Annotated in this window: 40 protein-coding genes, 1 tRNA gene and 1 pseudogene; 18 read left to right on the forward strand and 24 right to left on the reverse strand. The window is 59.4% G+C overall.

All coding sequences use genetic code 11. From position 1 onward, the window contains the following. Positions 1-91 precede the first annotated feature (91 nt). On the reverse strand, positions 92-1,840 hold the full coding sequence (locus ACVWY9_RS12280; RefSeq protein ID WP_457388623.1) for a diflavin flavoprotein: 1,749 nt from the start codon (positions 1,838-1,840) through the stop codon (positions 92-94). 126 nt (positions 1,841-1,966) lie between these two features. Continuing rightward, on the reverse strand, positions 1,967-3,733 hold the full coding sequence (gene hflX / locus ACVWY9_RS12285) for a GTPase HflX (RefSeq protein ID WP_457388625.1): 1,767 nt from the start codon (positions 3,731-3,733) through the stop codon (positions 1,967-1,969). A gap of 405 nt (positions 3,734-4,138) precedes the next feature. Between hflX and ACVWY9_RS12290 the strand changes: the two are divergent. Further along, positions 4,139-4,528, forward strand: a pseudogene (locus ACVWY9_RS12290) (transposase); the annotation flags it as partial. A gap of 83 nt (positions 4,529-4,611) precedes the next feature. Further along, the gene (locus ACVWY9_RS12295; protein WP_457388627.1) at positions 4,612-5,886 is read left to right on the forward strand and encodes an amidohydrolase family protein; all 1,275 of its coding nucleotides are present in this window, start codon (positions 4,612-4,614) and stop codon (positions 5,884-5,886) included. A gap of 3 nt (positions 5,887-5,889) precedes the next feature. Here the strand turns inward: ACVWY9_RS12295 and ACVWY9_RS12300 are convergent, their stop codons facing one another. The 4 genes from ACVWY9_RS12300 to ACVWY9_RS12315 are packed head-to-tail and all read right to left on the reverse strand — an operon-like array spanning position 5,890 to position 8,255. Then, entirely contained in the window at positions 5,890-6,348 is a 459-nt protein-coding gene (locus ACVWY9_RS12300; RefSeq protein ID WP_414332474.1) for an FxLYD domain-containing protein, read from the reverse strand. A gap of 31 nt (positions 6,349-6,379) precedes the next feature. After that, the gene (locus ACVWY9_RS12305) at positions 6,380-7,006 is read right to left on the reverse strand and encodes a 5-formyltetrahydrofolate cyclo-ligase (RefSeq protein WP_457388629.1); all 627 of its coding nucleotides are present in this window, start codon (positions 7,004-7,006) and stop codon (positions 6,380-6,382) included. A 44-nt stretch (positions 7,007-7,050) separates the two neighbouring features. Further along, positions 7,051-7,515, reverse strand: coding sequence for an FKBP-type peptidyl-prolyl cis-trans isomerase (locus ACVWY9_RS12310; RefSeq protein WP_414407059.1), 465 nt, complete (start codon positions 7,513-7,515; stop codon positions 7,051-7,053). Between the two features lie 59 nt (positions 7,516-7,574). Continuing rightward, a complete protein-coding gene (locus ACVWY9_RS12315; protein ID WP_457388631.1) occupies positions 7,575-8,255 on the reverse strand; it encodes a hypothetical protein in 681 nt (226 codons plus the stop codon). 74 nt (positions 8,256-8,329) lie between these two features. On the opposite strand from ACVWY9_RS12315, the gene cobJ reads away from it, so the two are divergent. Then, positions 8,330-10,225, forward strand: a complete 1,896-nt coding sequence (gene cobJ, locus ACVWY9_RS12320) for a precorrin-3B C(17)-methyltransferase (protein ID WP_457388633.1) — start codon at positions 8,330-8,332, stop codon at positions 10,223-10,225. Between the two features lie 16 nt (positions 10,226-10,241). Here cobJ and modB read toward each other — a convergent pair whose 3' ends face one another. Further along, positions 10,242-12,029 carry a molybdate ABC transporter permease subunit gene (modB, locus tag ACVWY9_RS12325; RefSeq protein WP_457388635.1) on the reverse strand — a complete coding sequence of 596 codons (1,788 nt, stop codon included), beginning with the start codon at positions 12,027-12,029 and terminating at the stop codon, positions 10,242-10,244. 37 nt (positions 12,030-12,066) lie between these two features. After that, on the reverse strand, positions 12,067-12,828 hold the full coding sequence (gene modA, locus ACVWY9_RS12330) for a molybdate ABC transporter substrate-binding protein (RefSeq protein ID WP_457388637.1): 762 nt from the start codon (positions 12,826-12,828) through the stop codon (positions 12,067-12,069). Between the two features lie 258 nt (positions 12,829-13,086). Between modA and ACVWY9_RS12335 the strand changes: the two genes are divergently transcribed. Then, the gene (locus ACVWY9_RS12335) at positions 13,087-13,299 is read left to right on the forward strand and encodes a TOBE domain-containing protein (protein ID WP_414382929.1); all 213 of its coding nucleotides are present in this window, start codon (positions 13,087-13,089) and stop codon (positions 13,297-13,299) included. Positions 13,300-13,325: 26 nt separating this feature from the next. On the opposite strand, the gene ACVWY9_RS12340 is transcribed toward ACVWY9_RS12335, so the two are convergent. From ACVWY9_RS12340 to ACVWY9_RS12405, 14 genes are all read right to left on the reverse strand, one after another. Continuing rightward, positions 13,326-14,978, reverse strand: a complete 1,653-nt coding sequence (locus ACVWY9_RS12340; RefSeq protein WP_457388639.1) for a helix-turn-helix domain-containing protein — start codon at positions 14,976-14,978, stop codon at positions 13,326-13,328. 343 nt (positions 14,979-15,321) lie between these two features. Next, a complete protein-coding gene (locus tag ACVWY9_RS12345; protein WP_011430669.1) occupies positions 15,322-15,579 on the reverse strand; it encodes a hypothetical protein in 258 nt (85 codons plus the stop codon). A gap of 99 nt (positions 15,580-15,678) precedes the next feature. Then, complete coding sequence (locus ACVWY9_RS12350) at positions 15,679-16,056, reverse strand: ferrous iron transport protein A (protein WP_414389672.1); 378 nt, start codon at positions 16,054-16,056, stop codon at positions 15,679-15,681. A gap of 28 nt (positions 16,057-16,084) precedes the next feature. After that, on the reverse strand, positions 16,085-16,384 hold the full coding sequence (locus tag ACVWY9_RS12355) for a 2Fe-2S iron-sulfur cluster-binding protein (RefSeq protein WP_414373907.1): 300 nt from the start codon (positions 16,382-16,384) through the stop codon (positions 16,085-16,087). A gap of 42 nt (positions 16,385-16,426) precedes the next feature. Next, the gene (gene nifW, locus ACVWY9_RS12360) at positions 16,427-16,792 is read right to left on the reverse strand and encodes a nitrogenase-stabilizing/protective protein NifW (RefSeq protein WP_457388642.1); all 366 of its coding nucleotides are present in this window, start codon (positions 16,790-16,792) and stop codon (positions 16,427-16,429) included. Next, complete coding sequence (locus tag ACVWY9_RS12365; RefSeq protein WP_011432070.1) at positions 16,789-17,052, reverse strand: CCE_0567 family metalloprotein; 264 nt, start codon at positions 17,050-17,052, stop codon at positions 16,789-16,791. The genes nifW and ACVWY9_RS12365 overlap by 4 nt, the downstream gene beginning before the upstream one ends. 66 nt (positions 17,053-17,118) lie before the next feature. Next, positions 17,119-17,574, reverse strand: a complete 456-nt coding sequence (locus tag ACVWY9_RS12370) for a NifX-associated nitrogen fixation protein (protein ID WP_457388645.1) — start codon at positions 17,572-17,574, stop codon at positions 17,119-17,121. A 2-nt stretch (positions 17,575-17,576) separates the two neighbouring features. Beyond that, a complete protein-coding gene (gene nifX / locus ACVWY9_RS12375) occupies positions 17,577-17,996 on the reverse strand; it encodes a nitrogen fixation protein NifX (RefSeq protein WP_414342057.1) in 420 nt (139 codons plus the stop codon). Positions 17,997-18,077: 81 nt separating this feature from the next. Then, a complete protein-coding gene (gene nifN, locus ACVWY9_RS12380) occupies positions 18,078-19,415 on the reverse strand; it encodes a nitrogenase iron-molybdenum cofactor biosynthesis protein NifN (protein ID WP_457388647.1) in 1,338 nt (445 codons plus the stop codon). Further along, a complete protein-coding gene (nifE, locus tag ACVWY9_RS12385; protein ID WP_457388649.1) occupies positions 19,403-20,809 on the reverse strand; it encodes a nitrogenase iron-molybdenum cofactor biosynthesis protein NifE in 1,407 nt (468 codons plus the stop codon). The genes nifN and nifE overlap by 13 nt, the downstream gene beginning before the upstream one ends. Further along, positions 20,800-21,159 (reverse strand): Mo-dependent nitrogenase C-terminal domain-containing protein, encoded by a 360-nt coding sequence (locus ACVWY9_RS12390; protein WP_011430660.1) that lies wholly within the window; start codon positions 21,157-21,159, stop codon positions 20,800-20,802. Before ACVWY9_RS12390 ends, nifE begins: the two co-directional genes overlap by 10 nt. 3 nt (positions 21,160-21,162) lie before the next feature. Continuing rightward, complete coding sequence (locus ACVWY9_RS12395; RefSeq protein ID WP_011430659.1) at positions 21,163-21,387, reverse strand: DUF2949 domain-containing protein; 225 nt, start codon at positions 21,385-21,387, stop codon at positions 21,163-21,165. A gap of 42 nt (positions 21,388-21,429) precedes the next feature. Further along, positions 21,430-21,975 (reverse strand): ferritin-like domain-containing protein, encoded by a 546-nt coding sequence (locus ACVWY9_RS12400; RefSeq protein WP_011432075.1) that lies wholly within the window; start codon positions 21,973-21,975, stop codon positions 21,430-21,432. A gap of 54 nt (positions 21,976-22,029) precedes the next feature. Next, positions 22,030-22,323: an Asr1405/Asl0597 family protein gene (locus tag ACVWY9_RS12405; protein WP_414416372.1), complete on the reverse strand. Its 294-nt coding sequence runs from the start codon at positions 22,321-22,323 to the stop codon at positions 22,030-22,032. Between the two features lie 771 nt (positions 22,324-23,094). On the opposite strand from ACVWY9_RS12405, the gene nifB reads away from it, so the two are divergent. From nifB to ACVWY9_RS12470, 13 genes are all read left to right on the forward strand, one after another. Then, complete coding sequence (gene nifB / locus ACVWY9_RS12410; RefSeq protein WP_414417548.1) at positions 23,095-24,531, forward strand: nitrogenase cofactor biosynthesis protein NifB; 1,437 nt, start codon at positions 23,095-23,097, stop codon at positions 24,529-24,531. A gap of 23 nt (positions 24,532-24,554) precedes the next feature. Beyond that, the gene (fdxB, locus tag ACVWY9_RS12415; RefSeq protein ID WP_011430654.1) at positions 24,555-24,848 is read left to right on the forward strand and encodes a ferredoxin III, nif-specific; all 294 of its coding nucleotides are present in this window, start codon (positions 24,555-24,557) and stop codon (positions 24,846-24,848) included. A 39-nt stretch (positions 24,849-24,887) separates the two neighbouring features. Next, complete coding sequence (nifS, locus tag ACVWY9_RS12420) at positions 24,888-26,087, forward strand: cysteine desulfurase NifS (RefSeq protein WP_457388653.1); 1,200 nt, start codon at positions 24,888-24,890, stop codon at positions 26,085-26,087. A 59-nt stretch (positions 26,088-26,146) separates the two neighbouring features. Further along, a complete protein-coding gene (gene nifU, locus ACVWY9_RS12425; RefSeq protein WP_457388655.1) occupies positions 26,147-27,085 on the forward strand; it encodes a Fe-S cluster assembly protein NifU in 939 nt (312 codons plus the stop codon). Positions 27,086-27,362: 277 nt separating this feature from the next. Then, complete coding sequence (gene nifH / locus ACVWY9_RS12430; RefSeq protein ID WP_414355674.1) at positions 27,363-28,241, forward strand: nitrogenase iron protein; 879 nt, start codon at positions 27,363-27,365, stop codon at positions 28,239-28,241. Between the two features lie 96 nt (positions 28,242-28,337). Continuing rightward, positions 28,338-29,801, forward strand: a complete 1,464-nt coding sequence (gene nifD, locus ACVWY9_RS12435; RefSeq protein ID WP_457388658.1) for a nitrogenase molybdenum-iron protein alpha chain — start codon at positions 28,338-28,340, stop codon at positions 29,799-29,801. Positions 29,802-29,866: 65 nt separating this feature from the next. Beyond that, on the forward strand, positions 29,867-31,402 hold the full coding sequence (gene nifK / locus ACVWY9_RS12440) for a nitrogenase molybdenum-iron protein subunit beta (protein WP_457388660.1): 1,536 nt from the start codon (positions 29,867-29,869) through the stop codon (positions 31,400-31,402). 253 nt (positions 31,403-31,655) lie between these two features. Further along, complete coding sequence (gene nifV / locus ACVWY9_RS12445) at positions 31,656-32,825, forward strand: homocitrate synthase (RefSeq protein WP_457388662.1); 1,170 nt, start codon at positions 31,656-31,658, stop codon at positions 32,823-32,825. After that, positions 32,815-32,964, forward strand: a complete 150-nt coding sequence (locus ACVWY9_RS12450; protein ID WP_457388664.1) for a hypothetical protein — start codon at positions 32,815-32,817, stop codon at positions 32,962-32,964. Before nifV ends, ACVWY9_RS12450 begins: the two co-directional genes overlap by 11 nt. Next, on the forward strand, positions 32,961-33,224 hold the full coding sequence (locus ACVWY9_RS12455) for a nitrogen fixation protein NifZ (protein ID WP_011430646.1): 264 nt from the start codon (positions 32,961-32,963) through the stop codon (positions 33,222-33,224). Before ACVWY9_RS12450 ends, ACVWY9_RS12455 begins: the two co-directional genes overlap by 4 nt. Beyond that, positions 33,221-33,421 carry a putative nitrogen fixation protein NifT gene (gene nifT / locus ACVWY9_RS12460; protein ID WP_011430645.1) on the forward strand — a complete coding sequence of 67 codons (201 nt, stop codon included), beginning with the start codon at positions 33,221-33,223 and terminating at the stop codon, positions 33,419-33,421. The genes ACVWY9_RS12455 and nifT overlap by 4 nt, the downstream gene beginning before the upstream one ends. 335 nt (positions 33,422-33,756) lie before the next feature. Further along, complete coding sequence (locus ACVWY9_RS12465; RefSeq protein ID WP_457388672.1) at positions 33,757-35,013, forward strand: L-lactate MFS transporter; 1,257 nt, start codon at positions 33,757-33,759, stop codon at positions 35,011-35,013. A 156-nt stretch (positions 35,014-35,169) separates the two neighbouring features. Next, positions 35,170-35,253, forward strand: a tRNA-Leu gene (locus tag ACVWY9_RS12470). Here the strand turns inward: ACVWY9_RS12470 and ACVWY9_RS12475 are convergent. Beyond that, positions 35,254-37,446, reverse strand: coding sequence for a glycosyltransferase 61 family protein (locus ACVWY9_RS12475; protein WP_457388666.1), 2,193 nt, complete (start codon positions 37,444-37,446; stop codon positions 35,254-35,256). A gap of 193 nt (positions 37,447-37,639) precedes the next feature. Between ACVWY9_RS12475 and ACVWY9_RS12480 the strand changes: the two genes are divergently transcribed. Further along, positions 37,640-40,333, forward strand: coding sequence for a phycobilisome rod-core linker polypeptide (locus ACVWY9_RS12480; protein WP_457388668.1), 2,694 nt, complete (start codon positions 37,640-37,642; stop codon positions 40,331-40,333). Between the two features lie 50 nt (positions 40,334-40,383). On the opposite strand, the gene ruvB is transcribed toward ACVWY9_RS12480, so the two are convergent. After that, a complete protein-coding gene (ruvB, locus tag ACVWY9_RS12485; RefSeq protein WP_457388670.1) occupies positions 40,384-41,520 on the reverse strand; it encodes a Holliday junction branch migration DNA helicase RuvB in 1,137 nt (378 codons plus the stop codon). Positions 41,521-41,715: the final 195 nt, after the last annotated feature.

Genomic DNA, 41,715 nt, shown 5'->3' on the forward strand with positions numbered 1-41,715 from the left:
CTTCTGCCATTTGTTTTCATCTAAAAAAACCAACTTCATCCTCTTTCCTCTATAAATTATTCTCTCTATCCTAACATAAGATCAACACGACCTAGTAATGATTCCCTACCTTGCGGTGGTGGATGGCGGTGAGGCCCTCTGGGCTGGAGACCCGACCGGCTTCCAAGGTGCTGTACACCACCCAGTGATCGCTGGTTTCCAGGCGGCTCACCACACGGCACTCCAGGTAGGCCAAAGCATCGGCCAAGATGGGGGATCCGTTGGCAGCAGGGTAGGTCTTGATCCCGGCAAAGCGGTCGGCTCCCGGTGGAAATCGCTTCAGGAAGTGGCGCATCAAGGGTTGGTAATGGCCTTCTTGCAGCACGTTTAACACGAAGGTATCTCCCACCTGCAGGAAGGATTCGATGGCCCGATCCTTGGCCACCGCAATGCTGATCCCTGGCGGATCGGTGCTGGCTTGGGCTACCCAGGAGGCAAGCATGGCGCTGGTGGCTTGCCCTTTGCGGGCAGTGATGATGTAGAGGCCATTGCTGATGCGGCCCAGGGCGCGATCCAAGTCGGCATCCAAGGCTTTCATCTGCTGAATGTTGCGATCCCGCGTCAGCCACTGCCCCAGATCGGTACCTGCTTCTTCGGCCAGTTGCAGCAGAGCCTCGCCGGCAGGCTGCTTGAGCAGAATGGGGGCAAACACCTCTTTGGCGCCGATTTCTTGCAGTGTGTTGCGGCAGAGGTACACCGACTCGTCGTCTTCCCCCCCTGACTCGAACAGGCCAAAGCCCTGCTTGCTGTGGGCAGAGGCCAGCAGGGTTTTCAGCAGCACCTGGGTAGTGGCCGCCTCTGGCCCCGATTGGGGCGGCATGCCTATCACCACGCCGGCGGCCAAGCTCATCAGCTCCCGCATCTCGTGGGCATCCAGCAGCCGCAGATCCGCCAGCTCCACGGCAACGCCGGTTTTTTGGATCCCGCGGGCAATGGCTTGAGCCAAGGTTTCCGCCTGGCCATAGCCGGACAGGTAGAACACTGCCACCAGGCGCTCGGCTTTGGCCTGCTCCAGGCTCCAGGTGCGATATTGCCCCACCCAGTCGGACAGGTGATGGCGCAGTAGGGGGCCGTGGCCGGTAGCAATGGCAGCGATGGGAGGCAAGGCTTCCATGCGCTTCAGGGCGGACAACACCGAGCGGGCGTTGGGCCCCATGAGGCAGTCGTAGTAGAGCTTGAAGTCGGCCTGCAACAGGTGGGGATGTTCGTCCCAGGCGAAATCGTCGCAGTAGTGCATCCCAAACACGTCGCAGGTGTAGAGGATCTGGGTGCCGTGGTCGTAGGTGAGGATGGTGTCGGGCCAGTGCAGGTTGGGGGCAGAGATAAATTCCAGGACATGCCCTTTGCCCAGATCCAAGCGATCTCCCTGTTTCACCACCAGCCGCCGGAAGGGCCGATGCACCAGATCTTCCAGAAATTGCATGGCCACCTTGGAGGCCACCACCGTCATCTGGGGCGCCAGCTCCAGCAGATCACCGACTAGGCCGCTGTGATCTGGCTCGGTGTGGCTGACCACCAGGTAGTCGATCGCAGTGGGATCCACGATCCCTTGCAGGCAATCCAGGTACAACTGGCGAAACTTCTCGTGGGAGGTGTCGATGAGGGCCACCTTCTCGCCGCGAATCAAGAAGGAGTTGTAGGTGGTGCCATTTTCCAGAGCAAATTCGATATCAAATCGATCCCGATCCCAATCTTGGGAGCGAATGGCGAGGGTGTCGGCCCCGATAGGCAGAGTTTGCAGCGTCAGATGGGGCTGGGCCAGGCGAGGTGCGACTTGAGGTGCAACTGCAGTGGTGGCCATGTTCTCTCCCTAACTTTAAGTCGGGTCACAATCCTGATCTCAATGTAATCTCAATGTAACTGAATGTTTATGTTGACGGCGGATGAAGATGAGCTATGCAGGTTTGGAAATCCTTATGGAATGCTTTTAGGGATCCTTGGGTTCCTGCCAATCGAAGGGGTTAGGACTTAGGGCTGTAGCAAACTGGGCCAGGGTGTGGCGCAACTGATCCAGGTTTTGGCCGGTGGCGGCGGAAACAAACAGGGCTTTGGGGTAGAGCAGGCGGACGTCTTCCACCCATTCGGGGTCGAGGCGGTCGATTTTGTTGAACACCAGCTGGCGGGGACCAGTGGCCAAGGGCAGCTTGTCCAGCAAGGTTTCCACCGCCTCGATCTGTCCTTCCCAGTTGGGGTGAGACAGATCCACCACATGCAGCAGGGCATCCGCTTCCGTCACCTCTTCCAGGGTGGCTTGAAAGGCATCCACCAGTTGGTCTGGTAATTCGGTTAGGAATCCCACTGTGTCGGTCAACAGCACCGCCTGCTGGTCGGGCAGCTCCAGCCGCCGCGTGGTGGGATCCAAGGTGGCAAAGAGTTGGTCGGCCACGTAGACCTGGGCATGGGTGAGGGCATTGAGGAGGGTGGATTTGCCGGCGTTGGTGTAGCCCACCAGGGCCACCACAGGAATTTGGGATGCCTCGCGCCGTTGGCGCAGCCGCTGGCGGTGGCGGCGCAGCTCTTCCACCTCTTGCCGCAGCTTGCTGATGCGCCGCTGGATGGCCCGCCGCTCCATTTCCAGTTGGGTTTCCCCCGGGCCCCGAGTACCGATCCCACCCCCCAGCCGCGACATGGTGCGACCGCGACCAGCCAGGCGAGGCAGCAAATACTGCAGTTGCGCCAGCTCCACCTGCAGCTTCCCGGCTCGGGTTCTGGCCCGCTGGGCAAAAATATCCAGGATCACCTCGCTGCGATCCACCACCCGCACTCCCAGGGCCTCTTCCAAGGTGCGCACCTGGCTGGGGGTGAGTTCCCGGTCGAACACCACCAAGTTAGCGCCCAGATCCTGGACCAGCAGAGCCAGCTCTTGCACCTTACCGGATCCGATTACCGTGGCCGAATTGGGGCCTTCCCGCCTCTGCCAGAGGGCTTGCAGCACCTGTCCGCCGGCGCTTTCCACCAGGCGGCCCAGCTCCGCCAACACGTCCATTAGCTCCTGGCTGCTCTGGCCTGGCTCCTGCAGCCCCACTAGGATCGCCCGATCCTGATCCAGATCCACCTGGCGGGCGGTCAACTGGCGCCGAAACCCATCCTCCAGCTCCGCCACCAGCTCCTGCAGATCCTGTTCTGCCAGGATCCCCAAAGGCAGAGGCTCAGAGACCCACCAGCGGCGCTCTCCCTCCGGCAGCAGATGGGCCAGATAGGCCCGGTGAACAAAGCCCGTAGCCGCTCCTCCCCGGCGTCGGTGCCCTCCTGACTTGGACACGGAAAGGGTGATGAGGGCATCCAAACGCTGCAAAGCCATGGCCGTCAGCGCTTTTTGACCGGGGCCCCCCTCCCCCATTTGGGTGGTGATGCAGCGGATCCCGGATAGGCGCTCGGCCCCCTGGCGGGGCAATTCCCAAGCGGGAATCTGGGTTTCAAAAGGGGATCCCACCCCTACGCGGATCACCTGGCCGCGCCGGTTGAGGTAAACGCTGATGGGCCGGCCTTCCAACTCTTGGGTCAGGGATCCCAGCCGTTGGGCAAACTCCACCGTCACCAGGCGGTTGGGGGGTAGGCGCAGTTGGTAAAGCCGTTGCAGTTGCTTTTGTTGGTGGGGCTTTAACCCTTTGGCCTGTTCGGGAAAGCGTCGTGGAGCGATAGCAGAGCTGAAGCGGGGGTCGGTCTGATGGCGAGAGGCGCTAGCCCTGGGCATAGGGATGGGGAAAGACCCAAAAACAAGCTTTCATCTACCATACACGCTAGCTGCTGGCAGGAACTTGGGATCCAAAAGCAACGGCGGCAAACACTGGCCTAGTGTTGGATCTGCCCAAGCAGGGATCCCTGTATCGAGCCTGCTGTTGGTGAGGGAGTTTCCAAATCAGTTAGGCATCTCTTTCGCTCTGTGTTCCAGAACCCTGCTGCAACTTGGAATAGCTGCATAGGAATAGCTGCATAAATTGGAAAAAGCCGTCGTGCCAGCTCTTGGTTTTGATGCACAATTTCAATATCACCCCATTTTCTGTGCAAATATTCGGCAACCAGACTACGATGACAGTGCTCAGGAGTGGCTTTACTGCAAAGTAGCATCCTCCATCGAGAATACTTTTATCCACTTGGTCTTCGGGGTAGGATGAAGAAAGGGAACTTTTTAGAGTTTTCGAAAAACGACTTATGTCCAAAGCTAGATGCGAGGAAGGCGGTGATTATGGACAACTTAAACATTCATAGGAGTCGGGAAGTTGCGGAGTTGATTGGGGGGACAGGTGCGCGAATCCTATACCTGCCTGTGTATGCGCCGGAGTTGAATCCCTTCACGCCAGTGGGCCGTAGGCCTTTTGAGATGATGGGGTCGGTATAGAAGCATTTTATTCGGCAGTTATGCAGAGCGGGCAAGTATAGCATGGAGCAGATAGTGGAGACATCTTTGTTACTTATCCATCCATCCTGCCTCCGAAGTTGGTTTGTGAAGTGTTGCTGCTGTACCCCTTGGCTCCTTAACAGGCTGTAACTTGAGATAGCTTTTCTATTCAGTCTGCCATTTAACTAGCGGCAGTTGTCCCTGTTCATCCTAAGTTGAAACAGCCACAACCTATGGATCTGATTTTGCGCCGAGCCAACTTGCCAGATGGCCGCAAAGGGGTCGATATCGGCATTGAGGGAGACCGCATTGTTGCTGTGGAAAACAACTTGCAAGCCACTGCCCCCCAAGAAATTGATGTCAGCAACCGCTTGGTGTCGCCCCCCTTCGTGGATGCCCACTTTCACATGGATGCCACCCTCACCTATGGGATCCCGCGCGTCAACCAGTCGGGCACCTTGCTAGAAGGGATCGCCCTCTGGGGGGAGTTGAAGCCGCTGTTGACCCCCGAGGCAGTCATAGAGAGGGCCTTGACCTATTGCGACTGGGCAGTGGCTCGTGGGATCCTGGCCATCCGCACCCATGTGGATGTGTGCGATCCCAACCTGTTGGCGGTGCGGGCGCTGCTGGAAGTCAAGCAAAAAGTGGCTCCCTACTTGGATTTGCAACTGGTGGCTTTTCCCCAGGATGGCTACTATCGCTCGCCAGGGGCGGTGCAGCTCCTGGAGAAGGCTCTGGATTTGGGGGTGGAGGTGGTGGGCGGGATCCCCCACTTCGAGCGGACGATGGCCGAAGGGACGGCTTCGGTGCGGGCCCTATGTGAAATTGCAGCAGCGCGGGGTCTGCGGGTGGATCTGCACTGCGACGAGACCGACGATCCGCTTTCGCGCCATGTGGAAACCTTGGCCTACGAAACGCTGCGGCTGGGCTTGCAGGGGCGGGTAGCCGGATCCCATCTAACTTCCATGCACTCGATGGACAACTACTACGTCAGCAAACTGATCCCCCTGATGGCCGAGGCAGAGCTGGGGGTGATCGCCAACCCGCTGGTCAATATGGTCATCCAAGGGCGCCACGACACCTACCCCAAGCGACGGGGGCTGACCCGGGTGCCCGAGCTGATGGCCGCAGGCTTGACGGTAGCCTTTGGTCATGACTGTGTGATGGATCCCTGGTACCCTTTGGGCAGCGGCAACATGCTGGAGGTGGCCCACATGGCCATCCACGCCGCCCAACTGACTGGCTATGAGCAGATGCGCCAGTGTTTTTTGGCGGTAACAGAAAACCCGGCCCGCATTCTGGGGTTGGAAGGCTACGGCCTGGAACCCGGCTGCTACGCCGATCTGGTGGTGCTCCAGGCCGCCGATGCCGTCGAAGCCATTCGCCTGAAACCGGCTTGCCTGTATGTCTTCCGCCGGGGCCGGCTGATCGCCCAAACGCCGCCTGTGGTCGCGCAACTCCATTTGCCTGAGCGCCCCACCCAGGTGGAGTTCACCCGCCAGCTTTAGACGTTAACGACGCACGGTACCGCTGAAGCCGCTGGCCTTGAATTGCTCCAGGGTGAGGGGCAGGGGGCTGGTTATGGGCACCGAGATGCGAATTGAAAAAGGGCTCTCGCCGGGAGGAACTTCTGCAATGGCCCCCAGGCGGGTACGCTCCGGCAGAACCTCGTTGCCGTTGGCATCGTAAAGCCGACCGAAGACATCCGCGTTCAGCAGGGTATTTTTGGAGCGGTTGACCACTGTGCCTTCGACGAACAGGCACCTGGCCGGTATGGGGTTGCCGTTGCTGGTCACCAGGTTGGTGTATTCGGGGGTATCGGGACAGGGGGTGACGTGGAGATCCTTCAGTTGCAGGGGGATCGCCCCAAAGCCCATCAAGAGCACCGCCAATGCCACACAGCCAAAGCTCATGCAGACAAGACGCAGCTTTTGGGTTAGCCACTGCGCCGGCTTCCAAACTTGGCTCATCGTTTTTCCTCCAAGGCCCACCCTCTTTAGTCTAGGGGATCCCCGTCTCGTAGAACCTCTCCTCGGTTTGGATCCCATCCAGGCGCTGATCCCAAGGATCCTGAGGCAGGGGCTGCTCCAGCAAGCAGGCTTGGGGGAGGATGCCCCACTTGGGCACACTGGGATCCGGCAAAGCGGCCAAAAAGCGGTCGTAATAGCCGCCGCCATAGCCCAAACGCCTTCCCCACCGATCGCAGGCCAGGGCAGGCACCAGGATCAAATCCGCCTCGGTGGGGTCGATAACTGTGCTGCCGGGAGAAGGCTCCAACAAGCCCCAGCAGTTGGGGACAAGCTCAGCCGGCTGGTAGCAGTGCCACTGCATTTGCCGCCGCGGCAGACAACGGGGGATCCCCCACTGCTTCTCTGGAAAAAGGGCAAACAGGGATCCCAGATCTACCTCGGAGCCAAAAGCTACGTAAGCCAGGATGGTTTTGGCGGCCAAAAGTTGGGGGCAAGAGGCCAAATGAGCCACGATCTTCTGGCTGATAAGGGATCTGTCCAACCTCTGCCGTAGCTGGCGAAAGTGCTGGCGCAGGCGAGCTTTTTCTAGTGCAGGATCTGCTGCCAGAGAACTGGGCCGCCAAGAAGAAGACAGTTCCGGGGAAGGGAGTTCCTGCACAAGCCCAATGCCGCTTGGATATTCGGTCTCTGCAAGATCTGAATCTACTGGATGGCCAGGAGCTCCACTTCAAAATCCAAGGTGGCATTGGGGGGGATCACCCCGCCTGCCCCGCGGCTGCCATAGGCCAACTCCGGCGGAATGCGCAAGTAGCGCTTGCCCCCCACCCGCATGGTGGCCAGCCCTTCCTCCCAGCCACGGATCACCTGCCCTACTCCGTAGGTGAAGACAAAAGGCTGATTGCGCTTGTAGGAGCTATCGAAGATGGTGCCATCCTGTAGCTTGCCCACGTAGTTCACCACCACCGTTTGCCCCGGCTGAGGCGAAGGCCCACTGCCTTGAGTGATGTCGTAGTATTGCAATCCCGACTCGGTGGTGATGAAGTCCTTGGCTGGGGATTGCACGCTCACCACCGGATTGTCTTTGGCCCGCGACAGAGCCACGGCCGGCTGGCCGCCCCACACCCCGAGCCACAGCAAACACAGCACCAGCAGCAGCACCCGTTTCATCGTTGGCATCCCCCCACCGCCGACTTTTGGCTTTCCTTTAACAATCTTAGGGGATCCCGCTAGCCTTTCAGTTCGGCAAATTCGATAATCTGACCCTGGTGATCCCGCACCCAAAAGACGAAGGGCTTCTCGGAGCGAATGCTGTTGCGGATCCCTTGTTTGTTGATTCGCTTCAGAAGGGCCTTAAGGGACTCCCGCTCATAGCTGACATGGCGATAGCGAACGCCGCTGCTGCGGCCCGCTGCCGGTACAGTCCCGTAAGCAGAAGCAGATGAGGAGCTAGGCCTAGAGGCGTTGCCGTAGGAACCGGACCCCGCATAGGGATCTGTAGAGCCGGGGATCACGTGCAATTGCACATTGTCGGAGAGCTGATACCAAAGGCCGGGGGTATCCAATTGGGTCGGCCCGGAGGTGGGACGGGCTTTGGCATCGAAGCGGGGGCTGAGGCCAATATCCCCCGGAAAATAGACGGATCCGAGGCTAGAGCTGATCATGCTTTGCTCGTAACCGTAGTAGTACTGCAGGGGCAGCTCCGCTTCCGGCAGTTTCAACACCTTCTCATAAAACCCTCTGGCCTGCTCCAAGTCCGGCACGATGATGGTGTGGACACGGGGAGCGCCGCTTAAGAATGTCCACATGGCCCCCCCATAGGCCGATAGCAGCAAAAACATCAGCCCCTTGGTGGAGAGCAAAACCTCCAGGGGGATCAGGGGCAGCATCAGTCCGGGTGGGATGACCATCAGCACTTGTCCATTCGCGGGTGGCTCTATGTCCAGTATAGGATCCGGGGAAGTTTCAGCCTTGGCCCACCTCGATGAAGCTCGCTCTGTTTGCCCCCAGCCCGCGCGCCCGCTGGTTGGCCAACTCTCTGATCCCCCTCCTAGGCAAGGAGGTCATCTGCTGGAGCAAAGCTGAACCGCAAGGGCTGCCCTCCCCCTGGCAAGCCTACGGGGATCCCAGCCATCCCACAGCGCCAGGCTCCCTAGCAGAAGCCGTTGCCCAAACCTGGCCCCAGGTGCAGGGCTGTCTCTTCATCTTGGCCGCAGGGTCGGTGGTGCGGCTCATTGCCCCCCTCTTGCAGGACAAGCAGCGGGATCCAGCGGTGGTGGTGGTGGACGAAGCCGGTCGCTGGGCTATTAGCCTGTGCGGGGGACATGTGGGGGGGGCCGATGCCCTGGCGCGGCAGGTGGCCGCTACCTTGGGAGCCCAGCCGGTTCTCACCTCTGCTTCCGAGGGGCTGGGGATCCCGCCTTTGGATTTGCTGGGGGATCCCTACGGCTGGCGGCGGGGCGCTGGAGATTGGAACGGGGTGGCAGCCGCCTTGACGCGGGGAGAGCCGGTGGCCGTTCACCAGACCTGCGGCACGCGGCTTTGGCGACAAGCTTGGCCGGCAGATCATCCCCTAGTGGCCTCCTCTCCTCCCCATCCCGTTGCCCAAATCTGGATTGGGGAATCCCTCTCCCCTGCCACAGGGATCCCGACAGTGCACTGGCATCCGCGGGTGCTGTGGGTGGGGGTGGGCTGCGAGCGGGGCACCACCCGCGCTTGGCTAGAGGGATCCCTGCGCCGCCTGCTGCAGGCCCAGGGGCTGGCGTTCGAGGCCATTGCCGGCTTGGCCACCTTGGAGCTCAAGCAAGACGAGCCGGGTCTTTTGGAGCTGGCTCAGGCCCACGGCTGGCCCATTGAGTTTTTCCCGGCAGAGGCCTTGGCTGGGATCCCGGTTCCCCACCCTTCGGAGGCCGTTCGGCAGGCGGTGGGCACTCCCTCCGTAGCCGAGGCGGCTGCTCTTTTGGCGGCTCAGATCTGGGGAAGAGGTGACCGAGCTTTTGAGAGGCCCTCTTGCGTTGCGGAGGGGAAGGCAACTCTTCTCTGCCCCAAGCAGGTCTTCACGTCAGAAACCGAAGGGGCCTGCACCCTGGCCATTGCCCGCGCGGCGCAGGAGTATTCCCCTCGCAGCGGCCACCTCTGGCTCATCGGCACTGGTCCTGGGGATCTGGGTCAATTGACTTTGGCTGCCCGTATGGCTTTAACTCAGGCCGATGTGGTTGTTGGCTACCAGCTTTATCTGGATCTGGTGGATCCCCTTTTGCACCCCGGCCAAATCCGGGAGGCCTCTCCCATTACCCAAGAGCTGCAGCGAGCCGAACGGGCGATTGCTTGGGCGCAGCAGGGGCTGAAGGTGGCGGTGATTTCTTCGGGGGATGCCGGCATTTACGGCATGGCGGGCTTGGTGCTGGAGTGCTTGGTCCGCTCTGGCTGGGATGGGATCCGCCCTTCTCTGGAGGTGCTGCCGGGGATCTCTGCCTTCCAGGCGGCTGCTGCCCGGCTGGGGGCTCCGCTGATGCACGACTTCTGCGCCATTTCCCTCTCGGATCTGCTTACCCCTTGGCCAGTGATTGCAAAACGCCTGCAGGCGGCTGCAGCTGCCGATTTTGTGGTGGCCCTTTACAACCCCCGCTCCCGGCAGCGGGTGGATCCCTTCCTCAAGGCTCTGCAGATCTTTTTGCAGGCCCGGCCCGCCCATACCCCTGTGGCTTTGGCCCGCAACCTCTACCGCCCTGGCGAAACTCTCCGCCTTACCACCCTAGGGGAGCTGGATCCAGAGGAGGTGGACATGCTCACCCTGGTCTTTATCGGCAACTCCCAGACCTTTCGCCATGGGGAGCGGCTGATTACCCCGCGGGGCTACCGCTTGGGCGAGCCCACCTGACTCCTGGGCTCCAGACTCAAAACACCCTCAGATGCCGGGGATCCAACTGCAGCCACCACGGGGATCCCCAACCTTCCACCTCGCGCCAGCGCTCCCGCCACACCTCAGCTTGCAGGTGATAGTCCTGGCGGTGGGCAGGAGGACCGCCCAGCCTAAAGAAGAGAGTCAGTCGGTGGGGGGTCTCGCTCCACTTCACCAGCCAAGCGGGAAACGTGTTGGGCAGCTTCCCGTCGGGCCTGAAGGTGAGGTGGTGGGCGCGGATGGCGATGTATTCTCCCGCTGGGGATCCCTGTACCTGCAGCTCACAGCCCCAATCCAAGGCCAGCACCCGTTGAGGGCCCAGGAGCTTGGCCCGCGAGATGTTTTTGCAACCCGTCAGTTGCGCCACACTAAGGCAGGGGGGAGCCTCAAATAGCTGACGCTTGTCCCCCTGGGCAATGATTCGCCCCTGCTCCATTACAGCCAGATCCCCGCAGAGGCGGAAGGCTTCCTCAATGTTGTGGGTTACCAAAAGCGTGACTCCCTTGTAGCCCGCTAGGATTTCCCCCATCTCCTGCTCCAGTTGGCTGCGCAGGTGGGCATCCAAAGCAGAAAAAGGCTCATCCAGCAGCAAGATCTCCGGCTCAGAAGCCAAGGCTCGCGCCAGGGCCACCCGCTGCTGCTGTCCTCCGGAGAGCTCCGTGGGATAGCGGTTTTCCCAGCCCTTCAGCTTGACCAACCGCAGCTGGGCCTGGATCCGCTCTTGTTTTTCCGCTTCGCTCAAGCCCGCAGGGATCCCAAAAGCGATGTTCTGGGCGACGGTGAGATGGGGAAACAGAGCGTAGTTCTGGAAGATCACCCCTACCCGTCGCTGAGCGGGGGGCAGCCGGATCCCCTGTTCGGCGTCAAACAACGCCCGCTCGTTGAGCAAAATGCGCCCACCATCCGGGGTTTCGATCCCGGCAATGCAGCGCAAAAGTAGGCTTTTGCCGGATCCAGAGGCCCCCAGCAAGCCCAGGGGTCGCCCATCGCAGCTCAGTTGTGCCTGAAGCTCAAACTGGGGCAGCTTCTTGTCAATGTCCACCCAGAGGCGGGGGGCCGGAGTTGAGAAATCCAGATCCCTTCTGGTGAGAACCTGTAGAGGACGAGAGGGAGGTCGCTGCCAGGGCCGTCGCTGAAACCAAAGGTTAACTGCCGTCATCACCCCCAAGGACAACCCCAAGACCAGGGCCGAGCTGATGGCCGCCCCCCGCATATCCCCCGCCTGAACGGCAAAGAAGATGGCCATGGACAGGGTTTGCGTGCGGCCTGGGATGTTGCCTGCCAGCATCAAGGTGGCGCCAAACTCCCCCAGAGCGCGAGCAAAACTGAGGGTAACCCCCGCCAGGATCCCCGGCAAGGCCAGTGGGATCAGCACCCGCGTAAAAATCTTGGCCCTACTTGCTCCCAGGGTGCGGGCTGCCGCCACCAGCGTCGGGTCGATCTGCTGGAAAGCTCCCAGGGCCGTGCGGTACATCAGGGGCAGGGCCACCACCGCTGCCGTGATCACCCCGGCATACCAGGTGAAGATGACCGACAAGTTCAGCGAGGCCAAAAGTTGTCCCAGAAGGGTTCGCCGGCCAAACAGCAGCAGCAACAGGAAGCCCACCATGGTGGGCGGCAACACCAGCGGCGCCAACAAGAGGGCCTCGATGAGAGAGCGCCAGCGACCTCGGTAGTGCAACATCCCATAAGCTGCCAGCGTCCCCACCCCAAAGGTGATGCCCGTGGCCAAGCCGGCAATCCGTAGGGAGATCCAAAGCGGGGATAGGTCGTAGTCGCTCATTTGGAGTAACTCATCCGCGCCATTGCAGAGGGATCCCTCACAGGCGGATAAAGCCGTACTTCACAAACACCTCTGCCGCTTCCCCTGAGGTCAAAAACTCCAAGTAAGACCGTCCGGCGGGAGTATCGCGCACCAATGCCACCGGGTAGATAATTGGCGTAATGGGATCCGCCGTAGCCACTACTCGCACCCGATTTGAAAGCTGAGCATCCGAGGTAAACAGGATCCCGGCGTCGGCATTGCCCTGCTCCACCGCCGTCAAAATTTCCCGCACCGTGCTGGCAAACACCATCTTGGGCCGCAGCGTCTCAAACACCCCCGCCTCGGTGAGAATTTCCTGGGCATAGCGTCCGGCGGGCATGGCCTGCAGATCCCCAATGGACAGAACCCGGATCTCTTCCGCCACCAAGTCGGCAAAATCCTGAACCTTGGTTCTGGCATTGGCAGGCACAATTAAAGCCATGCGATTGCTGAGAAGATCTCGCCGGGATCCCTCCACCAGCAGGTTTTGCTTGGCAAGGGCGTCCATAAAAGAGGCGGCTGCGAAAAATACCACGTCCAAAGGCGCCCCCTGCTCCACCTGTTGCTGGAGAGAGCCGGAATTGGCGAAGTTGTACTCAACCTTGATGTCGGGGTGGTTGGCAGCGAACAGCCGGTCGATTTCCATTAAAGCCGGTTGCAGGCTCACCGCAGCCCCCACCAAAATGGGCTGAGATTGTGCCAAGCCGGGAGCCGACCCCCACCTCAAAGCCAGAGCGGCCAGGATCCCCAGGAATAACATTGCAGTTCTTCGTTTCATAGCCATTTTTCTTTGACCCGTGACAACTCTCAGAACAGGAAAATCCGCCAATGGTTCGGTGCTTTTGACTGTCGGAATTGGGTTGTAATTTGTATCTGTAGATACACACCTAGACTATCGGCAGCCATTCCTCCCCAGAGGCAACGATAAGCATCTGATAGTATTGAAACCAATGTTGAATGGCCATCTGCCGAGATCCCTTCTTGTTCAGTTTGGTCAACACCCCTGTTGCTCTGCTTGTTCAACAAAGGAGAAGTCATGCAAATCAGCACTCGCAACTTGTTTAAAGGAACTGTAAAAAGTGTCCAGGTAGGCATGGTCAATGCCGAAATTATTCTGGAAGTTGCACCGGGTATAGAAATAACAGCCATTATTTCTAAGCACTCTGCCGAACGGTTGGGCATAGCAGTTGGGAAAGAAGCGTATGCTGCCATCAAAGCCTCGGATGTGGTCATTGCCGTGGATGAGTGAGTGGATGAGTGAATTGAGTAACTGGCCTAGACTTGCTGTTGCCTGGGATCCAAATACAGGGCTTTGATAAGGCGCTGGCGATCGTTTAGGCTGATCTGAAGCCGCCCATTCTCTACATCCCGCACCCAGCTCTGGCTGCGCCCCAGCCTCTGGGCCAATTCCCGCTGGCTGATTCCCTTTTGCTGGCGTGCCGCCGAGATATCTGCCCCACGCAAAGCTTTGCTTGAGGGGAAGTCTTTTGGGTTTTCGGGAGGGCCAGGGAGATCCGAGTCTGTTGCAACAGGCGCAGACTTTGCCCTACGCCGCTGCCGGGATCCCGATTCTCGGGTCGGGGATCTGGCTTCTTGAACTGCTTGACGATGCCAGTCGGAGGGCAGATGAAATCGTTGAATGCGAGCCTGCATCAAGAGTCCCCACTTGCCCCGCGGCCCGGCAGCCGTCAGCAAGCCACCGTTGTTGGCATCTTCAATCCAAAAGTTCAATGCCTCGTCCGCATCCTCGGGCACAGCTTCCAGGCGAGCCCACAGGGGTTGAATGGAAGAAGGATAGGTGAGGGGATCGAACTCCGGCTTGAGGCCGTAGTGGTTGAGAACCTCCAGATCGCTTTCAAAGGTGCGCACCAGCCGTTTGCGTTCTTGGAGATTGAGATAAGCTTCCTGCAGTCGCTCTTCCCCGTAGGCCACTCGCATCAGGGTGGGCACCGTCAGACGCTGTTGCCGCCCCATCCTCACTTTGAACAACAGCCACAGCAGCAGGCGCATGGCTCCTTCATGGTGTTGCCAATGGCTCATCACGGCCTGCAGCAGGGATAGGGGCAGGCTGCTGTACTGATAAAAGGCTTGCCCCTGGCGGCACCCTTGTCGATTGAGAAAGTACCGTGTCCATTCGCCGGGCTGGATCGCCCAAGTCAGGCCCACCAGATGGTTGCAGCCCTGCTCATCTTTTTGAAAGTGGCGATGCATCTTGAGCAGCCTCCACAGAGGGCCAGCCGGTACCGAAAACCCCTTCACCCGCCCCTGATCCGGCCAATCGATGGAGACTTGAATCCGACAGAGCTGCTCTATCCAGGTCATGAACAGGTGGAGACGGGTCATCTTGCTCAGATCTTTACGTTTATCCCAGCCCAAATAGGACTCCAATTGTGAGTCGGTGAAAACAAAGGATTCCTTCCAGGGGCTATCCAACCCGGCGGCATAGGCAGCAAAAATAAGATGCAAACAGGCAGTTCGCACATCGATCGGAGCACTTTGTGGGATCCCGTCCAAACATAGAGTTAGGGTCAGAGATCCCTGGTTGTGGCCAACAGATTTCTGATAGCAAACCTGGTTATCTCCCTGCTTTTGCAGATTGAGAGATTGAAATTGAGATAGGAAATTGCAAGCTTCCCAGACCACAATTGACGAAGCAAAAGCCTGGCTATGGCCGTTCAAAAATAGAGGTGGACTGCTGCGAATGCGGGCCGTGACCGTGCGGTTGCGCCCCTTCATGGCTTCATAAGGCTGCGGGGCAGAACCGGGACACAGGCTAACGCACTGAGGTTCTGGGAAGAAACCTTCGCAGTCATTGCACAACAGAGGATTAATCCAGTATTCCCCATCCTGGACAACAATAGCTTTTGTAGGACAGCTATCTACGCAAGCGTGGCAACCGATACAATTCCCTGAGATTTGATAAGCCATAGCCCTCGAACTCCATAGCGTTTCCCTGTAGCTCTCCTTTGTTCACGCCTGCTATCGCATCTGCAAAACCCTAAACCCGGCCATGGAGACCTTCCTCGCAAAGCCGTGGCAGCCCGGCGAGAGACCTTAGTTTAAGGTCTGTTTCCTAAGCTCAATTCGTGAACTGGATTGAACGATACCTCAAAAGATCCCCGGCAGGCCAGGGAGATTTGGTCTAGGGTGAACCTTCTGGAAAGCTTTGTTTTCTCTTAACTTCTAATGTTTACAGTGAACTTTTGAGATGGCTTTGCAGGCTACTCCTCCCCCCTTGAGAGCCTTTTGGGGATCCGAACTGCAACAAGTGTCAGGCGAAACGCTCAATAACCAAGCCGACACAAGGTCGTCCGCCCACCCAATACGCCGATTCATCGGCAAGGTTGTGGCTTGGCTCCAGATGCCAACCCAAGGGATTGGGTTCTAGCTCCAGCGCCCGCACGATTTCCTCTGGGCTTAGTCCTGTGCAGAGTTGGATGTGTTGCAACTTGGGGAAAGGCTTTTCCACAAGGCTAAGCTCTTCAGCAGCTTTAAGGATGGAGCCCAGGTGCAACAAACAGGTGTTCATGGCTTTGCTCCCAAATCAAGATAGGTTATGAAGAGATGAGCTTCCCTTACTTTGAGTGTCCCTCATTACAGGTTAAAAATTGGGTAAATAGACTACATTTTAGAAGGCTCTTGGCAAATTTAAGATTGTTTTCTTATTCGGTTCTTGGGGAGGCGCTAGGGTGCAACGGGGATCCATGTAAACCCAGATGGGTTTAGCTAAATGAGCAGGAAGGGAAAGTTGGCCACTGGGTAGGAGTAGGATCCACTCAGGGTGACGTTGGATAACCTGGAGATAGGTACCTGGAGTGAGACCCATTTGCTGCAATTGGGCGCAAGCAGCTTCGGATCCGCGCAGTTGGTAGATGCGACCTTCTTCTCCAACCTTCATGAGTTGGAGAGGAGATATGGTTATTGAGATCTTAGGGACGGTGGGCGGTGCCAACATATAGGGATCCCTAATCTTAGAAGAGGCCATTTGAGCCTTGCCCGAGTCCATTTGCGAGCAGCTTGGAAGCAGCGATCTATCAAACCAAGTAAGCTTCCTGGTGAGTGCGAATCGTACAATTGGAGCGAGGTTTAGCCACGCAGAGCAGCACAAATCCTTTAGCTATTTGCTCCTCATCCAGAAAGGTTTGCTCCGATTGATCGACTTCTCCTTCTACCACTTTGGCCACGCAAGAGGAACAACTACCGGAGCGGCAGGAAGAGGGCAAGTCCACATCTTGATCCTCAGCCGCTTCTAGGATGGTTGAATCTTCATCTACTGAGATATAGGTATCAAGCTGTCGTTTTAGGTTAACCAAGTGAACTGTGTAGGTAGCCATGATGGAGTCTCCAGAGAGCTGACGAGGGGTAAACAAGAGATCTTAGGCAGGGATCCCAGGGCTGCATTCGCCCCGCTCTCCCAAAGAGCTGCAGCCGGCACAGCCGCCGACAGCATCTGGACAACCGTAGTCTTGAAAGACTCGGAATAGCTTCTCCTGCTGCGGAGTAGAGGTGAGAAAAGTTTGGTACGCTTTTTCCAGCGCTTGCCGAGCTTGCTCCAATCGCTCTTCTTCGCTGCCCTGGAAGTGCTCCAGAGGAGCCAGATACTGAGCGAATTTGCGTAAGATATGCAGGCGATTCACGTTGACCACCCGCGGATCGTAGGGGAGCTCGAAAAAAGCGAAATAATCCTCGGCATTGACTAGGGCTTGGAAGTCTTTCCAACGGCGGTTGCGGTTCCAACTCATCGGCAGGTCTCCAGGGTTTTCAAGCGTTGTCTGAGGGTGTGCAGCCGGGCAAACAGGGCATAGGTGCGGGCTGCCAAGTCGGGGAGTCGCTCGAACCCGTCGGGTAGCCCCTCGGCCAGATCGTGCAGATCCATTTTCAGTTGGCCTGCTTTGCTGTTTAGTCGTTTGATCTCGGTGCGGAGCTGGTCGGCAGACAGGTGTTCAAAGGGCTCGAAATCCAGGCCGTTCACAACATTCTCAACGTCACTCTCATTCAACATGGGCAAGGCACTCCTAATTGCTGAAGAAAAAGAAGAAAAAATGGCTGCCGGGACGGAGACAAGCGGCTACAGTCGGCCCACCTCAGGGTAGGTTCGGGCCAGTTGGATCCCTTTGTCGATAAGGGCAGTGGCTTTTTCGCTGAGCTGTTCGAGGGAGTCAAAGCCAAAGCGATGGGCATCCCGCAGGGTGTTGACCACCAACAACAACCGCCCTGAGAAGACCAGCACCCAACCAAAGCCTTCGCTGTTGAGATCCAGCACCACCTGAGCCAGGAGGCCCGTCTCCTTTTCGATCAGGGCGGCAATGGCGCGGTAGTAGATGAGAATGCGGCTCCGCACCCCGGGATCCACCTCCCCTTCGAGGGATATCTGGCGTTTTTGGGCTTTGGTGACGACAAAGGGCTTGAGCAGCAACTCATCACTCCAGGTGCGGTAGGTGCCGTAGGGATCCGCCGCCCGCAGCTGGCGGACGATCTCCTGCAGGATGGGACTGGTCGAGGGGGAAAGAGGGGTAACCGTCATGGCTAAACCTCCGCAGGGGAAGTAGAGGGATTTGGGGCTTCGGCTTTGCGGGCGCGCTCGGCCAAGAGCACTTTGCGCAGCCAGGGGGGAGGATTGTGCAGGGTGGTTACCAGGCGCTGCAACAAGCTCTCGATGGATTCTTCTTCCGACTGCACTTTGATGGGGGTGATGCGGCGGTTGATCAGGCGGGCGGCGGCACTGCTGCCAATGGCAGCCACGTAGATGAGGGTGACATCGGCCAAAGCCTGCAGCTTGGGCACCAGCTTGTCCTCGTTGCCATCTGCCTCCAAGTTGCCCCCAAAGGTGAGGGTCTTACAAAATCGGTAGCCTTCGGGGGTGACTTCGTAGAGGTCGATCTGGTTGGCCCAGCCAAAGTGGGCATTGACGTGCTTGCCGTCGCGGGTTGTAAAGGCCACTTGCATAGGCGTTCTCCTTAGAACCGTGAACTTGAGGGTTTGGGGGAGCTAGGGGCACTTGGGCTGCCCTTCGAAGCTCTGGATCCCTTAGAATCCCTGCCTAGAAACCTGGGGTGGGCTGGGGTGACGGGCTTCCTCCTGCTCCATCAGCAGGTTGCCGACAGCAAACAGTTGGGATAGGGTGCCGCGATAGCCCACCTGACAGAGGTGGTTGGCCCCCAGCCGGTCGAAGATGGGGATCCCCATTCGATGCACTGGGATCCCCAGCCGCTTGCCCAGGCGCGCCACGTGGGAGTTGCCCACCAGCAGGTCAGCCCCGGGTGCTAGCTCCTCCAGATCCCCCAGATCTCCCACCCGCACCGCCTCAATGGGAAGGGTGCTCAAGTGGGGATCCGGTGTGGGACTGATGGCCGCCTGGATCTGACAGCCCATATCCAGCAGCCAGTCCACCCACCCCCAGAGCAGATCGGCTTCTAGGGCCAGGGCAATCCGCTGGTTGCCGAAGAAAAAGTGGCAATCCAGGAGGGCATCTTGAACCTGGCTGCGCTGGCGGCGGTAGCGAGAGGGCACCGGCTGCTGGCTGTGATCGGCCAAGGTTGCCAAAAAGGGATCCACAGCCTTGAGACCGGTCAGGTGGGGGAAAACCCGATAGGGGGTGCCAAAGCGCTGGGCCAGGATCTGAGCGGCAGGGCGCATGCTCTCGCCGACAGCTATGGTGAGGCCGGAACGCCCGAGCTGGCGCAATTGCTCAAGGGTGGTGCCGCCGTCTGGGGTCGCCCTAAAGCCGGTGCCCAAGTGTCCGTCCAGGGAACCCGCCGGATCCGGCACCAGGATCGGCTCTAGGCCAAAAGCCTCCGCCATTTCTTTGATCTCCTGGGCGTCGGCAGGGGTGAGGGCAGGCCCGCACAGCACCGTTACCTGGGCAGGGCGGACGGATCCCGACGGCGATTCCGGCAGGGTGCTGACCAAGCTGTTGACGGCGATGGCATAGCCGTCTTGCAGGGATCCCTTAAAGTCAGGCGTGGAGGCCAAGACGATGGGCAGATCCTGCAATTGCGGCTGGCGTCGGCGCAGCTCCCGCAGGATGCGCGGCATATCGTCCCCGCGGGTTTCCGTGAGGCCGGTGGTCAGAAGACCAATCAGCTCCGGCTGGGCCTTCTCCACCAAGGTGAGGATGGCAGCTTCGACATTCTCCTCCCCCCCCAAGATGGTGTCCACTTCGGACATGGCAGTGGTGGACATGGGAATGGCCTCGCGGAAATGGCGTACCAGCAGCGCTTTGGCAAAGGCCGTGCAGCCCTGGGAACCGTGGAAGAGGGGCAGACAGCCCTTGATCCCCAGAAAGGCCAGGGCCGCCCCCAGCGGAGCGCTGAGTTTGAGGGGGTTGACGCTGAGGGGCTTGCGTTCTTGAATCAACTGGGCCATCCTCCCACCTCCTTTGCTGCTGAGGTCTCCCAGGGGGCAGGCCGTCGCAACTGCTCCCAAATGGGACTGTGGAGGGCAGCATCGATTTCCCGCGCCAAGTTCACCAGGCCGCGATAGCCGGCATAGGCATGGTGCCGCTCCTGGTTGATGTCCAGAAAGGGGATGCGGGCCTTGAGGGCGGTGTACTGGTTGCGTCCGCCGGCGATGAGCAAGTCCGCCTTCGTGCGCTCCACCACCTTGAGCAGCTCTTGCGGGCTGCCCTTGTCCAAGAGAATGCCATCCTGGCCAAGCAGCTCGCGGATGCGGGCTTTGTCTTCTTCGGTGCTTTTGCGGGTGCTGGTGGCCGTTACCTGCATCCCCAGATCTCGAGCGGCGGAGATGATCGACCAACTTTTCACCCCGCCGGTATAAAGGACAACTCGTTTGCCCGCCAGCCGCTGCCGGTAGGGGGCCAAAGCCGCCTCGGTGGCGCGAGTTTCCCGCTCGATGAGGGCCTCGGTACGCTCCTGCAGTTCGGGATCCTTCAGCCCTTGGGCAATGGCCCGTAGGCAGTGGTTCATCTCCTGCAGCCCGTAAAAGGAAGCCTCGATGTAGGGGATCCCGTAGCGCTCCTGCATCTTGCGGCCCACATTGAGCAGGGCTTTGGCGCAGATGAGGACGTTCAGCTTGGCCCGGTGGGCGGTACAGATCTCGCGGTAGCGGCCATCGCCGGTGATCTTGGCCAAGATGCGGATCCCCAGCTCGTCAAACAGAGGCAAGACATCCCACAGCTCGCCGGCAATGTTGTACTCGCCGATGAGGTTAATGTCGCGGGGAGTGGTGTACTCCGGGGAGGCGGTGCCGATCACATAGTCCAGCAGGGCTTCTCCGGCCAGACGGTTGCCTAGGTTTTTGCTGCCCACAAAGCCGGGCGCATTCACCGGAATGACCGGGATCCCAAGCTGGCGGCTGGCCCGCTGACACACGGCCTCCACATCGTCGCCAATGAGGGCAGTTACACAAGTGAGATAGACAAAAATGGCGGCAGGCTGGTATTTGGCCTGCAAGTCAAGGATGGCCTGGAACAGCTTTTCCTCCCCCCCGAAGATGATCTCGTTCTCGCTCAGATCGGTGGTGAAGCCCACCCGATAAAGCTGGGGGCCAGAAGAGAGGCTGCCCCGCGTCCCCCAAGAGTTGCCGCTGCAGGCGATTGGCCCATGTACTAGATGGGCGGCATCGGCGATCGGCACCAGGGCAATCGAAGCCCCGTCAAAGGCACAGCCTCCCTGCGCTCCTCCTGGCTTGGCTTGCTCGGCACAGACCTTGTTTTTGCCTTTGCCGTCTTTCTTGTGGTTGTGCTCGCAGGCGGTCTCGTTGAGCAGCTCCGCCACTTTAGTCCGGCTGATCATGGGCATGATGGGATCTCCTGAGAAGAGGGGGGCTGGGGTTGAGCCGCAGCTTCGGCCAGATAAGCCGCCGCCCGTAGCCGCAGGGCGATGATCTCCTCGTAGAGGGGGTTGATGCGACAGAGGGCCGGAATGTGGACGGTGCGGGATCCCAGTCGGATATCCCGCTCAAAGGGACAGGAAGCCGGGATCAAACGACAAATCCAACGGGCCTGCCGGGATCCCCGAATTTCAATGCTGTTGAGCCAGCGGCGCGGCCACTTCAGGGCGGATCTGAAAATTGAGTTCAAAACCAGGCCGAGCCATCCCAAAGGGTTGCCGACTCTGGGAAAGGGAAGAGAAGGGTAGGGATAAGTCATGGCTTAAACCTCCGAATGGGTAGAATTGGTAACAAGAGGAGGGGGAGCACACCATTCAAAAATCTGCTCCAGTTGCTCCAAGGAAATCAGCCCGTAATGCCAGAGGATCATCGGCAGGGGGCCCTGTTCACACCCATGCCGTTTCAGGGCGAAGGTGAGGGCGGATTCCGGGATCCCAAGCTCGACTTGCAAAAACTGGAGCAGCGGCGCCCGATCGGGGGTAAGCATGGCAGAGTCTCCCAAAACGAGGGGTGGGCGTAGATGGGCAAGCTAGGATGGGGACAAGCCCAAAACCAAGCTGTCGGCAGCCAGAAAGTGGGCCAGGTGAAAGGCCCGTTCTTCCGTCCGCAGCAAAATCTGCTCGTAGAGGTGACGGGTGGCGCGATCCCCAACACTTTCCGCCAGAGCCGCCTGGCGACGCAGCAGATCGATTAGGCTTTGCTCGGCCCGCAAATCCGCTTCCAGCATGGGCCGCACGGCCAATGCATCGTCCCCTTCCGGGCTGAAGCAGCACAGCTCCGCCAGCTTGGCAAAGCTGGAGGCCGGGATCCCACCCAGGCCGTTCAGGCGCTCCCCCACCTCATGGGCGTGGTTCTGAACTTCCTGTAGACTTTCGTTGAAAAATTGATGAATTGAGTAGAACTCTGCTCCTTCGACAACCAGATGGTGCTTCAGATACTGCAAATACAGCCCCTGAAGACTGGCCCAAGCCAGGTTGAGGCCCTCGCAGATGGGAACCGTGATCTCCCGTCCCAGGTGAACGGGGTTGTCTCGGACTTGTTGGAAGGAGCGAGTTGAGGGGGATGGAGTGGTCATTGGCGCTACCAAAACGAGGTGAACAGGAGAAGCAAGAAGGCAAACGGCAGAGGTTCAGGGGTGGTCATCCCCTCCTGCAGATCTCTCAGGGGGATCCCAGGTCTGGAGAGACCAGCAGCGATCCAACCAACTCAGCCAGCCAGAGCGGTCAAGGGCGAAAAGGCGGAGCACACTGTGGACGAGGAGGGCTTCGGTGGGGGTGCGAATCATCACCCACAGTTGGCCGGTCGGGGTACAGCCACAGGTCAAATCCAGCTCCTGCAGACGGTAGAGAATCCGCCAGCGATCGCAACGGGGCACCTGCAGCACTTCAGCCGTTTTCGGTGGGGGAGAAACAAGGGGGGACATAAGCTCACCGGTTGGGAAGCAGGAGGGAGTCTCAGCAGAGGGCAGAACCGTTGGGTTTCTGTTCCCCCGCTTATATCCCCCGCTTATAGCAAGCGGCTGCAGGGGCTCAGGCTTGGCAGCGGGCGATCAGGATTGATTGAGTTATTGCCGATGTACTCAAACCCTGGAAGCTTGGCCCAGAGGGCAAAAAAAGTTTTTCTGAGGGCAGGGGGTTGAGTCTTTTGCCCGCAGGGATCCGGTATTTTTGGGGAAGGGTATGGGTATTTGAGCGAGTACATCCCCCCTGTCACAACAAGAAAGTCCGACGGCCTGCCGCCGCAATAGTCTTCACTTCCTTGGCGAGGACTTTGCCCCAGGGGGATCTTTCCTCAAACTCAAACGGCTATTTTCAATACACTTTTGGGCTGATACGATATTAAATCGTAGCAATTGATGCAAAACGCAGCCGAGGCTGCGGCGCTTGAGTGCATCTGAGCAGATTTTTAGTATTTCTTAAGCATTGCCCCAAGCCCTTGTCGAATCAGGGATTCCGGGGATCCTCCCCACAGCCGGATCCCCCGCCCCTTTGGGTCAAAATACGGCATCCCCGGCCTTGAAAAACCAGACCCTTGACCCCTAAAAAAAGTTGGATTCGGCCTGCCATCAGGCTTTGCAGGTCTTGAGTACAAAGCCAATAAACTCGATCAGTTCTACCGGGCTGAGTGCAACGGAGCGGGCAGAGGGCGGTTGATATAACCGCCAGTAACGTTCTATCCCCTGGTTGACCCCACTATGCCGCCCCTTTCAACTCCGCCCCGCCAGGGATCCCCTTCCCCATCGGCCTGCGCTTGCAGCAGCAGCCCCCGCCAGGCTCTCCCCCCTCATCTGCAGCAACGCATCGCCACCCATCCCTGCTACAGCGAAGCAGCTCACCATCACTACGCCCGCATGCACGTGGCGGTAGCCCCCGCCTGCAACATCCAGTGCAACTACTGCAACCGCAAGTTCGACTGTGCCAACGAGAGCCGGCCCGGTGTGGTCAGCGAGCTGCTTACCCCGGCGGAAGCCGCCCACAAAGTGCTGGTGATTGCCGGCAAGATCCCGCAACTGACGGTGGTGGGCATTGCTGGGCCTGGGGATCCCTTGGCCAACCCCAAGCAAACCTTCGAAACCTTTGCCCGCATCGCCGAGAAAGCCCCGGATCTCAAGCTCTGCCTTTCCACCAACGGCCTGATGTTGCCGGACTACATCGACGAGATCAAACGGCTGAACATCGACCACGTCACCCTGACCATCAACATGGTGGATCCAGAGATCGGAGCCAAGATCTACCCCTGGATCCGCTGGCGGCGCAAGCGCATTCGAGGGGTGGAGGCAGCCCGCATCCTGCACGAACGGCAGATGGAAAGCCTGGATCTGCTGCGGGAGGCAGACATCCTCTGCAAAGTCAACTCCGTTCTCATTCCCGGCATCAACGACACCCACCTCTTGGAAGTGAACCGGGTGATCCAGGAGAAAGGGGCTTTCTTGCACAACATCATGCCCCTGATCTCGGCGCCTGAACACGGCACCTACTTCGGCCTTATCGGCCAGCGGGGCCCCACCCCTCAGGAGTTGAAAGCCCTGCAAGATCGGTGCTCCGGCAACATGCGGATGATGCGCCACTGTCGCCAGTGTCGGGCGGACGCGGTGGGCCTTCTGGGGGAAGACCGCAGCCAAGAGTTCACCAAGGAGCGCTTTATGCAGATGACCCCCGAGTACGACCCCGAAAAACGCCGCCAGGTCCAGGCAAGCATTGCCCAACTGCAAGCTCAGCAGCAGTCAACCCCGACCCACTGGACAGCCGACCTGCCTCCCGACAGCCCCTCCATCCTGGTGGCCGTGGCCAGCAAAGGCGGTGGCTTGGTCAATCGCCACTTCGGCCATGCGCGGGAGTTTTTGATCTACGAGGTCAACGCCCGTGGGGCGCAGTTTGTCGGCCACCGCAAGATCCCGCAGTACTGCCACGGGGGATCCGGGGAGGACAACAACCTAGAGCAAATCCTGGATCTCATCAGGGATTGCCGAGCCGTGCTGGTCTCCAAGATCGGCGATTGCCCCATGAAGCGTATTCGCGAGGCCGGCATCGAAGTGGTGGAAGACTACGACCTCATCGAAACGGTGGCCCTCAAGTTTTACCGCACCTGGTTGGTCAACCAGGCCCTGGACAGCAAATCTTCCCGATCCTAAAAATCTCGCTTTGGAGCTTGGCTATGGCTACTGCAACTGCTCTCACCAAAGGCGGACTGCCCTGGATCCCACAGTTTATCGAAAGCTTGGATATCAGCCGCTGCCTCGGCTGTAGCCGTTGCCTCAAAGTCTGTGGCCGTGGTGTGTTTGCCCTCAGAGCCCTCAACGAAGACGGCGAGTTTGTCGACAACGAAGAGGAAGAAGAAAGTGAGCGCAAAGTGATGACCATCCTCAATGCCGCCCTCTGCATCGGCTGTCAGGCTTGCGCCCGCATTTGCCCAAAGCAGTGCCATTCCCACGCTCCGCAAGCCGTTTAACGTTGCCCAACCCCTACCTTGTATCGATTCGGAGCCTGTATGAACCCCGTGATCTACCTGGACAACAACGCCACCACCGCCGTGGATCCCCTGGTTCTGGAGGCGATGCTGCCCTATTTGCAGACCTTCTACGGCAACCCCTCCTCGATGCACAGTTTTGGCGGCCAGGTGGGGCGTTCCCTCAACCAAGCCCGCGAACAGGTGGCAGCCCTTCTGGGAGCCGACCCGACGGAGATTGTCTTCACCAGTGGCGGCACCGAAGGCAACACCACGGCCATTTATGCAGCCTTGGCAGCCCAACCCCAGAAGCGCCACATCATCACCACGCAGGTAGAGCACGCCTCGGTGCTCAACGTCTGCAAGCACCTGGAAAAACAAGGCTACCGCGTCACCTACCTCTCGGTGGATGAGCAAGGCTGCCTGGACTTGCTGGAGTTGGAAGCAGCCCTGACCGGCGATACTGCCCTGGTGAGCTGCATGGCCGCCAACAACGAGACGGGCGTGCTTTTCCCCATCGAGGCGGTGGGATCCCTGGCTCGCAGCTATGGGGCTGTTGTCCATGTGGACGCAGTGCAGGCGGTGGGCAAGATCCCTCTCGATCTGCAGCGCCTGCCGGTGGATCTCCTCACCCTTTCCGGGCACAAGCTGCATGCCCCCAAGGGGATCGGCGCTCTCTATGTGCGGCGGGGCTTGCGCTTCCGTCCGTTGCTGCTGGGAGGACATCAAGAGCGAGGCCGCCGCGCCGGAACGGAAAATGTGCCGGGCATCATCGCCCTGGGCAAGGCAGCGGAGCTGGCCCAAGCCCACCTGGGGGATCCCCATGAGCGGCTGCTGCGGGATCGCTTGGAGCAGGGCTTGCTACAGCGGATCCCGGATGTCCAGGTTAACGGCCACCCCACTCAGCGGCTGCCCAACACCACCAACTTGGGCTTCAAGTTCGTGGAAGGGGAAGCGATCCTCTTCTGGCTGAACAAATACGGCATCTGCGCCTCCTCCGGCTCCGCCTGCACTTCCGGATCCCTGGAGCCCTCCCATGTGCTGCGGGCCATGGGCCTGCCCTACACCGTTTTGCACGGCTCGATCCGCTTCAGCCTCTCTCGCTTTACCCAGCCGGCAGAGGTGGAGCGGGTGCTGGAGGTTTTGCCGGGGATCATCGAGCATTTGCGGGCCATCTCCCCCTTCAGCCACGAGGCGGAAGACTGGCTGCAACAGCAGGAGCGGGAACTGGCTCACCGCTGACCGCCCGGCTCAAACTCATCTTCCCTCGACCGTTAGCATCCTCAACTCAGGATCCAGCCATGTGGGACTACAGCGAAAAAGTTTTGGAACTCTTCTACCACCCCAAAAACCAAGGGGCAATGGATCCCAGCTCCGAGCCCGGTGTTCGGGTGGTGGTTGGAGAAGTGGGCAGCATCACCTGTGGCGATGCCCTGCGGCTCTACTTAAAGGTGGACGAGGCTAGCGAGCGCATCTTGGCTGCCAGCTTCCAAACCTTCGGCTGCACCAGCGCCATCGCCTCTTCCTCGGCCCTGACGGAGCTGATCACCGGCCTCACTCTGGATGAAGCCCTGCGGATCGACAACCGCCAAATCGCTGACTACCTAGGCGGCCTGCCCCCCGCCAAGATGCACTGCTCGGTGATGGGGCAAGAGGCTCTGGAGGCAGCCATCTACAGCTATCGCGGCCTTCCTCTGCCTGACCACACGGATGATGACAGCGCTTTGGTCTGCTCCTGCTTTGGCGTCAGCGAGCAAAAGATCCGCCGCTTGATCCGGGAAAACCGCCTCACCTCCGTTGAGGAAGTAACAGCCTACAGCAAAGCGGGCGGCGGTTGTGGCTCCTGCCTGGCCCAGATTGAAGACCTGATTGCCGCCGTTCTGGCCGAGACCGACACGATCCCTTCAGAAGATTCAAGAAATTCAAAAGGGAACTCCCAAAACCAGACAGAGCCCTCTCCTGCTGCTCCCCCTCCTGTCTCGGCAACAGCGACACCCCCTCCCCTCACCACCTTGCAAAAGATCGCCCGCATTCAGGCCGTCCTGGAGGAGGAAGTTCGCCCGCTGCTGTTGGCTGATGGCGGCGATGTGGAGCTTTACGACCTGGAAGGGGATCAGGTGTGGGTGCGCCTCAAGGGATCCTGCACCACCTGCCCCAGCCAGCAAAACACCCTGCGGTTGCTCATCGAAACCCGCCTGCAAGAACAGGTGTGGCCCACCTTAACCGTGCATGCCCTCTAGTTCCCCATTCTCGATAAGCCTGAGAGCCCTATGATCTGCCCCACTGTTACTCCCCGTCGCTTCCCCCATCTCCTGCCTCGATTCGGGAGAGCCCCACCGTTCAACCGGTTTGCTTTTGGATTCCAAGGGATCCAAGGCTGCCTTCCCGCGAGCTGAAATCCTTTGCAGTAAGGATCCCGTCTCGCTAATGCGACCAGTTGCGCCCATTGGCAAGAGATTTCTAACCCTTAAGTCGCCCTCAAGTTTTTCCTCAAGTCTTCATTAGGAGAACTGAACCATGAGACAAATTGCATTCTACGGCAAAGGCGGTATCGGCAAATCCACCACTTGTCAGAATACCGTTGCCGGTATGGCCGAATTGGGGCAGCGGATCATGATCGTCGGCTGCGACCCGAAGGCCGATTCCACCCGCCTCATGTTGCACTGCAAAGCCCAGACCACCGTCCTTCACCTGGCGGCTGAGCGGGGATCCGTAGAAGACGTGGAGCTGGAAGAGGTGGTGCTCACCGGCTACCGAGGGGTGCGCTGCGTGGAATCCGGTGGCCCCGAGCCTGGTGTTGGCTGTGCCGGACGAGGCATCATCACCGCCATCAATTTCTTGGAAGAAAACGGTGCCTACGAGGATCTAGACTTTGTCTGCTACGACGTGCTGGGGGACGTGGTCTGCGGCGGTTTTGCCATGCCCATTCGGGAGGGCAAGGCCCAAGAGATCTACATTGTTTGCTCCGGCGAAATGATGGCCATGTATGCGGCCAACAACATCGCCCGCGGCGTGCTGAAATACGCCTACTCTGGCGGCGTGCGCTTGGGTGGCTTGATCTGCAACAGCCGCAAAGTGGATCGCGAGATCGAGCTGATCGAAGCTCTGGCCGAAAAGCTGAACACCAAGATGCTGCACTTCATCCCCCGCGACAACGTGGTTCAGCACGCGGAATTGCGCCGCATGACGGTGATCGAGTACTCCCCCAACTGCAACCAAGCTGACGAGTACCGCGCCCTGGCCAAAAAAATCATCAACAACACGGATCTGAGGATCCCCACCCCCATCTCTATGGATGAGCTGGAGCAGTTGTTGATAGAGTTCGGCGTTTTGGACGACGACCAGAAAATCGCCCACCTCATCGGCAAAACCGAAAAAGAGTTGGCCCCAGTGTGAACTTAAAGATGGGCTGGGGGTGGATCCCTTCCTCCCTCGGCCCTCGGTTCCCCCTAGTTTCTTTCTCAAAAAAATCCAGTAGATGAGGCTCTTCCCATGACTACTCCAAAAAGCGCCCTCAAAGAGGAAAACCGAAAAGTTATTGCAGAAGTTCTGGAAACCTATCCGGAAAAGGCCAAGCAAAAGCGAGCCAAACACCTCAACGTCTATGACGAGGGCAAAGCAGATTGCGGAGTAAAGTCCAACATCAAGTCGATCCCCGGCGTCATGACCACTCGCGGCTGTGCCTATGCCGGTTCCAAGGGGGTGGTGTGGGGGCCGGTCAAAGACATGATCCACCTCAGCCATGGCCCCGTGGGCTGCGGCTACTACTCCTGGTCGGGAAGGCGCAATTACTACGTCGGCACAACCGGGGTAGATACCTTCGTTACCATGCAGTTCACCTCCGATTTTCAGGAGCGAGATGTGGTGTTCGGGGGGGACAAAAAACTGGCCAAACTCTTGGTGGAAGCCAGCGAACTCTTCCCCTTGGCCAAAGGCATTACCATCCAGTCCGAATGCCCCGTCGGCTTGATCGGGGATGACATCGAGGCAGTGGCCAAGAGAGTTTCCAAAGAAATTGGCAAGCTGGTGGTACCGGTGCGCTGCGAAGGCTTTCGGGGGGTCTCCCAGTCCCTGGGCCACCACATCGCCAACGATACGGTGCGGGACTGGGTTTTGCCCATTGCTGACAAGAAAGCGAAGGAGGGATCCCTCAACTTTGAGCCCGGCCCCTACGATGTGGCCCTGATTGGGGACTACAACATCGGCGGCGACGCTTGGTCTTCCCGGATTTTGCTGGAGGAGATGGGCCTGCGGGTAGTGACCCAGTTTTCCGGCGATGGCACCTGGAACGAGATGCTGCTTGCCCCTCGGGTGAAGCTGAATCTCATCCACTGCTACCGCTCCATGAACTACATCTGCCGCCACATGGAGGAAGCCTACGGGATCCCCTGGCTGGAGTTCAACTTCTTTGGCCCCACCCAAATTGCCAAATCCCTGCGGGCCATCGCCCAGCGGTTTGACGAGACCATCCAGGCCAAGGCAGAGCAGGTGATCGCCAAGTACAAGCCCCAGAGCGAGGCCATCATTGCCAAGTACCGTCCCCGCCTGGAGGGCAAGCGGGTGATGCTGATGGTGGGCGGACTGCGGCCCCGCCACGTCATCCCGGCCTTCCGGGAGCTGGGCATGGAGGTGATTGCCACCGGCTACGAATTCGGCCACGGCGACGACTACAAGCGCACCACCCAGTACATCGACGATGGCACCCTCATCTACGATGACGTGTCCGGCTACGAGTTTGAAGAATTTGCCAAGAGGTTGAAGCCAGATCTCATCGCCTCCGGCATCAAGGAGAAGTACGTCTTTCAAAAGATGGCTTTGCCCTTCCGCCAGATGCACTCTTGGGACTACTCCGGCCCCTACCACGGCTACGACGGCTTTGCCGTGTTCGCCCGCGATATGGATCTGGCCTTGAATAGCCCCACCTGGGATCTGGTCAAAGCCCCCTGGAAGTCTTAGCTTGCCGCCGGGATCCCAGACGCCAACGGCCCTTCCTTCCCCTGCCCCTCATTAGGAGACCGACCATGCCGCAAGATATCCAAGACATCAAAGATCACGCCCGCCTGTTTCAAGATCCGGAATATCAGGCGCTTCTGCAGTGCAAGCAAACCTTTGAAGATCTCCCTTCCCCGGAAGAAGTGGCCCGGGTGGCCGAATGGACAAAATCTTGGGAATACCGGGAGAAGAACTTTCAACGGGAGGCCCTGACGGTAAACCCCGCCAAAGCCTGCCAACCCTTGGGGGCCATCTTCGCCGCTGTCGGCTTTGAGGGAACTCTGCCCTTCGTCCATGGATCCCAGGGGTGCGTGGCCTATTTTCGCACCCATCTCACCCGCCACTTTAAGGAGCCCTTTTCGGCGGTCTCCACCTCGATGACGGAAGATGCGGCGGTGTTTGGCGGCCTCAAAAACCTAATCGAGGGACTGGAAAATGCCTACGCCCTCTACAAGCCCAAGATGATCGCCGTGTGCACCACCTGCATGGCGGAGGTGATCGGGGATGACCTGGGGGCCTTCATCACCACGGCCAGAAATGAGGGAGTTATTCCCCACAACTTCCCGGTGCCCTATGCCCACACGCCAAGCTTTGTGGGATCCCACATCACCGGCTACGACAACATGCTCAAGAGCATTCTCAGCACCCTCACCGAGCCGGTGGGCCGCACGGGTAGCAATGGCTACATCAACGTCATCCCCGGTTTCGATACCTACATGGGCAACTTGCGGGAGATCAAGCGCATCTTCGGCTTATTCGGGATCCCGCTGACCCTGCTGGCGGACAACTCCGACTATTTGGATTCGCCCAACGACGGCACTTTCCACATGTATCCCGGAGGAACCCCTTTGGAGGCGGCTGCCCAATGCCTCAACGCCGAGGCTACTTTTTCCTTCCAGCGCTACACCACGCCCAAGACCCTGGAGTTTCTAGCAGAGGCCTCGGGTCGGCCCACCCTGACGGCGCGGCCAGTGGGTATTCGGGGCACGGATGAGTTTTTGATGCAGCTATCTCAGCTAACCGGCAAGCCCATTCCCCCCGAGCTGGAGATCGAGCGGGGCCGGGCGGTGGATGCTTTCACCGACTCCCAAGCCTGGATCCACGGCAAGCGGGTGGCCCTGTATGGGGATCCGGATCTGGTGATGGGCTTGCTCAGCCTGTTGCTGGAGCTGGGAGCGGAGCCGATCCATGTGGTGGTGACCAACAGCAACGAGGAGTTTGAGACCGAGGCGCGGACGCTGCTGGCCTCTAGCCCCTATGGGCAGGGGGCAACCGTCTGGGGGGGCAAGGATCTCTGGCATCTGCGCTCTCTGATGTTCACCGAGCCGGTGGATCTGCTGATCGGCAATTCCTACGGCAAATACCTGTGGCGGGATACGGGCACACCTTTGGTGCGCATCGGCTACCCCATCTTCGACCGCCACCACCTGCACCGCTACCCCACCTATGGCTATGTGGGGGCGCTCAACCTCCTTAACTGGATTGTCAACACCATTCTGGATGAGGCCGATCGGCGCAGCATCATTCCCAGCAAAACCGATTTTTCCTTCGACTTAATTCGTTGATGGCCAGAGCAGCGGGATCCCAAAGGCCGGACTTTGTCGGACTTTGTCAAGGATCCCCTGCTCCAAAGACTCCACCCCGCTAAGAGGAACAGCCAAGCCTTACAGGAATCTGATGAATTCTGCGGCAACTTGGTTGAGCTTTCTACCCTGGACATGATTGCCCTGACGCAACCGGGGTCCCGCTAGCGGTGCGGAGCACCATCGACGGTTACCGATTGCCTAGGCGGGCCGCAGGTCTTGGAGGATGGATCCCATGAATTCCTCTATCACCATCAACGACACCACCCTGCGCGATGGGGAGCAAGCGGCAGGGGTAGCCTTCCAAATCCCCGAGAAAATCTCCATTGCCGCCCTCTTGGATGCCATTGGCGTACCCGAAATTGAGGTGGGGATCCCGGCCATGGGCGCCGTGGAAACGGAAGCCATTCGCGCCATGCTCAGCCTGGGGCTGCGGGCTCAGCTGCTGGGGTGGAACCGGGCTGTGCCCAGCGATATCCTCGCCTCTATTCGTTGCGGCCTCAAGCGGATCCACATCTCCGTGCCGGTCTCGGATCGGCAAATCGCTGCCAAGTTCCAAGGGGATCGCCCTCGGCTGCTGCGACAGTTGCGCCAATGCGTGGAGATGGCCTTGGAGCAAGGGCTGTGGGTCTCGGTGGGGGCAGAAGATGCCAGCCGCACCCCCCTGGAGCAGGTGATCGAGTTGGCCCAAATGGCCCAGAGCTGGGGCTGTCGGCGCTTCCGCTACTGCGATACGGTGGGCGTTTTGGATCCTTTTAGCACCTACAAGCAGATTCGCCGTCTGGTGCGGGCCATCGATATCCCTGTGGAGATGCATACCCACGACGACCTGGGCATGGCCACTGCCAATGCCTTGGCCGGAATCCGCGCCGGCGCTCAGTCGGTGAACACCACCGTCAACGGCTTGGGGGAACGGGCCGGCAACGCCCCCCTGGAAGAGGTGGTGATGGCTTTGCGCTACACCTTGGGGATCGACGTTGGGGTGGATACCTGCCGTCTGCGGGAGCTGTCTCAACAGGTGGCACGGGCCAGCGGTGCTCCCCTACCTCCCTGGAAGGCCATCGTTGGCGACAACGCCTTTGCCCACGAGTCGGGCATTCACGCTGCGGGAGTGCTACGGGATCCCCAGACCTATGAGCCTTTCCCACCAGAAGCCGTGGGCAGCCAGCGGCGGCTGGTGTTGGGCAAACACTCCGGCCGGCATTTGCTGCTCCAGATCCTCAAGGAACAGGGGATCCCTGTCGAGCAGATCCCACCTGGCCAACTGGAAAAGCTCCTGGAACAGGTGCGGCAGCACGTCACCCACTGCAAGCATCCGATCCCGCCCGCGGAGCTGGCCCGTTATTGCTACACCATACTGACGCAAGAACCTATCCCAGAGGAGAGGTATCCCAATGATGTCTAAGCCCCTATCTTCAGCGGAAGCTTCCAAGCCTCAGGCCATTTTGGCAGCCGTGTCTCGACGGGCGCGCCAAGTAGGCCGCAGCCTAACCCGCCAAGAGCTTTGTCAGGTGCTGGCAGAAATCACAGGAGGTACCCCATGAGCGACGAACTGGAGCTGGATCGCCCTCCCCAATTTGAGCTGGGCGACAAAGTCCGCATCCGTAAGGTCATCCGCAACGATGGCACCTTCTTCGGCCAGCCGGTGGGGAAAATCTTGGCCGTTCCGGGCGACGAAGGTTACGTGATTTCCATTGGCACCTTTCTACAACGGTTTTACGTCTATGCCGTCCACTGCTTGGCCAAAGGCTTGGTGGTGGGGTGCCGTGCCCAAGAGCTGGAACTTGTGGAGAAAGGGCTATGAAAGTCATCCTGCACGAAAGTGCCTACGGGCATTTGATGGTCTACGTTCCCAAAAAAGATCTGGAAGAATCGGTTGTGGCCACCCGTTCAGAGGCCGGGGAAACCATTTTCACCTTGAGCAACGGTTGGGAATTGTCCATCCCGGAGCTGCCGGAGCCTTTGTCTCTGCCCAAGACGGTAGAGGCCAAACGCCTCTAGCCAACGGTTGGCTGAACAATTCAAGCAGTTCTATTCCTATCGGCTCATCCTCGAAAGGGCTGAGAGAATGGGTTGAACTCAGCTGTGACATACTCCCATCGCTGACCCTACAGGTACAGCGTGGACTTCGCGCTTCATCGGGGAGCCTTCGCAAGAACCCTCCACGCGCAGACACGGAATGCCCTACCGCGTAGTTGTACCAGATTCCGGCAACGCCGTTTTGTACAACTACTCCCATCATACACCATGTGGGGGTATCTGTATCCCGACACTGATGCTACGGTTACAGTGCGGGGCTTAGCTACCCCACGCCCCCACAAGCTAACAAGCTCCAAATACCCATGAAAAGGGTTGGATCCCCCATTACTTTGTATAGACAACCAGCCTATGGAGGGAGATGGCTTTTTATCCTCCTGGGGCTCCTGGTTCTTCTTTGCCTGGGAACCGTCTATTCCTGGAGCATTTTCCGCAAGCCTCTGGAAACAGAGCTGGGGATCGGGGCCAGTGAGAGCCTGCTGCCCTACACCGTTGCCCTCGTGTTTTACGCTACCCTCATGCCCATCACAGGGTTTGTCATCCCCCGCTGGGGATCCCGCCGAGTACTGGCTCTGGGGGGCAGCTTGGTGGGTTTGGGCTATGGGCTGGCCAGCTTCGCCCCCTCCATTGGGTGGATTGCCCTCTGCTATGGAGTCATTGCCGGCAGCGGTGTGGGAATAGCCTATGGAGTGCCAATGGCCGTGGCAGCCCGTTGGTTCCCGGATCGCAAGGGATTGGCCGTGGGATCCACCATTGTCGGCTTTGGCCTATCTCCCCTGCTTACCGCTCCTCTAGCCAACTGCTTGATCGAGGCGCTGGGGGTTCGACCTACGCTGCTGATTTTGGGGATCCTCTTTGCAGCGGTGATCTTGGGGATCGCAACCCAACTGAGATTTCCTCCCCCCGATTGGATCCCTTCCCCATCTTTTCCAAGAAAATCCACGGACAGCCCAGATCACCCTCTACCGGCTTCTAGGCGCTCTCTCCCTCTGCTGAGAAACCCCTCCTTCTATGGCCTGTGGATCTGCTACGCCATCGGCACTCTGATCGGTTTAAGCGCCATTGGGATTTCCGGCCCCGTGGGGGAAGAGCTGATCGGCCTAGATCCCACTGCGGCTGCCAACAGTGTGGCTCTCTTCGCCCTTTTCAACGGGATCAGCCGTCCTCTGTTTGGCTGGTTGGCCGATCGCTTACATCCCCATCAGGTCACTACGGGATCCTACGGGCTCATCCTGCTGGCCTGTGGGCTGATGCTCCTGCCTCCCCAGGGATCCCTTCTGGGCTATTGGGTAGCCTTTTCCTTGCTTTGGTTTTGCCTGGGGGGGTGGCTGGCCATGGCTCCCGCCCTGACCTTGCGCTTGTTCGATCCGGGACGCTACGCCCAGAACTACGGCATCGTGTTTACCGCCTATGGAGTTGGGGCTTTGACGGGAACGATGATCACGGGCCAAATTCGGGATAGGCTAGGCAGCTATAGCTACACCTTTTATGGGATGGCCGTCTTGGCGGTGGCAGGGATCTGGGTGGCCAACGCTTTTTTGAAAGAGAAGTTGTAGGAGCTTCAAGCCAGCGGGCACAGCAGGGATCCCATCAGCAGGGGCAGCAATCCCCTACTTCATACCCTCCACTGCAGGGCTGGGTGAACCAACTTAAAGACTTGCCCCCCCAAGGCAAGCAGTTTGGTAGAGTAGTACGGCTATTGCCGACAGATTGGGATCGTGGCGGAATGGTAGACGCTACGGACTTAAAATCCGTTGTTCCTCAAGAACGTGAGGGTTCGAGTCCCTCCGATCCCATTATCCCCTGATCCCTGTCTGTTCCAGCACATTCAGCAAGTCCGGGATCCGAACCCAGGCATCTTCTCGATCCAAATCGGGGCTGGAAAGAAGAGCCACCAAAGCCGGATCGCAAACAGGCGCCACCAAGGGGAAATACCTTAACCCTGCCACCTGAGCAATACTCCAAAAATAGGGAAGCACTGCATTGCTGGGCAAGATCTCGATGACGGTGGTGCCGGGTGGACAAAAGGCGAGGTTGGTCAGGCCCGCCCCGTGGATCCCGATCACCGCCTCTGCCCCCTGCATTAGGGCTATTTGCTCTTGAAGAGAAAGGGTTTCCATCTGCACCGGTGCAAATCCCCAAGGGTGCAAACAGGCTAGCACCTCCGCTTCGTTGATCACCCGCCGCCAGCGGGCAGACCGACGGCTGATGTAAATTCGCCGCGGCTGCAGGGGGTCGATGGATAAACTCGGCTGGGCCAGTTGCCGCAGCACCTCCAATCCCCTAGGCGTCAAGCACCCCACCGGAGCGCCTGCTGAGGGCACGATCAGGTTTTGGGCTTGCAGATGGGATCCCCCCAACTGCTCAAAGCTGAGGATGCGCTCGGCTGGGATCCCCAAAGCAGCCAAGCTCTGCACCTGAAAGGGCTTTCTTTGATACCCGTGGATCAAGATGGGAATGTCCTTTTCCAGGGCGCCCGACCGCCGCAGGATATCCAAGGCAGGCAAAATATCCACCATCCAGTGAAAGTAATTAACTGCCCCCAAGGGCAAAAGGGCAACGGGGCCATCCAGTGGGATCGGTGGGGGGAGATGGGGCAAGCCCAGCAGGGGGTGGTGTCGCAGGTGATCTGGCCTGTAGTCCCAGTCGAGGAACTCCGGCGGCGGCAAGCTCAGGGATAGATCGGCGAGCAATTCTCCCCGGCGGGTGAGCACCCCGCTGGCAAAGCTGGCGTAGAGGTGGCGGGGATAGTGGCCCACGTGGACGGATCCTCGGGGGATCTGGGCGACAAAGGTCTCTGCCAAGGGGATGCGCTGCGGGCGCAGCTTTTGCAAAATGTCGGGATCAGCGGCAGGGGGCGCTTTCAGACAGAGAACCCCCACCGGATCCAGGGGTTGGTAGTCCCCTTCGCCCGTGGCCTGATGCCACTGCCGGGTGGTGAGGTAACCCTGGGTTGGCACCGGCCAGAAGTCGGTTGTAGGGGGGGTGTTCTGGGAAAAAGAGTCCGCTTGAAGGGCAACGCCTTCTGGAGCCCAACGCTGCCGCCAAGCCGAATACAGGAAATCGGGGATCCTCGCAGATCCCTCTCCCCTGCATGCCTGCTCCAGTCCAGATCGCAGAGGGCTTTCTCCGCCGCTGCCCTCGCACCACGCCTGCACCCAATTCCGTTCCGCTGCCACCGCTCGGCAAACCTTCTCCCAAGCCGCCTCAGGGTGATCCAGCCGCACTTCCGCTTCCGCCCAGTAGCTGTAGAGTTGCGCCGTCCCGGTGCCCCGCGCCTCAGCCTCCTGGAAACACCCCACAGCCTGAACTGGATCCCGCAGATCCAGCCACGCCAAGCCCATCTGTACCCAGGGATCCCCCCACTCAGGGCGCAGCCGCGCAGCCTCCTGCAGAGGGGAAATCGCCTCTCGCAAACGGCCCAGCTTCATCAGGGCCAAGCCCCAGCGCCAAAAACTCTCTGCCGCCGTCGGATCCTGCTGGCAAGCCCGCTCAAACCACTCCGCTGCCGCAGCCCACAGCCGGCTCCGCTCTTGGGTCAGGCCAATGCGGTGAGCAGCCAAAGCCTGGCCAGAAGACAGCTCCAGCTGTCCATCCCCCAACTCCAGAAGCTGCCGATACAGAGCTGCTGCCTGCGGCCAATGGCCCTTCTCCCACAGGCTTTCCGCCAAAGCCTGCAAGCTCCTCAGCAGGTGGTAGACGGCCTCGGATTCGGCCACCCCCCCCGCTTGCAGCATCGCCAAGCCCTCTTGCCACACCAGCTGCGCCTCCAGTTCCCGACCCAGCAGGAGATAGGCGGCTCCCAGCTCCCAATACAGCTCTGGAGAGGGGGATCCCTGCTCGAGCTGTTGCTGTAAAACCTGGGTAACGCGTTCGTAATGTCCCTGCTCCCAATCCTCAAGGAGAAAAGCGGAAGACAACAGATGGGAGGGTAGAGCTGGGTTGAGAGCCATGTCTTTGTGGATGAGAAACAGTGTTACAAACTGCAACAACCTCCCCACTCTGGGCCCGTGCCCCTAGTATTCTAGGCTTGGCTTCCCCCTCAGGGATCGGGCATCGATCCTTCTCAGCTCAGAGAGGGATGCTCCTCCAGTCGTGGGTCAGCCTCTTCACCCCCTTCGATGGCACTGTCCTCGGCCTTTGTCGGCAGTTTTTTCGATCAAAACGGAGTTTAAAAGATCGATGGGTATCAACGTATCCGCTGGCGCAGTCGTTTCCAACCCCCGTCTCTACCAAACCGTGCCTGTATCGACCATCTCCCAGGCGGAACAGCAGGATCGCTATCTGGGACGCACCGAGCTGGATCGCCTCGAGGACTTTTTCTCCAGCGGCCTGAAACGGCTAGAGATTGCCGAGGTCATTGCGGCCAATTCGGAAATCATCGTCAGCCGGGCAGCCAACCGCATCTTCACAGGGGGCTCGCCCATGGCCTATCTGGAGCGGCCAGAAGCGACCCAAGACGAGAAAGAAGCCTTCAAGCTGGGTACTGCCTTCTACGTGGAATCCACCGGCGGATTCATTGAGGCCATCCGCAACATCTTTAGCGCCAGCGGTGTGGAGATTCCCCCCAATTTCCGCCCCATCAACATCTCCCGCTACGGAGCTGCCAACATGCGCAAATCGCTGCGGGATCTGAGCTGGTTTTTGCGCTACGTTACCTACGCCCTGGTGGCCGGGGATCCCAGCATCATCGCCGTCAACACCCGCGGTCTGCGGGAGATCATCGAAAATGCCTGCTCCGCCGAGGCCACCATTGTCGCCATTCAAGAGATGAAACGGGCGGCGGCTGGCTACTTCCGCAAAGATGCCGAAGCGGTTGCCATCATCAACCAATACTTCGATGTTTTGCTGAGCGAGTTCATCGCTCCCGCCCCTTCCGACAAGCTGCGGCAGCGCAACGCCAGCACCGCCGACGGCCTGCCCCTGCAGGGGCTGCAGCTACCCCAGGTTTACAACTTGGCTGCCGAGAAAGTTCCCGTTTTTGCCATGAAGCCGGGGCTGTCCAACGCCGAGAAGGAAGAAGTCATCAAGGCCGCCTACCGGCAGGTGTTTGAGCGGGACATCCGCCGCGCCTACGGCCTCAAGCTTTCCGACCTGGAGTCGAAGGTGAAAAACGGCGAGATCTCCATGAAGGAGTTCATTCGCCGCCTGGGCAAATCGGAGCTCTACCGCAAGCAGTTCTACGAGCCTTACATCAACAGCCGCGTCGTCGAGCTGGCCTTCCGCCACTTCCTGGGGCGGGCTCCCGAAACCCGCGAGGAAGTGCAGACCTACTTCTCCATCATCTCCAGCAAGGGTCTGGCCGGCCTGGTGGACGCGCTGGTGGATAGCCGCGAGTACGGAGACTACTTCGGCGAAGAGACGGTGCCCTACCTGCGCAAGCTGGGGGTAGAAGCGCAAACCAGCGCCAACTGGGGGGCCAAATTCGACCTCTACAACTACGCTGCCCCCCGCCGCAAGGTGCCCCAGTTCATTACCCTCTTTGCCCGCTACAACCGGCCCCTGCCGGATCAGCATGCCTATGGCTCCGGCAATGACCCGCTGGAGATCCAATTTGGGGCCATCTTCCCCAAGGAAACCCGTTCCCTCAGCGCCCGCCCTGCTCCCTTCAACAAAGATGTCAAGCGCATCCTCATCCGGCGCGGCTTTGCCCTCACCAACGCCCGCACCAATCCCAAGGCAGTGGGGGATCCCGGCAGCCTTGGCCCGAAGGTTTTCAAGCTCACCCAGACTCCGGGAGATCGCAGCCGACGGCTGGGGGTGCGGGCCGGCATTGTCGGCAGCGAGGGATCCACCCAGGCGGTGATCCGCGCCTGCTACCAACAGGTATACGGCTATGTGCCCTACGAAGGCCAACGGCTAACCCGTTGGGAGATCAAGCTGGAGTCGGGGGAAATTCCCGTCAAAGAGTTTGTGCGCCAACTGGCCAAGTCGGATCTCTTCCGCAACAAGTACTGGTCCAGCTTGTATGTCTGCAAAGCCATCGAGTTCATCCACCGCAAGCTACTGGGCCGACCCACCTACGGGCGCCAGGAGATGAACCGCCTATTTGACATCGCCTCCAAGCAAGGGTTCTACGCCGTCGTGGACGCCATCCTCGACAGCGAGGAGTACCAGCAGGTCTTCGGGGAAGATATCGTGCCCTATGAGCGCTACCTCACCCCCGGCGGTCTGGCGTTGCGGCGGATGCGCCCCGGCTCCACCGACATGGCAGTGACCAAGCCCATTCGCACCGACGACGACATCCCTCTCTTTGTCAAGTTGGGTCAGCCTCGGGATATGCCTTCCGGCGAGCTGGAAATCCAGCGGCGGGCCCAGCAGGGGGTGCCCAAGGTACGCCAAGAGATCCCTGTCTTCAAGCTCACCAGCCTGGCCAACAAAGCGGAAGTCAACAACCTCATCCGCGCCGCCTACCGGCAGGTCTTCGAGCGGGATATGGACATCTACAACATCAGCGCCGAGCTCAGCTCTGCCGAGTCCAAGCTGCGCAACGGCGAGATCACCGTCAAGGAGTTCATCGAGGCCCTGGGGTGTTCCGAGCTGTACCGCTCCGAGTTCTATGCCCCCTATCCCAACACCAAGGTGATCGAGCTGGGCACCAAGCACTTCCTGGGCCGTGCGCCCCTCAACCAGCAGGAGATCCGCAAGTACAACCAGATCTTGGCCACCCAGGGGGTGAAAGCCTTTGTGCGCGCCCTGCTGAACACCCAGGAGTATCGGGATCTCTTCGGCGAGGACACGGTGCCCTATCGCCGCTTCCCCACCTTGCCGGCGGCCAACTTCCCCAACACGCAGGAGCTGTACGGTCGCCTTACCAAGCAAAACCGCGAGCTGGTGGTGCCCAGCTTCAGCCCTGTGGGCAATGACCGCAGCTAGATATGGAGCTCTCAACCCCTTCTCTCCTTGCGGGAGAAGGGAAAGACAAATTAGCTCCACAAAGGCAGAGGAGACTGGGCTTCATAGCCCAGATGCCGTAGCGCAGCAGGGGTAACCACTCGACCCCGGGGCGTGCGCTGCAGGTAGCCGATCTGCAGCAGATAAGGCTCATACACTTCTTCAATGGTTTGGGGATCCTCACCCGTCACCGCGGCCATCGTCTCCAAGCCCACTGGCCCTCCACCGAACTGCTCCACCAGCACCGTCAGCAGCTTGCGATCGATCCAATCCAAACCCATGGGATCCACCTGGAACAGCTCCAGAGCGGCTGCTGCCACTTCTTGGCTAATGTGGCCATCCCCTCGCACCTGGGCGTAATCTCGCACCCGCTTGAACAGGCGGTTGGCAATGCGGGGCGTGCCCCGAGAACGGCGGGCGATCTCTGCAGCCCCTTCTGGATCGGTGGAGACATTTAAGAGGCGAGCCGTGCGCAGCACGATCTGCACCAGCTCGTGAGGCTCGTAAAAGTGCAGCCGTTGCACGTGGCCAAAGCGATCCCGCAGCGGAGAAGTGAGGGCGCCAATGCGGGTTGTGGCCCCGATGAGGGTAAAGCGTTCCAAGGGCAGAGAGGTGATGCGAGCAGAGCGACCTTTGCCAATGGTGATATCAAGACGAAAATCCTCCATCGCCGGATAGAGCAATTCTTCTGTAACCTTGGGCAGGCGGTGGATCTCGTCAATAAACAACACATCCCCCCGCTTCAAGCGCACCAAATACCCGGCAATGTCGCGGGGGCTCTCCAAAGCCGGCGCGGTGGTCATGTAGAACTGGGATCCCATTTCTGCCGCCAGCACTGCTGCCACCGTGGTTTTGCCTAGACCAGGCGGGCCGTAGAACAGCAGGTGATCCAGAGGCTCTTGGCGAGCGCGGGCCGCCGCAATGGCAATGGAGAGCACTTCTTTAAGTTCCGTCTGGCCAATATATTCCGCCAGGGTGCGCGGGCGCAGGGATTCTTCCTGGGCTTCGCCAGGGTGGGCTTGCGGCTGCAACAGGGCAGAGGGATCCGCTCCCCTTTCCCCAGCAAAGCTCAACTCTCTGCCTTCTTTTCTCCAGGCTGAAGACTTTTGCTGCCGCCGCTTGGGGCCCTCAGCGTTCTGGCCTGTATCCCGAGAAGAAATGATTGCCATATCCCTAAGTCACAGAGGCAATGGCCCCAATTTAACTCTAGAAAAGCTCTGGGAAAGATCACCCCAGCAAAGAGAACAAAAAAATCCCCCAGACCAAGCCGGGGGATCCACCAATGCTGTTGAAGCGTCAGGTCAGGCCATCAGCCACGCACCGCAGGCGCTACCTCCACCGCCGCCAAATCCAGCGGGAAGTTG

The organism is Thermostichus sp. OS-CIW-31, assembly GCF_054060305.1.

Coding starts and splice junctions, on each gene's coding strand:
- ACVWY9_RS12280 (WP_457388623.1), bottom strand. CDS start 1,840: ATGGCCACCACTGCAGTTGCACCTCAAGTCGCACCTCGCCTGGCCCAG.
- hflX (WP_457388625.1), bottom strand. CDS start 3,733: ATGCCCAGGGCTAGCGCCTCTCGCCATCAGACCGACCCCCGCTTCAGC.
- ACVWY9_RS12295 (WP_457388627.1), top strand. CDS start 4,612: ATGGATCTGATTTTGCGCCGAGCCAACTTGCCAGATGGCCGCAAAGGG.
- ACVWY9_RS12300 (WP_414332474.1), bottom strand. CDS start 6,348: ATGAGCCAAGTTTGGAAGCCGGCGCAGTGGCTAACCCAAAAGCTGCGT.
- ACVWY9_RS12310 (WP_414407059.1), bottom strand. CDS start 7,515: ATGAAACGGGTGCTGCTGCTGGTGCTGTGTTTGCTGTGGCTCGGGGTG.
- ACVWY9_RS12315 (WP_457388631.1), bottom strand. CDS start 8,255: ATGGTCATCCCACCCGGACTGATGCTGCCCCTGATCCCCCTGGAGGTT.
- cobJ (WP_457388633.1), top strand. CDS start 8,330: ATGAAGCTCGCTCTGTTTGCCCCCAGCCCGCGCGCCCGCTGGTTGGCC.
- modB (WP_457388635.1), bottom strand. CDS start 12,029: ATGAGCGACTACGACCTATCCCCGCTTTGGATCTCCCTACGGATTGCC.
- modA (WP_457388637.1), bottom strand. CDS start 12,828: ATGAAACGAAGAACTGCAATGTTATTCCTGGGGATCCTGGCCGCTCTG.
- ACVWY9_RS12335 (WP_414382929.1), top strand. CDS start 13,087: ATGCAAATCAGCACTCGCAACTTGTTTAAAGGAACTGTAAAAAGTGTC.
- ACVWY9_RS12340 (WP_457388639.1), bottom strand. CDS start 14,978: ATGGCTTATCAAATCTCAGGGAATTGTATCGGTTGCCACGCTTGCGTA.
- ACVWY9_RS12345 (WP_011430669.1), bottom strand. CDS start 15,579: ATGAACACCTGTTTGTTGCACCTGGGCTCCATCCTTAAAGCTGCTGAA.
- ACVWY9_RS12350 (WP_414389672.1), bottom strand. CDS start 16,056: ATGGACTCGGGCAAGGCTCAAATGGCCTCTTCTAAGATTAGGGATCCC.
- ACVWY9_RS12355 (WP_414373907.1), bottom strand. CDS start 16,384: ATGGCTACCTACACAGTTCACTTGGTTAACCTAAAACGACAGCTTGAT.
- nifW (WP_457388642.1), bottom strand. CDS start 16,792: ATGAGTTGGAACCGCAACCGCCGTTGGAAAGACTTCCAAGCCCTAGTC.
- ACVWY9_RS12365 (WP_011432070.1), bottom strand. CDS start 17,052: ATGTTGAATGAGAGTGACGTTGAGAATGTTGTGAACGGCCTGGATTTC.
- ACVWY9_RS12370 (WP_457388645.1), bottom strand. CDS start 17,574: ATGACGGTTACCCCTCTTTCCCCCTCGACCAGTCCCATCCTGCAGGAG.
- nifX (WP_414342057.1), bottom strand. CDS start 17,996: ATGCAAGTGGCCTTTACAACCCGCGACGGCAAGCACGTCAATGCCCAC.
- nifN (WP_457388647.1), bottom strand. CDS start 19,415: ATGGCCCAGTTGATTCAAGAACGCAAGCCCCTCAGCGTCAACCCCCTC.
- nifE (WP_457388649.1), bottom strand. CDS start 20,809: ATGCCCATGATCAGCCGGACTAAAGTGGCGGAGCTGCTCAACGAGACC.
- ACVWY9_RS12390 (WP_011430660.1), bottom strand. CDS start 21,159: ATGACTTATCCCTACCCTTCTCTTCCCTTTCCCAGAGTCGGCAACCCT.
- ACVWY9_RS12395 (WP_011430659.1), bottom strand. CDS start 21,387: ATGCTTACCCCCGATCGGGCGCCGCTGCTCCAGTTTTTGCAAGTCGAG.
- ACVWY9_RS12400 (WP_011432075.1), bottom strand. CDS start 21,975: ATGACCACTCCATCCCCCTCAACTCGCTCCTTCCAACAAGTCCGAGAC.
- ACVWY9_RS12405 (WP_414416372.1), bottom strand. CDS start 22,323: ATGTCCCCCCTTGTTTCTCCCCCACCGAAAACGGCTGAAGTGCTGCAG.
- nifB (WP_414417548.1), top strand. CDS start 23,095: ATGCCGCCCCTTTCAACTCCGCCCCGCCAGGGATCCCCTTCCCCATCG.
- fdxB (WP_011430654.1), top strand. CDS start 24,555: ATGGCTACTGCAACTGCTCTCACCAAAGGCGGACTGCCCTGGATCCCA.
- nifS (WP_457388653.1), top strand. CDS start 24,888: ATGAACCCCGTGATCTACCTGGACAACAACGCCACCACCGCCGTGGAT.
- nifU (WP_457388655.1), top strand. CDS start 26,147: ATGTGGGACTACAGCGAAAAAGTTTTGGAACTCTTCTACCACCCCAAA.
- nifH (WP_414355674.1), top strand. CDS start 27,363: ATGAGACAAATTGCATTCTACGGCAAAGGCGGTATCGGCAAATCCACC.
- nifD (WP_457388658.1), top strand. CDS start 28,338: ATGACTACTCCAAAAAGCGCCCTCAAAGAGGAAAACCGAAAAGTTATT.
- nifK (WP_457388660.1), top strand. CDS start 29,867: ATGCCGCAAGATATCCAAGACATCAAAGATCACGCCCGCCTGTTTCAA.
- nifV (WP_457388662.1), top strand. CDS start 31,656: ATGAATTCCTCTATCACCATCAACGACACCACCCTGCGCGATGGGGAG.
- ACVWY9_RS12450 (WP_457388664.1), top strand. CDS start 32,815: ATGATGTCTAAGCCCCTATCTTCAGCGGAAGCTTCCAAGCCTCAGGCC.
- ACVWY9_RS12455 (WP_011430646.1), top strand. CDS start 32,961: ATGAGCGACGAACTGGAGCTGGATCGCCCTCCCCAATTTGAGCTGGGC.
- nifT (WP_011430645.1), top strand. CDS start 33,221: ATGAAAGTCATCCTGCACGAAAGTGCCTACGGGCATTTGATGGTCTAC.
- ACVWY9_RS12480 (WP_457388668.1), top strand. CDS start 37,640: ATGGGTATCAACGTATCCGCTGGCGCAGTCGTTTCCAACCCCCGTCTC.
- ruvB (WP_457388670.1), bottom strand. CDS start 41,520: ATGGCAATCATTTCTTCTCGGGATACAGGCCAGAACGCTGAGGGCCCC.